Here is a 55667-nt window from a genome sequence, read left to right as displayed (position 1 = left end):
GAGCTGGCTTTGGACTTTGGCTTGATCCGTCTTGATGCGCAGATTAAAATGGATGCCGGTGGGGGTGTGGTTGATTTCAGAGGCGCTGATGTCGGCTTCGGGTGAGTAACCCCAACGTAAAATCCCTCCTGGCCCCCCTTTTGCAAAGGGGGGGATTTTCCCCACAGGCAATACCGCTGTCCCATCTTCGTCTAGCAATTCTTCGAATAGCCGCATTTTTGCTTTGCCGTAGCTTTCCATATCTCCATGGAAATCTAGATGGTCTTGGCTCAAATTAGTAAAACCTGCGGCCTTAAATCTAAGTCCATCGACTCGATATGTTGCCAAAGCATGCGAAGACACTTCCATGGCTACTTGATTCACGCCCTGATCGCGCATTTGCGCCAATAGAGGGCTTAAGTTCTCAGCTTCAGGCGTAGTAAATCCAAACGCTTTCAGCGCATCCGGGGGCCCAGCGCCAATGGTGCCGATGACTGCTGCCTGGCGCCCAAAGCTTTTCGCGATGCTGGCTACCAAAAAAGTCACCGTGGTTTTTCCGTTGGTGCCGGTAACGCCGCACAAGTTTAAGCTTTTAGAGGGAAAACCGGCGGCTTGCTCCGAAAGCTTAGCCGCCCAAATTCTTGCGTTATCGCTTTGCCAGACGGGGATATTTGCGGGTAGAGCGCCCAAGAAATTTTCGAGAATTAGCCCCGAACAGCCTTGCTGAATAGCTTGCTCAATAAAATCGTGGCCGTCCCTGGATGCGGGCGTCGCGCCTTTGGCTGCCACAAATATAATACCAGGCCCGGCTTTACGCGAGTCCAATGTCACAGGCAGCTTAGGGGCATTTTGAGCCAATTGATTAAGGGGTGTTAGAGAAGCCATCAGGGGAATCTATAGCGCTCCGCGGGTTTGAAGCAATGCCGCTTCCACAATCTCACGCCAAGCCGGGGCGGCAACGTAGCCGCCGTAAGCGATGCCTTTTGGTTCATCGATGCTGACCAAACAGACAATCTCTGGATTGTCAGCCGGCGCAAAGCCTGCGAAGGAGCTGATGTTCATGGTTTTGTCGTAACGGCCATTCACCCCGACTTTTTCGGCTGTGCCAGTTTTACCAGCAACTAAAATGCCTGGAATGGCTGCCCGCTTACCGGTGCCATCCACCGTGTCTGCGATCATCATTTCCGTCATCGCTTTGGCAGCTTGCTCGCTGATCACCCGTACAGGCGCAGCTTTAGGCAGGGGGTTTTCCAGCGAGCCGTCACCTTTTTGAATGCCTTTTAAAATACTTGGCGCGACTTTGACACCACCGTTGGCAATGCTGCTCACCATGACGGCCATTTGCAGGGGGCTGGCCATAATACCGTAACCGAAGCTGACGTTGGCAAAGCGCGTTTTGTGCCAGTTTTCGTATTTTGAAACAGATCCTCTCGCCTCTTCTAGCAAGTTAAGACCCGGCAGTTCGCCATAGCCGAAGCGTTTGACGGCTTCATGAAGTCTTTTGGGTCCAATGCGCTCGGCTATTTTAAACGTGCCAATGTTGCTGGAGTATTTGAAGATTTCAGTCGGCGTTAGCCATTCTTTGGCCGAGACGTCTCGAATGGTCATGTAGCCCAGATCCCATTTGCCTTTTTCGCAGTAGATTTTTTCGTCTGGTTTAATGAGCCCCAAATCAAAGCCGGCCGCAAAAGTTACCATTTTGAAGGTTGAACCGGGCTCGCCTGATCGCGCGATGGCGTTATTTCGGCGGGCAGCAATATCTCTTTTACTCGGGCGGTTGGGGTTCATGAGCGGTACATTGGCTAAAGCTAGGATTTCGCCAGTTTTAGGCTTCATGACGATGGCCCACCCGGCTTTAGCGTTGTGAGCTTTAACGGTGCGCTGCAAAACTTCTTCAGCCACCGACTGGATGTTACGGTCTATGGTGAGCAGAATGTTGTCACCTAGTAGAGCTTCTTGAGAAGGCGCCACAAAATCTCGAACGTTGGTGCCTCTGGCATCTTGGAAAGACAGAGTATCCCAGCTTTTGGGCTTTAAAAATCTTTCGAAAACTTGCTCGATGCCGCCTAAGGTTTGGCCGTCCAAAGTGATAAAGCCTAGGGTTTGTCCGAGTAGGCCGTGGTTTGGGTAAAAGCGTTGCTCTTCTTCGGAAAGTCCGATGCCTTCTAGCCCCAAGGCTTTAATGCGGGCTGCCACGTTTGGATCAATGCGTCTTTGTAGCCACACGAAAGAGCGATCAGATGGAATCTTTTCGATTTGTTCTGGATCTAATGAGATTTGCTGCTTAAGCAACTTGGTCACCTGATGTGGGTGATTCATTTTGCGCGGTTCGGCATAGATTGAATCTACCGCTACGCTGGTGGCTAAGAGACGCCCGTCTCTGTCTAAGATATTGCCTCTAAAGCTGGAGTATTTTTTGGAGCGTGTGTGCTGTCTTTCGGATAATTCGGTGAGCGCTGGGCCTCTGACAAGTTGCAAAAACGCTGATTTGCCCATGGCAATGACCAGGCCCATGGCCAGCATCATCAACACGAGACTTAATCGGACTTTGAGGGTCATGGTCTAAGCAGGGGCGCTTTGGAAGCGGGGATCAGATCGAGTTTCTCCACAGCAAATTTTCGAATACGTTCAGGTCTTTTTAACACAGCTTCTTCTAATTTAAGAGCTTGTAGCTCCCTGAGCAAGCCGTCTTGCTTGTTTTCCAAGCTCGCAACGGCATAGCCGCTGATCCAGGTGCCTACGTGGACGAAAGTCAAAGTGAGGAGTGAAAAGCCTAGCAATCCGACGGCCATTAAGGGCAGCAAGATACGTCTGAGGCGTCTTTTGGAGTAAGTTAGCTTGGAGGAGCGAATAATGCTCAAACTCAGTTGGCTTTTAATTTCGCTGACGGCGTCAGCAAATAATACATGATTCATTGATTGACCCTCTGTGCTGTGCGCAATTTGGCGCTTCGAGCTCTGGGATTTTGGGACATTTCAGCATCGCTTGGTATAACCGGCTTCTTGGTCAGAGCCAGCCAAGATTCGCGATTTTCTTTAAAAAAGTTTTTCACCAAGCGATCTTCAAGACTGTGAAACGAGATGATGGCCGCTTTACCGTCTGGTTTGATAACGCTGGTGAGGTTGCTTAAGAGCGCTTTGAGCTCGTCCAATTCATGATTTACGGCAATACGCAAAGCCTGAAAAGTTCGTGTGGCAGGGTGGATTTTACCCCGGGGGCCGCGGTAAGCCCGGGCAATGATGGCCGCTAAGGCTGTGGTTGAATCGGCCAGATTTTTCTCGGCCTTGATGGCCCTTGCGATTGGTCTGGACTGGCGTTCTTCACCGAATTCATAAATTAAGTTGGCTAAAGTTGTCTCTGAGGAGCTTTGGATGAGCTCCAGAGCGCTTAAATCAGCATCCGGATTCATGCGCATATCTAAGGGACCATCGTTTTTAAACGACAGGCCGCGTTCAGGTGTGTCAAGCTGTGGAGACGATACGCCGATGTCGGCCAAAAGACCGTCTAGGTGGGTCAGCCCCAAATCGCTCAACACCTGAGGAAGTTCTGAAAACGTGGCCCTAACGAGCTTTACTTGTGGAAATTCCTTGGCGACGCCGCCTGCGGCATCGAGCTCGTGGGCTCTTGGATCTTTATCTAGGGCGATCACTTGGCCATTTGGACCAACGGCCTCAGCCAACAGTCTAAGATGTCCGCCACCACCAGCGGTTACGTCAGCCACAATCATGCCTGGGGCCAGCGCGAGCGCCTCCAAGACTTCCGTGGGCATGACTGGTATGTGGCTAAACATTGTTATAATCCAAATCCTTCTAAGGTTTTTCGCAACGCTTCCAGCTCCGTCTTATTGGCTAGGCGTTTTCTATTTCGCTCGTTCCAGCGTTTTCTGGACCAGACTTCGATCTGATCGATGATGCCAGCCCACAGGATTTCGCGCTCCAGGCCTGCATAATCACGCAATTCTTTGGGAATAGCGACCCGGCCAGCTTTATCAATCGTTGCGACGAAACTTGAGGCAATAACAACTCTCTTAAATTCCATGACGGCTGGGTTACTGGCGGGCAATTGGCGCACTTTTTCTGCTTGCGCTTCGAAATCAACTTGCCGCATGGCCACCAAACAGGGCTCATACAAAGAGAGCGTGAGCACGAAGTGATCTGAGCCTAAAACTTGACGAAATTCCATCGGAAAGGCCACACGGCCTTTATCATCCAATAGATTTTCATTCAGTCCTCTAAACATATAATTTAAAAATAGTAATATTTGCTATTCCCACTCAATTCCACTAGATTCCACTCAAATTGTCAAGGGAGGATTAGATTATGCCTAATTTCATCAAACAAACTTATGACCGTCTTCAAAAAATTCCGCTTGGAAAACAGATGTTTAGCAAGTTTGTCGGCTTCGCCGCTCCCTACAGCAGCAGCATTTCGCCTTCGGTGGAAGAATTACGCCCAGGTTATGCGCGCATCAGCATGAAGGACAAAAAGCGGCTGCGGAACCATTTGAAATCGATCCATGCGGTCAGCATGATGAATTTGGGCGAGCTGGCCACTGGGCTTGCCATCAACTACAGCTTGCCCGATAACGCCCGCGGCATCTTAAAAAACCTATCGATGGACTATCTCAAAAAGGGCCGTGGCACGTTGACCGCGGAATGTACTTGCGCCGTGCCTGCCACCAATGAGAAAGCTGAATATAAAGTGTTGGCTGAAATCAGAGATGTGAAAAAAGAGATCGTTGCAAAAGCAGAAGCCACCTGGCTGGTGGGGCCGGAGTCTAGATAAAGTGCTTTCGTTTCAGGTTTTTGGCACCGGTTCTCGCCAGGCATTGCTCATTCATGGCATCATGGGGTCTTCTCGGAACTTGGCAACCTTTGCTAAGCTGTTGGTATCGAAATTCCCAGACTGGCAGCTGATTTTGCCAGATTTAAGACACCACGGTGATTCAGGGTTTTTTGAAGGCCCTAACACGGTCGCGGTCTGCGCTCAGGATGTGTTGGAGCTAGTTAAAGATCAGAATTTTAATATAGAAATGATTATCGGACATTCGTTTGGCGGCAAAGTTGCCATGGCCTTAAACGAGCTGATGCCGGTGAGGCAAGTTTGGATTTTGGATGTGGAGCCGGGGCTTAAAAGGCCGAGTCATACGGACGAGATTGTTAAAAAACTCACAAGGATTCCGATGCCGCAACCGACCCGCATCGCTCTGCAAAGTACGATGCTGGAGCTTGGATTGCCGCGGCATATCGCCCTGTGGATGACCACCAATGTGCGCGATACACCTGATGGGTTGATGTGGAAGTTCGATTTGAAGATAATTAAAGAGTTGTTGATATCTTTTGCGAAGACGGAGTTTAGCCCGAGAGAAAATACTGATTTTGTGAAGGCGGAGCGGAATTCGCATATGTTGATGCCGCTTTCGGAGAAGGTGCACCTGCTTCAAAATGCAGGGCATTGGGTGCATATTGATAACCCGAAAGGGTTGTTGGAGATCTTGAGGCCTAGCTTATTAGCCCCAAGCATAACGCAGCTTCCGACTCAGCCGGTTTAGTGCTATCCAAAACAATCAACTCGCTTTCTTGATAATCCAAGATCCATTCTTCATAAAGATCCTGCAAACCCTGCAAATACTCTCTCGGAATGCTTTGCTCTGAAGGTCTACCTCTCAAAACAATCCGCCTTTCCAGCTCTTCAATAGGACATCTCAAGTAGATCATTAACTTGGGCGGCTTCAAAGTCTTGCGCAATGTTAAGTAGAAATCGCGATACAACGCATAGTCACGAGCAGACATCTTACCTGTCACATAAAGTCTCTTCGCAAAGATCTCAGCATCTTCATAAAGAGTTCTGTCTAACAAAGCGATATTTTTAGTATTCTCGAGTTGCTGATGGATCTTAAATTTTTGGATCAAAAAAAATGTTTGAGAATGAAAGGACCATTGATTCATATTCTCATAAAAATCTGTTAGATATGGATTGAGGTCATTGGCCTCGTAATACGGCTGAAGGCCGTTTTCCTTGGCAAGTCTAGTTACTAAACTGGTTTTTCCAGACGCGATGTTGCCGGCTACCGCAATGTATTGATGATTGAACATAAGCTTGCGCATACTAGTCCGGAATAACCCAAAGGATCAATATGTCTCAGCTCAGTCGTTTGTCCCAGATTGCCACAATTTTGGCTAAACATGGTTTTGCCTCCCAATGGGAGTCAAAGAACAATCAAATGCCAGCGCCTATCCGTTTTCGGAATCTGCTTCAGGAACTGGGCACGACTTATATTAAAATCGGCCAGTTGCTTTCAACGCGCTCGGACCTTTTGCCGCCTGATTTTATTGAGGCCTTAAGTACTCTGCAGAGCCAGGCGTCAGTCTTTCCGTTTGAGCAAGCTAGGGCTCAGATTGAGCAATCTCTTAAAAAGCCGATTCATGAGCTATTCGCTTCGATTTCTGAGGAGCCGCTGGCGAGTGCGTCGGTTGCGCAGGTGCATGAAGCGGTGCTGCTCACGGGTGAGCGGGTGGTGATTAAGATTCTAAGGCCGGGCATCCGCGAGCAAGTTCGGGAAGATGCGGCATTGTTTATCAATATCATTCAGGTTTTGGGCTGGTTTGTTCAAGAAGTGACCGAATTTGGGGCCAAAGAGCTGGCTTATCAATTTACCCGCAGTTTGACTGCCGAACTGGATTTTATTAACGAAGCCAAGCATCTCAAAGCTTTCGCGCTTAATAACGCGGGCAGGGAAGGCGTAAAAATCCCCAAGCTCTATGAAGCGTTGAGTAGCTCCGAAATTATGACTTTGGAGCACATTGACGGCAGGCCGATCAGCGCACTCGTTGGTGAGCCAGAGTTGGCCGAGCAAATGGTTGAGCTGCTCTTAGAGCTTGAATTTCACCAAGTTTTTTCGGATGGGCTTTTTCATGCAGACCCGCATCCAGGCAATATTTTGATTACGCCGGACAATCAGATTGCCTTTATCGATTTTGGCATGATGGGCAAGCTGGCCAGGGATCATCAAGAACGGCTCTTGATGATTTTGATCGCTCTGGCTCTTAAAGACCCAGATACTTTGGCCCGCCAGCTGATTTACTTAGGCAATCCAGACAAGCGGGTGAACTTGCAACGCTTCAGAGAAGCGATTCGCAGTTTATTAGATAGGTATGTTGGCCGGGCGATTTCCAGCATTGAAGCAGGCTCGTTAATGGCTGACATGTTGCATGCGGCCATGGAATTTCAAATTCGCTTGCCCAAAGAGTTTGCTTTGTTGACCAAAATGTCGATGACTTTGGAAGGCATTGTGCGGCTGCTTCATCCAGGCCTAAACGTCGCGAGCCGCTTGGCTAAGCATGCAGAAGCTTTGTTTATCGAGCGCTTAGATCCTAGAAACCTCAAGGGTTCTGGCCTGAAAACTGCCTTGCAGTTAGCCATGCTTAGCCAGGACTTGCCGCAGCAAATCTATCAGACCTTTAGCGATCTCCAGCGCGGCGAGCTACGCATGGAAGTGGCGTCGCCTGATTGGGCGAAGCTGGATAGGACTTTGAAAGTCCTGGCGGTATCGGTTACAGGCGGTTTAGCGAACATGGCCGTTATTTTAGGTGGATTTTACATATTCGATAGAAATCCGACTTACGCCGTCATCCTATGGGCGCTGTGCGCGCTATCAACCGCCAGCAGCTTTGTTTGGATTTTTTTAGGTGGCAAATTGCCTAAGTTTTCATTTAAACTTCTCAGCAGAAAAAGCTGAAATAAGCTTGAATGTCTCTTCACTCCCGGGGTACCTATATCTGAGAAGGCATATATTTGTGCCCAAGGAGAAACATTTTGTGAAGAAAATTACTCAAAAGCTCTTGATGGCTCTAGCTGTATCAATTGCAGCAATGCCTGCGATGGCTATTCAAACCTCTACCCCCACCGCTTTCATACCGGTTCCAGTCAGTGAAGATGCTCCAACGCGATTTTTTGTTGGCTTGGACAACGCGAACGTTTTTTCCGGCGGTAAAAACGGGTTTCAATCAGATGGCAAAATAGGTTTGATGAACCTCCAGCTGAATCTTGGCCTGATATATAACGTTGGGATGGGTCTTGATGTTGGCTTTGGTCTCCACGGCGGTGCCCAATCTCCTTATGGCATGTTCTTTGGCGATGTTGGCGTTAGCGGCTCGGATCGTTATGGATATATGTTGGGTGGGGATGTTATGATCCGCTACGTAGCCATGCTCAGTGATGTGTTTTTTGCTGGATTGCAAGGTCAAGTCGGCTATAACTACAGCTCAGCGCCCGGCATACCGGATTCATTTTATGCCGCTCCTTCTCCTTTTACAAAAAGTATAAATCACTTCATTCCTGTAGTTGCAGGTTTGGTGCTAGGAGTTGGCTTTGAGAACGCAATCCAGCTCTATTTGTTCCCCGCGATTGAATTAGGCCAAACTGGCAACTATACGAACTCTGCAAACCATCCGGTCGCTGCAGCGGATCTAAACACAGGTTTATGGAAAAGTGCAATTGGTATGCAAATGCCTGTTGGTATCGTTTTCCCAATGGGTTACAGCAAGGTCATTGTTCAAGTTAAACCACGCATTGCTAACTTCCAAAATAAAGACAGCTGGGGTCTAGATCTATACACCGGCGCTTCTTGGGATTTCTAAAACCTCACCCTAAATCCCTCTCCAATAACTTGGAGAGGGACTTGAAAACCTGATTTCCTCCCCTCTCAAGTTGCTGGAGAGGGGCTGGGGGTGAGGTCTCCTGCTTGACAAATATCGCTTAAGCGGGCACGTTCCACCTACTTAAAAACTTGAGGAAACCGATTTGGGACCGCTCAAATTGCTTTCTCCGTAACGCGTCACGATGACGTGAGTAGGAAATGTTAACATGAAGACCCCTAGTATTTCAGAGAAAGAGATCACCCGTCAGTGGTTTCTGGTTGATGCCACGGATGCCGTGGTTGGACGTTTGGCAAGCCGTATTGCTTCCGTTTTGAAAGGTAAGCACAAAGCCATTTACACACCCCACCTAGATACAGGTGATTTTGTGGTGGTTGTGAATGCAGATAAAGCCAGATTTACTGGTAAAAAAGAACAAGAAAAGCTTTACTGGCACTATACCGGCTTTCCAGGTGGTGAGCGCTCGATTACCCCAGCAGCACAGCGTGACAGACATCCTGAACGCGTGATGTTGTCGGCTATCAAAGGCATGCTTCCAAAAGGTCCTTTAGGTCGCGAAATGCTAAAGAAGCTGAAGGTCTATGTCGGAACTGAGCATCCTCATGCTGCCCAACAACCTAAAACGATTACTTTCTCTTCTAAAAAGGTGGCCTAACCCATGACAACAAACGCAAATACAAAATTTTATGCAACTGGCCGTAGAAAGGTTGCTGCTGCTCGTGTCTGGTTGAAGCCAGGTACAGGCGTCATCACCGTGAACGGTCGCGCCAGCCGCGCTTACTTCTGCCGTGAAGTGCTGCAGATGATGATCAACCAACCATTCGAAGCCAGTGAAACCGTTGGTCACTTTGATGTGACTGCAACGGTTTGCGGTGGCGGATTGTCTGGTCAAGCCGATGCCGTTCGTCACGGTATCTCCAGAGCTTTGAGCGTGATGAACGATAGCGAACATCGCCCTGCTTTGAAGAAAGGCGGCTTTTTGACACGTGACTCTCGTATGGTGGAACGTAAGAAATACGGTCGCTCTGGTGCACGTAAACGCTTCCAATACTCGAAACGATAAAATTTCGAATTTGGTTACGAGAAAAAGGGCTCCTTCGGGGGCCTTTTTTTGTGCCCCTGGACAATGGGCTCGTTGTTGCGGTACGAAAGCGTCATGACTTCTATTCACCAAGTGCTTGGCGCTGATGCTTCTTTGCTTGATTATGAATGCAAAACGATTGGAAAAGAACGTTTGCATCTGCCAGGTCCAGATTTTATTGATCGGGTGATGTCTCAGACCGATCGAACACCAACGGTTTTGAGAAATTTAGCTTCCTTGTATCATCACGGTCGCTTAAGCGGTACAGGCTACGTCAGCATTTTGCCTGTAGATCAAGGCATCGAGCATTCTGCCGCCGCATCTTTTGGCCCGAACCCAGATTATTTTGACCCGGCGAATATTTTGGAGCTTGCGATTGAAGGGGGTTGCAATGCGGTTGCGACCACTTATGGCGTTTTAGGCGCTGTGGCCCGCAAATACGCGCATAAGATTCCGATGATTCTTAAGGTGAATCATAGTGAGCTTTTGTCTTACCCGAATCAGCCTGACCAGGTTTGCTTCACCACGGCGCAGCGTGCGTTTGACATGGGTTGTGTGGGCGTTGGCGCAACGGTTTATTGGGGATCGGAAAATTCTAAGCGGCAGCTTCAAGAAATCAGCGATCTCTTTGCGGCAGCACATGAGCTTGGGATGTTTACGGTCTTATGGTGCTACGTGCGTAACCCGGCGTTTACCAAAGATGGGATTAATTACGAGGGCGCGGCGGATCTGACTGGCCAGGGGAATTATTTAGGCGTTACCATTGAAGCGGATATTATTAAACAAAAGCTGCCTGATAGAAACGGCGGCTTTACGGCGCTTAATTTCAGCAAGACTTCTAAAGCAATTTATGGGGAAATCTGTACAGACCATCCGATTGATATGACGCGGTATCAGCTGGCTAACTGCTTTATGGGCCGAGCGGGACTGATTAATTCTGGCGGGCCTTCGGGGAAAGATGATTTGAAGCAGGCGGTGCTGACAGCGGTAATTAATAAGCGGGCTGGTGGGACAGGGTTGATTTCAGGGCGTAAAGCGTTTCAAAAAAGCCGGAAAGAAGGTGTGCAGCTTTTGAACGCGATTCAAGATGTTTATTTGGATAAGAGCGTGACGATAGCGTAAAGTTTTACCCTCTCCCACGGAGTGGGAGGGTAGTTAGGCGGCTTGGCAGGGGGCTTTGACCGTACCACAGCCTGGCTTCTCGCAAGCTGCAGCTGGTTTTGCGGACGCATAGCCCTCATTGTACCAACCGCCGCCTTTTAGCTGAAAAGAAGTGTGGCTAATGGCTTTCTCCATGCCGTTTTTTTGTGTACAAGCAGGGCATTGGTCCGGCGCGGGGTCATTGGCTTTTTGAAGGACTTCTTCTAGATTGGCGCAATATTTGCAACGGTATTCATAAATGGGCATATCAAATCCTCACACCTCTAAAATAGACACGGCAGTGCCAATGGTCAAGCGGCTTGGCTTCTATGCTCAAACAACTTTGCCCACGCGGCATGGTTTGTTTAACTGCATGATTTTTAGAGATGATGAGGGCCGTGAGCATGTGGCTATGGTGAAGGGCGCTTTGGCGGGTGCAGAAGATGTGGTGTGCCGCATTCATTCGGAATGCCTGACCAGTGAAGTGTTTGACTCCCAAAAGTGTGATTGCAAACAGCAATTGGACGCCGCCTTGGATAGGATTCAAAAATGCGAGCGCGGTGTATTGCTTTATCTCAGGCAAGAAGGTCGTGGTATTGGCCTAGGCAATAAAATCAAAGCCTACGCCTTGCAGGAAAATGGCCTGGACACAGTGGATGCGAACGAAGCTTTGGGGCTTCCCGTAGATGCCAGAGATTATAATTTGGCTGCAGAAATGCTGAGCTATCTTGAAGTCTTATCGGTTCGGCTTTTGACCAATAATCCACTGAAGGTTCAGGGATTGCAACAGGCCGGTTTTAGAGTGGTGAGAGAGCAGTCGACTGCGAAGCTGGTATCGGAGCAGGCCGCACAGTATGTGAGTGTAAAGCAGAAAAAGCTTGGACACTTTGAAACATAGGTGTAGGTGTCAAACAACAGGATATTTATGATTGAGCAAGCGATTAAGCAGGTTTTGCAAGATACAGTTTTGGCGCTTTGGCCTGAAATCCAAACAGTCAATTTTACCGTTGAGTTACCTAAAAATCCGGATCACGGCGATTACGCCACCAATCTTGCCATGGTGTTGACCAAATTGGTCGGCATGCCGCCGCGCGAAGTTGCGGGCAAACTAATCAGCAATCTTAAAGATCCGGTCGCTTTGATCGAATCGGCAGATATAGCTGGACCTGGCTTTATTAACTTTCGCGTTTCAAATGCTGCGCTGCAAAAAGTAGCTGTTCACGTGCTTGAGCAGGGCGCGCATTATGGCGTTCACCCGCAAAATGGCCAAAAAGTTTTGATTGAGTTTGTTTCGGCAAACCCGACCGGACCGCTGCATTTGGGCCATGCAAGGCCTGCCTTCTTAGGTGATGGTGTGGCACGCATTTTGAAAGCCGCCGGCTTTGATGTGACCCGTGAGTTTTATATCAACGATGCGGGCAACCAAGTTCAGACCTTGGGCAAAACCGTTTATGCTCGGTACCAAGAGCTTTTTGGCCGAACGATTGAGCTGGGCAAAGATTCCTACCCGGGTGAGTATGTTATCGAAATCGCTCGGAAGCTAAAAGCACTCGATGGCGACAAATGGCTGGATAGAGATGACTATTTGCCAAGATGCATCGAAGTCGGCATCGCGGAAAATCTAGCTAATATTAAAGAAACGCTCAAGTCCGTAGGCATCGAGTTCGACTCTTGGTATTCCGAACAGTCCTTGCATGACAAGAATGCGATCGAGCATGCCATCGAACGCTACCGGGAACGTGGCATGCTCTATGAAGCGAGTGAGGCAGAAGGCACCAGCGACAAAGTTCGCCGCGAGGAGAGCAAGTCAGCTCAGTACGCGCATCAGCAAATTGGCGGAACTTTTTTAAAGACCAGTCAGTTCGGGGATGAAGAAGACCGAATTATTCTCAGGAAAGATGGCACATCTGTCTATTTGGCAGCCGATATCGCTTATCACCAGGAAAAATTTGAACGCGGGTTTGACCGATTAATCGATGTGTTCGGGGCAGACCATGCAGGTCATGTTCCCCGAATGCGTGCTTGTATGCGGGCGCTAGGTTTAGACGACAAAAAACTCGATTTTCTCTTAGTGCAAATGGTGAAGTTGCTCAAAGATGGCCAAGAGATGCGTTTCTCTAAACGCTCTGGTCAAATCATCGAGCTCAAAGAGTTTATTGAAGAAGTCGGCATCGATGTGGCGCGGGTGGTTTTCTTGATGCGCTCGCCTAATACGCAGTTTGATTTTGATTTGAACCTGGCTCTGAGTCAAAGCAGCGATAATCCAGTGTTTTACTTGCAGTATGGGCATGCCCGGATGGCGACCATCTTATCGAAAGCAGAGTTTTTGGGGGTTAACACCGAAGCTTTGAAACGGTTGGTATTACCTGAAGAGCGGAACATGTTGAAAAAGATGGCTGCATATCCGGATGTTATTCTGACTGCAGCGCATCACATGGAACCGCATCGCGTTCTGTTTTATTGCCAGGATTTAATTGGCGAGTTTCATGCGTATTTCACACAGTATCGCCACAGTGAGAAAATTATCTCCGATGATGTAGAGCTAACTCAAGGGCGCTTGGCGTTGGTATCTGCATTGAAACAAGTTTTGGCCAATGCGCTCAGCTTGCTGGGAATTTCTGCGCCGGAGTCGATGCATGCTTAGACAAGGTTTAATCATCGCTGGATTCGGCGTTTTACTGGGCCTGTTTTTCATCGCCGGCAGATGGACCGCCTCTGGGGGGACTATTTCAAACGATGACACCCCGGTGAATCGTGAAAAGGCGCTTAAGGCGGTTCAAGATGAGCTGAAATATACTTATTATAGCGAGTTGCTTAAAAGGCCAAGCGATGAGCCACCAGAAGCGGTGAGCTCCGAAGCGGAAGTTAGCGTGCCGGTATCGCCGATGCAGCCTCCGCCGGCGCCATTGCCTGTAGAAAAGCCATCGCCAGACAGAATGGCGCAAGCATTGGCCAAGGTGCTGGGCAACGAGACGCCTGATTCGGTGAAGTCGGTGATTAAAGAATCACTGCCCGCAGGTACAGGCTCACCTTATGCGATCCAGGTGGCATCATTGCCAAGTCGCAGTGCGGGGGAAGAATTGGTAAAACGTTTGCAGAAAAAGGGACATGCGGCCAAATTGGTGCAAGCGGAAATTCCGGGCAAAGGCAGCATGTACCGGGTGCGTATCCATGGTTTTAAAACCAGAGAAGAAGCGGATAAATATCGCGAAGAAAAACAGATTGAGGGAATTACGGTAGGGCAGTAACCTCACCCCCAGCCCCTCTCCAGTACCTGGAGAGGGGAGAAAAAGCGGATTGATTTAGGGTGAGGTCTCTCAAAAACGCTTGCTATCTATCCTTTAAAGCTTTTATCGTACCTTCCATGCATCCAAATCTGTTTATGATCCCCATCATCGATTGGCCTGTTCGCACCTATGGCGTGATGGTCCTCATCGGCTTTCTGCTCGCTTTATACATCTCCAGCACCCAAGCGAAGAGAGAAGGTCGCTTTTACCACGAAGTCCAAGATTACGCCTTCTGGGCGCTGCTCGGTGGCATGCTTGGCGCTTGGATGCTGTATGTCATCGTTAACTATCGCGAAATGTTCTTCGAACAACCATTTGTGATTTTAAGCTCCGGCATCAAGTTTCCCGCTTGCTTGGCCATTTGGCGCGGCGGCGCGCATTATGTTGGTGGATTTATAGGTGCCATCGTAACGGCGGTTATCTATTGCCGCCAACGCGGGCTGAAATGGGCGCCGTTTTTCGATGCGCTTGCCTTAGGCGTTCCGGTGGCGATGATTTTCGCTCGCACGGGTTGCATTGCGCAAGGCTGCTGCTTCGGGGCGCCTTTTAGTTGGTTGCCTTTGGGCATGATTTACGAAGCAGGCAGCTACCCGTACCGCATGATGGCTGTTGAAGGCTTCAGGCTCGGTCTGCAAACGCCGCTTTTGTTCCCCAGTGAAATAGCCGAAGGCGTGGGTTCCTTGATTATCTTTGCCGCATTGGTGGTTATCCGTGGCCATAAACGCGCGCACGGCCAAGTTTTCATGAGCTATATATTTTTATACTCGATTCTACGCTTCGCTCTCGAATATGTCCGCGGTGATACCGAACGTGGTTTTTGGCTAAGTGGCCTATTGACCACCAGTCAGATTGTTTCCTTGGCGGGCGTGGTGATCGCAATCGCTTGGTGGTTTTTCCACCGCCCGGAATGGAAGCGCCACTGTGTTCCCAATACCAACACCGCTTCGTGAGCAATGAGCGACAGCCACATGCCAAAAACGCCCATCTCAAGCGTGATGCCAAACAGATAGGCACAAGGCACCATCACAAACCAGCTGCTCATAATGAGCAAAACCATGGTGAACTTGGTGTCACCCGTGCCATTGAGGGCGCCAGCTGTAACCAGCGAAAACGCTGACAAAATTTGGTAGCCACCAACCAGCATCAAAATTTGGCAGGCCATTTCTAAAACTTCGGTGTTTTTCTGAAACAGTGAAACCAATGGCATCGGCAACAGCAAAAACACCAAACCCGTCACTGCCATAATGGTAACCGAAAGCTGTATGGTAGACCAATAAGAGCGCTTGAGCGCTGGAAAATCCTGAGCCCCTGTACATTGCCCTGCTAAAACGCAAGCTGCCTCGGAGATGCCGTAAACTGGCAACAAGCTCAATGACATGATCTTGGTGGCGATTTGATTGGCCGCAAGTGGTGTTTCACCCAACCTCGCAATCAGTACAATGACAAAAGTCCACCCGCCGGTATCTAAAAGCCAGCGAATTCCTACCGGTATACCTAAAACCAATAATTTTTTGATCAAACCAAAACGGATCTTTAACTGCACGCCAAAAGTCTTTAAAAACTTGCCCAGGATAATCATCATGCCCAGTACGTCCGCAATAACGGTCGCGTAAGCAGAGCCAAAGATGCCATAAGCGGGGATTGGCCCCAGCCCAAAAATCAATACCTGACTGGCCAAGACGTTAAATACGCACATGAAGATGTTGACCTGCATGGGTAGCTTCATGTTGCCGGTGCCTTGATAATAACTAGACAGAGCCAGCGTCACAAACCAAAAAGGGGATGCCCAGAGTCTTAAGTTAAAATACTCCTGACTCATTACCTGCAAACTTTCTGGCGCGCCAAAAATATCAAAAATAAGCGGGCTAAAAAATGTAATGCAGACCACTAAAAAGCCAATCGGAAAAGCGAGAATCAGCCCTTGCCAGCCCGCCTGGGTGGCCACTTTAGGCTGCTCAGCACCTACGGCCTGGGACACCACAATCTTCACGCTTTCAAAAAAGCCGATAAAAAACGAGTTGATTAAGAACATCACTGAGGTGGACATGCCCACCGCAGCAAGTTCCTTAATGCCGAGTTGTCCCACCATGATGGTATCGGTGAGATCCATGATAGTGAACGAGAGCATCCCCATGACCAAGGGCCAGGATGTCTTAATGACTTGTTTTAAGCTTCCAGATTGGTGCATAAATTATATATTCTAATCTTAACATGCGATTTGATTGAAAGTCTATCACACCGTTAGAGCGATCCCAAAATATGCTCCAGCCAACGCTGAAGCTCATGAGATGTGCTTTTATTTTCGTTCGCAAAGACCGTAAAAGCCACGGTTTCGCTGGTTTTGGTGCGGAAATACCCTGTGAGGGCTTTAACGCCCGTCATATAACCCGTCTTAGCCCGGATTTTGCCTTTAAAGGACTCTGCGAGAAACACATTCTTCAGAGTTCCATCTTGGCCAGCGATGGGTAGTGCGGCGGTAAATTCAGGAGCGATTTGAAAATCATTGGCAACTCTCACCAAAAATGCGGTCATTTGGGCAGGGGTAATTGCATTTTGCCTTGATAATCCAGAGCCATCGACGATTCGGTGTCCCAGCCCTACGAAGTCTTCTATTTTTTGCAGACCTTGTTCAAAATGCCCATTTCCTAAGGTTTTCAGTACCGCTTCATTGCCCAAATTGCGTGAGAACTTGGTGTAGTTGATCAGCATTTCTGACAGATAGGGCGAGAAAGAGGTGGTGATGGGCGTTAGACCTGACGGCACAAACCCTTCTTGGATTTCGCCCTTTACCTTTACCCCGGCTTTTTGCAGTTGTTCTTTAAATAGAAAGCCAGCCCAATCCGGCGGATTCATGATGGCATAAGTTTTGTACTGAGGGCGGGTCACTTTGGGGATGGTGCCTTGGACAGCAATTCCCAGCCCCTTAAGCTCGTAAGTTGTTTTGGTGGTGGTCAGAGTGACATATTTGGTGAACGGCTCTAGCAAGACTTTCCCGCCTGGCAAAAAAGTCAGCACCAATCGATTATAGTCGACATTAATGCCGGAAATGGGCGCTGCGAAACCCTTGCCCATATCTTCGTCTTCCCAACCTAAACCAAAATAGTTGCGGTCGAAAACGGAATCATCCACAATAATATTTTGGATGGGCTCTTTGACCAGTTGCTTAATACGAGCACTGATATCGCTCAAGCGATGCGTCGAAAACTCCGGATCGCCACTGCCTTGCAGGTACAAATCGCCTTGGTGATAATAGACCTTCGTTTCAAATTGATAAGATGGCTTTAAAATCGCCAACGCTGTAGCCACGGTAAAAATTTTAAGTGTGCTGGCAGGTATAAAAAGCTCATTGGGATTTTGTTCGTATAGAACTTTCCCCGATGTTAACGAACGCACTTGGATACCAATGTTTGCCCGAGGAGTTGCAATGGGAGCGACGGTTTTACAGCCTGCTAATAATAAAAAAATAATTACGAAAAAATGCATTTTCTCTTGTTGCAGGTGGTATTAATGGCGTCCAGTTAAAAGTGTCTTCGCGGGTTGGCCGACCACATCGCTACTGACCGGTGCACCACAATAATATTCTGCACCGCCAATGTCCAGAGGTTGAAACGGGAGCTGACACCAAGCATAGGTATTCCCAACATTATAGCCAGGCATCGCTCTTTTACAGATACCCACCGGTGGAGGGGGGTCTCCGCCGGTCGATTTTAGTTGATAAGTAAAGCAAACCTGAGGCTGCCCGTTTACTTCGGCACAGGGATTTGAGCCACTGCAACTTGTTTGACAGATTTGTACCTGATTTTGAAATTGTGATGAAACGCTGGTGTCGCAAACAGTGCCAGCATCTGGACAACCATTGTCATCACCAAAACATAGTTTTCTGCAAATCCCGTTGGGATCGCAGACTGGAGCTGAGGCTGGACATCCAGCTGCCGTTGGGCCTAACTCCGGATTACACGTGATGGTCGTAGAACAATTGATAAAAAATATCGCCCCGAGTGCTGCTAGTCCAAACCTCCACATAAATCTAAATCCCCCGCTTTGCTTAAGTCTACCGCAATGTTTTTTTGGTGCGCCTCTAAGGTGCCACCACCAATTTCTAACAGCTTAGCATCCCTCCATAGGCGCTCTGCAACATATTCCGCGACATATCCGTTGCCGCCCAAGACTTGCATGGCTGAATCGGCTAGTTTTTTCGCCATCCGAGCCGCGATTAGTTTAACCCCATCACTGTCTAAACGGCTCATGTTGCCTCGGGCAGTTTCGTAAACATATGCACGAGCAGCTTGATATTCGGCATAGCTATCCGCGATGTGTTGCTGAATTTGGCCAAACTCGGTAAGCTTTTTGCCGAAAGCTGTGCGCTCGTTGGCATAGTTGATCATAATCTTGAGCGATCGCCGGCCGATGCCTAGGCCCATGGCTGCCAGTGTTAGGCGTTCCATAGCCAAGTTTTTCATCATGTGCTTGATGGAAGCGCCTTCTTCACCTACGCGGTTGGCCATGGGAACTTGGCATTGCTCAAATACCAACTCGGCGGTGTTGGATGCCCGCATACCGGTTTTGCCTTTGATTTTCTGACCCACGCTGTAGCCGGGGCAGTCTGGGGTAATGATAAAAGTGGATAACTTGGTGCCGGTTTTGGCGTAGAGATAGACAACATCGGCCGGGGCGCTGTCGTTGTCCAGCACGCCATTGGTAATCCACATCTTGCGGCCGTTGACAATATAATGGTCGCCTTGAAGGGTGGCGGTGGTGGTCATGCCAAGAACATCTGTGCCAACGCCGGGCTCAGACATGGCCATGCAGCCCACCCACTCACCGGAGCATAGTTTGGGCAGGTACTTGGCTTTTTGCTCTACGCTGGCGTTGTTAGCGATATTATTCACGCACAACATTGCATGAGCTAGGTAGGCCAGGCATAGGCCGGGGTCTGAATAGGAAAGTTCTTCGTGAGCGATGACGGCGGCTAAGGGGTCCATATCGGAGCCGCCGAATTCGGCAGGTGCGGTGATGCCTAAAAGGCCAACGGACGCGAGTTTTCTAAAAAGCGCTAGGTCGAAATGCTCGTCTCGATCACGGACCAATGCGCCAGGCTCGATTTCTTTAGAGACAAAATTTTGAAGCGTTTGTCGAAGGAGTCGATGTTCAGAATGGCTCATAAAACCTCGGGAACCTCACCCTAAATCCCTCTCCAGAACCTGGAGAGGGGTCGGGGGTGAGGTCACATTTTTTTCATCAAATCGCCCAGGGTACCCAGGGATTTCACTTGAGATGGCTTGTGACTGGGTTGCTCTGGCGCTACTTGCTCAGACTCCGACCCTGGCTCACGCAATGTCAGCGACACGCGCTTAGTCACCGGGTCTGCTTCCAAGATACGCACAGTCACTTTATCGCCCACTTTCACCACTTCTTCCGGATGTCTAATGCGTTTGGCGCTAAACTCACTAATATGAATCAGCCCATCTAGGCCTGGAAATAGCGATACGAACGCGCCGTACTGTTCAAGGCGCGCCACGGTTCCTTCCAGTTGAGCGCCAGTGACCAAAGATGCGCCGTAAGTTTCGAAAGGATTAGGCAGTGCGGCTTTCAATGAAAGCGAAATGCGCATTTGGCCATGACGCTTGTGGTCTGGCTCGATCTTCATGATTTGCGCAACGACTTTATCGCCCACGGTTAGCTTACCAAAACCTAGTTCAGACTGAGGAATCAGGCCCTCAATGCCGCTGTCCAAGTTCACGAATACGCCGAAATCAGCGATTCTTGAGACTGGCACTTCGACTTTATCGCCCACTTGAAGTTTGCTGAGCAATTCACGTGTTTTTTCAGCGCGCTCTTTTTGCATGAGCGATTTACGATTCAAGGTGATTTGTTTGCCATTCGATTGTGTAACAATAAAAGAAAGCGTCTGGCCAATAAATTGCTTGGGGTCTTCGATGTAGTTAATATCAAGCTGACCCATGGGGCAAAAAGCTTTTTGACCGGCGATGTCGACTTCTACGCCGCCGCCGTTCACCGAAACCACTTTGCCTTCCACCAAGGTGCCGCTTGGACCAGCTGCTTTGCTGCCTTTTTTGGTCAGCCAAATTTGGTCATCCATCGATGCTACCGTGGCTTCTACCACTTGGCCGATTTCGGGGTTGGTGAGTTCGGTGAGCGAGATCATGGCTTCATTCTTGGCGCTTAAGGCCACAAAAGCAGTATCTTTTGACAAGTGAATGATCTTTCCCCGAACTTTGTCGCCAGGTTGTAATTCAAGCCTTTGTACGTCTTCAGAAGCATTCAAAAGCGAGGCAAAATCACTATTTTCGTTCCAGGTCATATCATTCCTTTAGCCAAAGAGTTCTTTGACTTTGTCAAAGAAGCTTTTATGAGAGGGTAAATTATCTTCTCCGCTGAGAGAAGCAAACTGTTTCAGCAATTCTTTTTGTTCAGAGCTAAGTTTTTTAGGCGTTTCCACAGTTACACGAACCAAATGGTCACCTTTTTCACCCGAGCGCGAGCGTAAATGCGGGATGCCTTTGTTCACCAACTTAAACACATGGCCTGTCTGAGTTCCAGCAGGTACGTGCAAAGGCGCCTTGCCATGCAAAGTCGGAACTTCGATTTCGGCGCCCAATGTGGCTTGAACAAAGGAGATTGGCAGGTCGCAGACCACGTCAAATTCGTCCCGCTGAAAGAGCGGATGCTTTCGAACATTTAAAACTACGTATAAATCGCCCCTAGGGCCGCCGTCTAAGCCTGCGTTGCCTTCGCCGTTAAATCTGAGCTTAACGCCTTCATCCACGCCAGGCGGGACTTTGACTTTGAGCTTGGACGATACTTCTTTGAGGCGATTGCCGCGGCATTCGATACAAGGGTTAGCGATTACCTGGCCGCTGCCCCTACAGGTGGGGCAAGTCTGTGCGACCGCGAAAAAGCCTTGGTTGATGCGCACTTCGCCAATACCACCGCAGGTTTTACAACCTGTCGGTTTGCTGCCGGCTTTGGCGCCGGTTCCTTGGCAAGCATCGCACGCTTCGCGGCGCTTGATGGTGATTTCGCGCTCCATGCCAAAGGCAGCTTCTTCGAAACTAATTAAGAGGTCATATCTGAGGTCTGAGCCTCTTTGGCCTCTTTGTCTGCCGCCCGAACGTTGGCCCCCGCCGAAAATATCGCCAAAGATATCACCGAAAATATCTTCGATGTTAACGCCGTAGTTATCCTGAGGGGCTGAGCCAACACCGGCGTGCCCAAAGCGGTCATAGCGCGCGCGTTTTTCTGCGTTAGATAGGACCGAATAGGCTTCGGTTGCTTCTTTAAACTTCTCTTCCGTTTCGCGATTGCCGTTGTTTTTGTCCGGATGCAATTCATGCGCGAGCTTGCGGTAGTTGGTTTTAATTTCTTTGTCAGAGGCCGTCTTTTGCAGGCCTAAGATTTCATAATAATCACGTTTCATATCATACTGTCTAAAATGCCATTCACAAACGCACTGGAATGCTCAGCGCCATATCTTTTCGCCACTTCGATCCATTCATTTAAAACGACTTTTTGAGGTTGTGGGTCAAGTGCATGAAAAAGTTCAAATACAGCCAATCTTAAAATATTTCTGTCCACCACTGCCATGCGGTCTACACGCCATTTGTCGCTATGTTCACCGATTTTGACATCGATTTCGGCTTGGTGCGATGTGGTGCCGTCAACCAAGGAAGCGGCAAACTCACGGCCTTCATCGGAAAATGCGAAGTGTTCGAAAAAATCATCGATGGCTCTAGGAGCAGGTGCTCCGCCGTCGACTTGATACATGATTTGCAGCGCGCATTCGCGGCCTTTGTGCCTAGCGCTGGTCATGATTTCGCTCCCAATTTTTCGATGGTTTTGGCCACGTCAAGCGCAGCCAATGCTGCATTTGCGCCGACGTTGCCACAAGTGCCGCCAGCACGTTCGATGGCTTGAGCCATGGTTTCCACAGTCAACACGCCCATGGTGACAGGAAGGCCACAGTCTAAAGAAACTCGGGTAATGCCTTGATGGACTTCCCTCGAAACATGTTCATAGTGGTGGGTAGTGCCTTTAATCACAGCGCCCAAGCAAACGAGTGCTTGATATTGGCCGCTTTTTGCGGCTTTTTGAGCGACAATCGGAATTTCTAAAGCGCCGGGTACCCAAATGATATCGTGAGTGACTTGGCCCTCTAATACGTTTTGAGCGCCTTTAACCAATTGATCGACAATAAACTGATTAAATCGGCTAGCGATAATGGCAAATCTCATAGATTTTTCCTGTGATTGATTAGATCTTGAATGGATACAATAACTAAATCGTGCGTTTTCGCAAACTGGGTAATCTCCGGCATACGAGACATGGTGCCGTCTGCGTTCATGAGTTCACAGATAACGCCTGCAGGATTTAGCCCGGCAAGGCGCATTAAATCGACAGAGCCTTCGGTGTGACCAGGCCGCTCGAGAACGCCACCGTTTCTAGCCTGAAGGGGGAAAACATGCCCTGGCCTGGATAAATCATCCGGCTTTCCCGAAAGGTTTACGGCCGCTAAAATAGTCTTTGCTCTATCTGAAGCTGACACCCCAGTGGTAACGCCTACGGCCGCTTCGACTGAAACAGTAAAAGCAGCAACAAAATGGCTCTTGCTGCTATTGGGCGGAACCATCTGTGGCAGTCCCATCCGTTTGGCTTGTTCTTCTGTGATGGTAATACAGACAATGCCGCTGCCATGTTGGATCAGAAAATTTACAGACTCTGACGTCGCTTTCTCAGCCGCCAACACTAAATCGCCTTCATTCTCTCTAGATTCATCGTCCACTAAGATAATGGGTCTACCAGCTGAAAGGGCTTCTAGTGCATTTTGAATTGAAGTCATAGGAGGTCCTCAATGGCAAAAAATGGTGCTAATGACAACAGATGTCTATCTGTGTGGTTTATAGCGATGAAGATTGTGTAGTGGTGGATAAACCCGCAGGCATGCCGTCTCATCCGCTAAAAGACTCGACAGGTACCAGCGCATTAGAGGTCGTCTGTGAGCTTTATCCTGAAATTAAAACCGCCTCAGATAACCCTTTAGAAGGCGGTATGGCCCATCGCCTAGACACTGGCACCTCGGGGCTACTGGTATTTGCACGCACCAAAGAAGCCTACACGCGCCTGCGTGAAGCGTTCTCAAAGGGCCAAATTGAAAAAACATATGTCGCATTGGTAGAGGGCGAAATTAAAGCCCCCCTGGTAATCGACTACCCGATTGCCCATCACCCCAAAAACCAAGCCAAAATGTTGGCCATAACCCCAAAAAATAAATACTACCGAGGCAAACCCCAACCTGCACGAACAGAAGTCACCCCTCTCCCTGGCACTGCCAAAGTCGGGAGAGGGCATTCCCGCATCGGCGTAAAAATCATAGGCGGGCGACGCCACCAAATTCGCGTACACCTAGCCTCAATCGGCCACCCTTTAGTCGGCGATACCTTGTATGGCGCTGAGCCCATCACCTGGCGCGAGGGCCATGCCCTACATGCCGACTCCATTACCCTGCCAAATGGTCAGGTGCTGAGAAGTACCGGGAAAGAGACCTTCACGCGATGAACATGGGGTTCCAAAAATAGACCACTCCTATTTTGCACGCCATTACTGGAGTGGTGTCTATTTATGATTCGAGAAACTGCGTATTAATGATAAAATTGACACTTTTGTAAACTTGTGTCACTTTTATGTTCTAATGCCGATACTTCCTGCCAAACTCAGCCATGGACCCTTTTCAATTGAGATCGCCCGGTCAGTAGGCGTTTCTTATGCGCAACTACGATTTTGGCTAAAAAAGGGTCTGATTGAGCAAAGGGAGAGAGGAATCTTTCAAGCCGCAGGTGACGATTATAATGAAGAAGAAATATTCAGGTCAGCATTAACTCGGGTCGGGGATCCGAGCGTTATATGTTCTTTGTCAGCGTTGGTTTACTACCAGCTGACAGATGAAATTCCACGACAGACATGGATTATGGTGCCGAAAGTTAAACGATCTAAGCATACTGATTTGAGATTAATTAGAGTGGCAAACTTGCAGTTGGAAATCGGTATTGTGACGATATCGGGGTTTCGAATTACTTCGCTTGAAAGAACTTTGATTGAAGCCATTGTAAAACCACGTTATGTTGGTAAAATATTGGGTATTCAGGCTTTGAAACAAGCGCTGGCAGAGAAAAAAACGACTTTGAACGCCGTCATTAATATGGCGAGTCAGCTGGGTGTTTTAAAGCGGCTTTTGCCTGTAATTGAGGTATTACTTTGAATATTAATCAGAAGCTAAAAATATTAGCGAAGACTCAACAGCTGCATGTTAACCAGCTTCGTGTTCTTTTAGGTCTTGAGCGCATTGTTGCACGTTTAGAATCACATCCGATTTTGCAAAAGCACTTAATTTTTAAAGGTGGTTTCGTTTTGTTCAAGACCATTTCTCATCCGAGATTTACACGCGATATCGATGCTTCCGCGATGGATCTGCCGGATATGGATTTGGTGGGATATACGTATAAGGCGCTTTCGACGGATTTGAAGGACGAGTTTTGGTACGGTGATATCAAGATAAAAGACTTAACGACTGACCAGGAATACGGTGGTGGTTATCGATTTGACTGTGCTTTTCAGATTGGCAACGTGCCCGAGCCAAGTCAAATCCATAAGCTGTCGCGGCTGCATTTAGATATTGGTATCGGCGACCGAATTCCGGACACGCTGCAGCCGCAAAAGATGGTTTCGCTCATGCCTACCGACACACCCATTTCATGGATGATATATCCGCCTGAAAGCATCCTTGCTGAAAAATTGGAGACGCTCTGCAAACGTGGTGCCAGTAATTCGCGGGCTAAAGATATTTTTGATTTGATCGAGTTGTTTCCGATCTGCAAAGACCCTGAAAGACTGGCTGCCGCAATTCAAACCACTTTTCAGGTCCGCCGCACGCCTAGGCCAAAATCGTTTTTTGAACATGTTTCTAGTTTCGAACCTTTGGTGCTGAAATCCGCATGGAACTCTATCAACTTAGTCGGAGAGAACAGGTCCTTTGAGCAAACCTGGGACGGCCTTTTGGCGCAGCTCAAGCAATTCGATGACAGTCGTAACCTGCTACCAGGAGTAACCAAAAGTCGTGGAGAATTCGACATTGAAGAAGGGCCATGATTTAATAAATATACCGCCTGATAAGCCGCCGCCTACGCCAAACGTGAGCCCGTTGAAAAGATCCATCAAAATACCATGCTGAACGTATCCGCCAATCCAGCCACCTTGTTGATAATATGAGTAATAGCCAGCCCTGAGGCTGGGTTCTAGAAAATAGAGCATTTCTACACGGCGCCAGTTAAAAAGAGTCCAACTTTTGCGAATACCAATACCAGAAGATATGTCAAAACAATGAATTTGAGAACTATCCCTTGTATCTATCCATGAACGCGGCAAATCAAAGGCATACATTCGCACAGGTACGGTCAGCTGCCACTTTCTCCCCAACGGGATCGATACTTTAGCTTCCAATGCGGGCAATGGCAAAAGCCACATTGCGGAAACGTCTAATAGGATCGAGGTACTGATGCCCCACTTATTAGCAGCGGATTTAAATGGTAATGGTTCGCTACTGGCATCAGCTTGCCCAAAAATCGCGGCAGAAGATAAAAATGCTAAGATTAATATGCGCATTTTATACAATTAAATCACGTGTTAATATTTGCAATAGGGTAGAATGAATGTCATTCCTGTTTACCGCTGCCCACGATGCATCACACGTGCGACTTCGCGATCTGCTTCACGTTGCTTAATCGTGTCGCGTTTGTCGCCCTTGCTTTTACCTTCTGCGATAGCGATTAATACTTTCGCTCGGCCATCTTTAAAATACAGTTTTAATGGAATGAGCGATAAACCTTTGCGGGCGGTGTCTCTCTCGATTTTTTTGATTTCTTTGCGATTGAGCAGCAGTTTTCGAGTGCGATCGGTTTCATGGTTTTCGTGCGTGCCATGGGTGTAGGGCTCAATTTTAAGGCCTAGTAGAAAAACTTCATGATTTTTGAGCAAAGCATAGGCATCGCCGAAATTAACATGGCGGGCGCGCAGTGATTTTACCTCACTGCCCACCAGGACCATGCCGCATTCGTAGGTATCAATGATGCTGTAGTCAAAGCGCGCGCGCTTGTTCTCAGCGATTTGGTTTAAAGTGCTCACGGAAAGTGATTCCTATCTCCGCTGGGGTGGGGGCGATGGCTATCCCAGCTTGTTCGAAGGCCTTGATTTTGTCTTTGGCCGTACCTTGTCCGCCTGAAATCACCGCGCCCGCATGACCCATGCGGCGACCTTCAGGGGCGGTGCTGCCGGCGATAAAGCCGACAACGGGCTTGTTCATGTGGCTTTTGACGTAGTCTGCGGCTTCTTCTTCCGCGGTACCGCCGATTTCGCCGATCATGACCACGCCGTGTGTTTCGCTGTCTGCTTGGAAAGCTTTCAACACATCAACAAAGTTCGTGCCGTTGACTGGATCGCCGCCAATGCCTACGCAAGTTGACTGCCCTAGGCCTAGCTGAGTGAGCTGGTATACCGCTTCATAGGTTAAAGTTCCTGAACGGGAGACCACGCCTACGTTGCCTTTTTTGTGAATCGAACCAGGCATAATGCCGATTTTACATTCATCAGGGGTGATAATGCCAGGGCAATTTGGGCCGATCAGGCGCGTCTTGCTGCCTTGCATGGCACTTTTAACTTTCACCATGTCTAGCACGGGGATACCTTCGGTAATGCAGACGACTAAATCCAGCTCGGCCGCTATCGCTTCCAAAATCGCGTCCGCTGCAAATGGGGCAGGGACATAGATGATCGAAGCATTGGCCTGTGTTTCCTGGGCTGCTTCTTTAACGGAATTGAACACGGGCACTTTGCCTAAAAAGCGCTCGCCCTTTTTGCCAGGGGTAACGCCTGCCACCACTTTGGTGCCGTATTCGAGCATTTGCTCCGCATGGAAAGCGCCAGCTGAACCGGTGATTCCCTGGACGATGAGACGTGTGTTTGAACCAACCCAGATGCTCATAGTGACCTCGCAGCGCTCACTGCTTTTTGAGCAGCGTCTAATAAGTTTTCCGCAGGGATGATTTTAAGCCCTGATTTAGCTAGGATTTCTCGGCCTTCCATCACATGGGTGCCTTCCAGGCGAACGATCAATGGTATGTGCAGCCCGAGTTCAGCTACGGCGGCTACCACGCCCGCGGCAATGACATCGCATTTAGCAATGCCGCCAAAAACGTTAATGAGCACGGCTTTGACCTTGGTGTCTTGCAGGATGATTTTGAGCGCTTCGGTCACCTTTTGCTGAGACGCACTGCCGCCAACATCTAGGAAGTTCGCTGGATCGCCGCCCACTTTCTTAATAATATCCATGGTTGCCATGGCAAGACCAGCGCCATTCACCATGCAGCCGATGTTGCCATCGAGTGCGATATAACTTAGGCCGTGGTGCTGAGCCATGGTTTCTCTCGGGTCTTCTTGGGAAGGGTCTTGCAGCTGTGCAATGCCTTTATGTCTAAACAGCGCATTGTCATCGAAATCGATTTTGGCGTCCAAGGCGACCCATTCGTCTGCCTTAGTTAACACCAGCGGATTGATTTCCATCAAAGCGGCGTCGGTGCTGATATAAGCTGTATATAGAGAGACCAAAAGGGGTGCGAGCTTTTTGGCTTGTGCATCGGTTAAGCCTAAATCATACGCAATATGCCTAGCTTGATAAGCCATCAAGCCGGTTGCAGGGTTAACCCATTCTTTTAAGATTTTTTCTGGATGATGTGCGGCCACTTCTTCAATATCCACGCCACCTTCCGCTGAGACCATCAAGCAGACTTGGCCTTTAGCGCGGTCTAAAACCAGCCCCGCATAATATTCTTTGGCAATCGCGCAGCCTTTCTCAACCCAAACAGAGTTGATCTTTTGGCCTTCAGACCCTGTTTGTGGGGTAATCAGCTGTTTGCCAAGCAGAGCTTCGGCGGCCGATTCAGCTTCCTGGCGGCTTTTTACCAGCTTAATCCCTCCGCCTTTGCCGCGCCCGCCCGCGTGTACTTGGGCTTTTACCACGCAAGGGTAACCGAGCGCATCACTGGCGCTAACCACTTGATCTAAAGTTGAGCTTAAGCGTCCTTCTAAGGTTGGAATCCCATATTGGCGGAGCAGCTCTTTGGCTTGATACTCATGGATCTTCATGCAGAGCATCACTAGCATAAATAATCAGCTGTGCTATAGGCCTGTCTAATAGGAGCTTTGAAAATTATGGTTTCCCCTACCAAACACACTTGGACCGTTCGTGATCGCAAGGCCAAACGCGCTGGCAAAAAAAGAAAGAATCAACTCGCCACCCGTGGGACCACATTGCCCCGCGCTGACTTGTTCAAAGTTGTTGAAAAAGCTTAAATTCTCGGTCATTTGATCGCATTTTTGAGAGCCTGGCGGTTAACTGCCGGGCTTTTTGGCGTTTGGGTTTTAGACTGGCCCCGATTGACACCTATATTAAATAGGATAGCGTCCATCTGTATGAGACATTTGTTGTATGGTTTTAGAGCGATTTTGTTGTCTTTAGGACTAGCAATCATGTTTGCTGCTGAGTCTCATGCCCAATGGGCATTGGTTGCTGATTACGGCATACCATTTTTGGCCGAAATGGGATTTACCGTTCTTGAAGATATCCCGTTTACCAAAGGTCTGATTTCGCTGCAGGGAACGAACCTGCGCAACGGTTTTAGTAAGCATTTACAGGATAAAATTACTGCGAAAACACAAGATGCTTATAATGCAGCATTTCCACCAGTTAAGTCAGAGTTTGCAGATGAATTCCAAACTTCGATGACCGACTTTTATCGTGCCAGTTTGCGCGCGCACAGTACTGAAAGCATCAAATCTCGCATGACGATGGCCAGCTGGATGCCTATTTTCGATGCCTTGTTTACACTCGAAACACCAGACGCTCTGGCTTTTGCTGTGTATCTATTCAGTGAGTTCTTGCCAGAATATAGCCCTGATGATTTAGAAATTTACGACAAGGCACGTTCGCAATTTCAAAAGATTAGTTTGAAAGATGTTGAGACGCAACTTGTAAAGTACGGTCAGTTAGAAGCGAGAGTTCATGATGTGCTTGCCATCTGGGCGTTAGGCGAATCTGCAAGTAACAGTCATCGTGAAAACCATGTTGTTTCTATGCGGCCTCTGATGACAAGCCTCGTTGGTGCTGGCTTGGCATCTTACGTTAACGGAAAATTGCCTGCTTCGATTACGCCCTTAAACCGAGCTTTCTCCGATGGGATGACTCGCGCTCAAGTATTTGATTTGGCAGCTCGCACACGCAAATTAGTGCAGAACATTGGCGAGCCGGCAGCTAATTTGACCTCCACGAGCTACGATTTGCATAGAAGACGGCAAATGGAGATAGGCCTATTATGGAGTGAACTGGGCCTTGTCATGCGAACCAACTTGTTTCGCTATCTAGCGGTTATTGTTCCTGGCCTGGTTACCATGAAAAGCGCGCCTACTATGGCGGTACAGTCGGCGATGCTGGCGAACATGCTGAGCTATATCCGGCAATATGACCCCGAATATCTTGACGACCGCTTCTTGCGTTGGTGCTTCGAAGCGGTCTTAGGTGGCATGGATTATTTTACACCTGAGTTTAAAGAAAACGTAGAGGGAAACCTGCGTTGGATTGACCCCGGCTACGCACTTCCTGAGGTGCAAGCGTATTATGCGGCGGTCTTAAATCCGATTCCGTTATCTTTGATTGTAACCGACTTGGGCTATAGAGCGTATTTGGGGCAAAGCCTATCGCAGATTAAAAAGTCTACTGGGATCCCCCTGCCATCCATTTTTCTCACCTGGTCAGCCAATCTGCTTCATACAAATTTAAAAGGCCCACTGACAAAGGTGCACCCTGTCCTGGGTGGTGTTTACGACCAGTTTGGAAAGGCATTGATCCTAGGTGTCAGCGAACCGGGCTCCAATGATATTCAGCAAGCAATTAACGATTTCACGCGCGCTACCAATAAGAGCAATGCGGAAACTCAGTTAAGCCAGGGATATGTTCAACTCAATGCGCGTTTTGGTATGGATGCTCAGATGGCTCGTGCCATTTTTGAGCGATTTCTTCCCACATTGAATCATATCTTAGATGCTGCGCGCGAGGCTTATGAACGAGGCGAGGTAGAAAAAGCAGCGTCAATTATGCTCTATTGGGCCGAACTAATCACTGTAGTTTATCCTGAGACGAGTGTGGACGACCACTTGCTAGCGACGATGGCCAGGTCCAGATTCACCCAGTTTGTAGATGTGAAACGTATAGCGGAAGCGATTGAGCGAATACTTCCGCGTGAAAAGGAAATTTTTTCTTGTCTGGTAAACAGTCGACTGTTTTACGCCGGTTTGACGAACGCTAACTGCGACAACGATGGGACCGCAACGAGTATGGGCATGATGTTAGCCTTTTATGGTGTCACTACTTTTGCTTATGCATTGCCCGGATTGGTCGCCTGGCAGATGCCCCCCAAGATTCAAAGTGCACACGTTTCGAGAGCAACCGGCTTAAATCCAGCGTATGTGACCGCTAATTTAGGCGGCTTGCTAAAAGCTTTAAATGTCGCTTATAGCGCTGCCAAAAACTTATTGGTTGTGAACACCTTTATGGGGGTTGCAAAGCCTTTAGTCGATTTGGCTAAATCGAATTCCCAAAGTACTGGTCAGCTTTTGTTTTTGAAAAAAAGGGTTGATGAAGATGAAACTTGGGATAAGTCGCGCAAATTGTTTTCGAATCGTCAATGGGAATTGCCTAAGCATTTGAATGGGCTGGCTCAGGAAGGGCGGAAGGATTTAATTGTTGTGTTGGCGAATTGGGCGTTTAATTTTAGGCAAGTGAATCCTGAGTATAGAACTTTTGAGGAGTTTCTTAAGACGCCTTTGGGGCAGCATTACGCGGAAGGTGCCGGGATGTTAAGGCCGTTTTTTGAGAAAATGAGAAGTATGTTTTCTTCGGAAATATAATGAAACAGATAACAAAGCTATTGATATTGGCAACCATTTTAATTGCATTTGGTTGCGACAATGAAAGAGAACCAAGAAGACCAGATTTTAGACTTTCTTATGAAAATCAAATAAAGAGAGATTTAATGGTTTTTAGCCAAACCGGCTTGACACCAAAATCCGTATTGAAAAGCTATCAGCAATCTCCCCATACTCGTTTATATGTTGAAATCGTTGACGGCGAAGTTAGATATACGACTGATGATAGAGATAGCTTGCGACTGGATAGAGCGGCACAAATTATCCAGCTGATTAGGCAGTCAGTCAGGGCATATGGAAAGTTGCAGAACATGGCCTTGGTATTTAATTTGCTAGATGAACCGCAAATAAAAATTTGTCGAACTGACAAATGTGAATCTTTGCCGTTATTTTCCTTTCAAAAGACAGATGATTATGCTGATATCCTATTCCCCTATGTTCCGCAGTTTTTAAATATAGATTCTAGATACAAAGATATTAATTCCCTTGATGTTTCTTGGGAGTCGAAGGTCGAACAGCTAGTGTGGCGAGGAAGCCAGACAGGTGGTGTATTTGATGCCACCAATTGGAAGGAATTTGGCAGAAGTAAATTGGTGCTCAAATGTAACGAAATCCCGGCTTTATGTAATGCTGGATTTTCGAGCTACAGCCAGGTAACGGAAGAAGGCATGCTTGCCATGGCAGGTGAGATCGGATTGAAGGAGCGCATTTCAGAACCTGAGATGATGAAATGGAAATATGTGGCATCCTATGATGGAAATGGTTGGGCAGATCGTTTTGTGCGGCTCTTAGCCTCTGGTTCGGTTGTGTTTAAACAAGACTCCCCCTTTTACGAATTTTTCTATAGCTCGCTTGTACCGTACAAACATTACCTTCCGGTGAAACAAGATAGCTCAGATTTGGCTGAACAAATTCTTTGGGCACGGCAAAATGATTCAAAAGTTCGGATCATTGTAAAGAACGCTAATGAATTCGTAGGTAGTCAGATGAGGCAGCCTATGGTTGAACAATATGTGTATCGGTTGTTACAAACTTATGGAGACCTGCAAAGATGGGGCGACCTAGGAACTGCAATATGACCGGTACTGGTACACTTGGCTTTTAAATAATGGTACAATAATTAAATGATGAATTTCTATGGAATATTTACCATATCTTCTCTGGCGCTTTTTTTTGTAATATCCTGTGTTAAAACACATGAAAACGCTGAATGCGCCATATTGAAGACTAATCCTGAACAATTGGCGAAATGCTTGCAGCGCCATTGGTCGGGGAGGATAAGCGATAATCCTCGGGTTCAGAATTTTTTAAAAAAATATAAAATTTATGTCTCGTACACTACTTCACCGAAAAGGTTAGATGATTCTCTCTTTGTTCTATTAGGAGCTCAACCATTTTTAGATCATGTTGAGGCAGTTTTTCTCGCCATCCCCTCTAAATTTGGCAGGACTGGTGCGTCCTATAGTTTAGAGAGCCCCGTATATGCTTTCCCAAAGGTAGAGCGTGTTCCTCTTATTAAAGACTTTGGTCCTATTTCAAAAATGCTCCCAGTTGTGAAGATGCTGCATGAGAGAGGCGTGAAAGACGGTATCGTTATTACCCTCGATGATGATATCGGTTATGCCCCAGATTTACTGGCTCGTGTTGTAGAAACAGCGATTTTAAAGGGTGGCGCAGCCTCGTCTCAGGTTAACTGTTTATCAGCGTATGGTTCATTGAACAAAATATGGCCTACCCTCGGTGAATGCGAGGGGTCTCAGTCTACCGATATTGTCGAAGGCTGGGGGGCTGTTGCTTACCGCCTAAATATATTCAGTGATGCGCTTATTCAAGAGCTTGAAGCGAATTCTGCGGCGAGTAAGGAATGTTATTTGTCTGACGATGTTGTAATTAGTTATTCTCTGGCAAAAAGAGGAATACCGAGATGGCATGCTTTGAGCGAGTTAAGTGTTATCCCTTTTGCGGAGGGAGAAACGGGTAGTGACGCGTTACACAATGGTGCAAATGGCCTTTCGGAGGTTGGAGGCCTTGGTGGTAATTCACTTAAATATAATCAATGTATTAATTTTTTGAGGCAGTACAAATAAAATGATTCGTATTATCTTTTCAAAGCCTATTATCTTGCTACTATTGTTGGTACAGTCTTGTCAAATTGCGGAGCCGTCTGAAAGACCCGAGTTTGAGCCACTCAATGCGCGGTTGTTCAAAATTGACTCGGCACAAGAAAAGGGCGTAGTTACATCAGTTTCCTCAGTTGCTATTACCGGTGTCAAGTTTCCCTTTAATGCTAGTATTTTAAAAAACAGAAAAGGCTATTTCCTTATCTTTAGAGAGATTGATTTTACCTCGAAAGGCTCTTATAATTTTAATAAAACAGGATACGTTACTCTAAACGATAGTTTTAAAGTAAAAGAAGGACCTTTTTATTTTAATGTTGATGCTACGTTGGAAGATGTAAGAGCTTTATCCGGCCCTTCTGGTCGCGTCGTCTTGGTGGGAAACCATTTAGCAAAAAAGACATCTAATAGAGAAATGGTTTTGATAGAAGCGATTGAAACGAACAAAGAACGCCTGCAGATTTTTAAAATTAAACCTATAAATTCTCAATTAGATGAGAAGAATTGGTCGCCTTTTTTCTATGAAGACGAGTTGTTTTTGACATATAATTTGGAAACGACGCATAAAGTCATATCCGAAGGGCTTCTTTGTGATCCCTCTGATAAGTGTTCGTTTGAGAATAAGTATGCGTACCAGTCGCCAGCAACCACCTGGACTTGGGGTAAGCTCCGGGGGGGGACACCAGCAAAGGAAGTTATGGTCGATGGAAGAAAATCCTATCTTTCATTCTTTCATTCTGTCCATCGTTCTGAAGGTCTGGTATTCTATTTTATGGGCGCGTTAATTTTTGAGGGCCAGCCGCCCTTTCGCGTTTTGAAAATTTCTAAGGCGCCGATTGTTTTTGATGGAATGTATCGTTGTGGAGCGGTTGAATCTCCAATTTTAAGAAAGGATTGGCTCGTGTCTTATCCGGTTGGGTTAGAAATAGAAGGGGATGAAGGGGTTTTATCGTTGGGTGTTAACGATTCCTGCATAAAAATTATCACCCTGGATCTTCCTGCGCTTTTCAACTCAATGAAATACATTAAATAGAAGTTTGTGTATAGAGCTTCACTAGTTCATACCTGTCGAGTGTAATCTATGTTATGCTCGCTGAAAATTTAAACTCGGTTAATTAAGGCAATTTGAAAAAAATCTATGGTAAAAAATCGTTTAGTCTTCATTTGTGCCTTGCTTACGTTATTATCGGCAGGTTGTGGTGACTACGAGAGTATTTCTAATTATGATTTGCCATATGAAAATCAAATCGATCGAGATTTAAAGCCTTTTCAGTCTCAGCGTATTACAATTCAACAAGTCAGAGAGGCCTATCAATCTCATCCTGATACTAGAGTGCATATTAAAATTTATGGCAGCAGTGTTAAAGCACGGTCGCTAAGTCCTGCCAAAGACAGAATACATGTGGTGGTTCAATTGGTTCGGCAAGCAATCAATCGTTTCGGGCCTCTTGGCAGGATCGAATTTGTATATAATTTGCTGGATGAGCCTCAAATTTCAGTTAATGGTCCTCTGTTCCCCATTTTTTCTTTCAGTGCGTCACCTGAATATGCGGATATCGTGTTCCCTATGATCGCAGGCGGGGAGTTTCTACGGATGGATTCGGTCTTGAGCGATATTAAATCTCAATCTGTGCCATTCAATGAAAAAAAAGATCGGTTGGTTTGGAGGGGTTCTCAAACGGGAGGCGTGTATGAGGAAGCTAATTGGCGAGATTTTCCTAGAAGTCGTTTGGTGTTATTCTCTTCAGAGAAACCAGACCTCTGCGATGCAGGTTTTACTTCCTATACCCAGGTTTCTAAAAGAGCCAAAGAGCAGATCGAAAATACTGTGGGTCTTAAGCGCCCGATGTCGCTAGCGAATATGCAGGCATATCGTTATATTGCTTCGTTAGATGGAAATGTGTGGCCTGACCGATTTCCCCAGCTTCTCGCCACAAACTCTTTAATATTTAAAGAGAGATCTCGCTTCTATTCATTTTTCGATCTTGCGCTAGGAGAAAACGTCCATTATCTGTCGTTAGATAGTGATATGTCCAACCTTGAATCACAAATTCTGTGGGCAAAAGCCAATCCAGATAAAGTTGTTGAAATCATCGGGAACGCCAATTTTTTTGCTCGTGACTATCTTAAACAGTCAGCCGTAGAAGCCTATGTGTATAAGTTGTTACTGGGATATTCTGCGGTTGTTCATTGGGATTGATGGGATTGATGGGATTGGCTATCTTTAGGCCGTTTGTTTCATAATATTGCCAGATAATGACTAAAATGTGCTAAAACACTGGCTGTGGCTAGTACATCTAACATCCGTGAAATATCGATTTCTGAGTTTTTCGCCAAAAACCGGCATTTGCTAGGTTTTGATAACCCGCTGAAAGCTTTGCTTACAGCAGTTCGAGAAGCGGTGGATAACTCTTTGGATGCTTGCGAAGAAGCCGGCATTATGCCGGAGATTATCGTTGAGATTAAGGCTGAGTCTAACAGCCAATTTGCAGTGTCGATTACGGATAATGGACCTGGTATTTCCAAGGCGCATCTCGGTAATATTTTCGGCAAGCTTTTGTATGGTTCTAAGTTTCACCGTTTGAGACAGTCGCGCGGGCAGCAGGGCATCGGTATCTCTGCGGCGGTTATGTACGGGCAGATGACGACTGGTAAATCGGCGCTGATTATTAGTAAGACGAGTTCCAAACACCCAGTGCATGAGATAGAACTTCAGATTGATACGAAAAAGAACATGCCCAAAATTTTGAAAGACCGGGAGAATCATGACCCGGTGTGGGCGGAGAAGAAATCTGGCACCAAGATTACCATCCATTTGGAAGGCGCTTATAAAGAAGGCCGACACGGTATTTTGTCTTATTTGAGCCAGACAGCTCTATCGAACCCTCATGCTAACTTGCTTTATATAGATCCTAAGGGCGATAAACATCCTTTCCCTCGCGTGATGACCACTTTGCCCAAAGCACCGCTGGAGATTAAGCGTCACCCGCATGGCGTTGAGATTGGCTTGCTGATGCAGCTGTTGCAGGATGCAAAAAAACAAACACTTGGTACCTTCTTGAAAACCGAGTTTTCTCGCGTGTCGGATGCTGCTGCGGCTGAAATTGTGAAAGCGGCAGGGCTCGCTTTAGGCAAGCCGAGCCAAGGACTGGCCAGGGCTGAGGCTGAAAAACTTTACCAAGCGATTCAAGCGACTAAGCTGTTGCCGCCACCGACAAATTGCTTATCCCCGCTGGGCGAAGATAACTTAATGAAAGCGCTCTATTGGCTCTTCGTTGAGTCACAGCGTTGGGACGAAGAAGAGCAGCTTAGCTTAGTCACAGGGGGCACCGGCATTGCCGCGAAGCCTGAGAAGAAGGGCCAGTCGCAATTTGAATTTGCCACCGCTGAAACTGAGATGCAATCTCGCCAGGTAGAAGCAGGTGAGGACGGCGCGATTGCGTCTCGTGAAGACGGTTATTTCGTGACTGCGGTCACCAGGCCACCCTTTGTTTATCGTGGTAACCCCTTTCAGGTGGAAGTTGGGCTGTTTTACGGCAAAGGCTTGAAGGCGGATGGCCTCATGCAAGTATACCGCTATGCAAACCGGGTGCCGCTTCAGTATCAGGCATCTGCGTGCGCTATGACGAAAGCAGCCTTATCGGTGCCCTGGAAGTCTTACAACTTAGATCAGTCAAGAGGCGCATTGCCGACGGGTCCGGTGGTTGTGGTCATGCACGTGGCTTCTGTTTGGGTGCCTTACACGTCTGAGTCCAAAGAGGCGATTGCCCACTATCCTGAGATTTTGAAAGAATTCAGGTTGGCATTGATGGAAGCCGGCAGGCGCTTGCAGCGTTATTTGCGACATCAAAAGCGCCAAGCTGAAGAAGCGAAAAAGCGCGGTTATATCGAAAAATACTTGAATCCTATTGGAGAAGCTTTGCAATCTATATTGCAACTTTCTGCGGCCGAAAAGGCAAAAACAATTGAAAATCTGACCCACCTCTTGGAAAAAAATTATGGCCAAAAAAAACCCGAACAAAAACGCGCTTAGTGCCATCGAAAAAGCTGCCAGAGCGATTTATTCAGAAATCGAAAAGCAGAAAGCACCTACCCTTAAGATGCCCGTGCGGTCCTTGAGCAACGTGAGTTATGACGGCGATGTCGGATTTTTCGAGCTGGGCAACGAAACTAAAAAGCGCACATTGAGCGTGAATACTGTCAAGACTTTTGCACAGACGCTCAAGATGATGTCCTTAAGCCGAGATCTCGTTTTGAGCGACGATTTCGCAACCAAGAGAGATGCGTATTATCAGTCAAAAAACTGGGGTGACGCTCGCTTTAACGAGCAACCTGAATCAGACGGTGTGATGGATGACATTGAGGCCTTATTTGCACTGGAAGGGTTAACGCGAGAAGAATTGCGCTTCGTGCCTGACCAACATGGTGGCTCAGTTGCGGGCGAGCTCGTTGTGATTGATACTGACCTCGAATCTGGCGAGCGCATATCTATCGATTGCACCAAGTTTGGCTCGGGCGCTTACGCTGTGCCTTCTTGGGTAGAGCATCTGGAGTTTAAGACCAAGGCAAGCTTTATCTTGTGTATTGAAACGCAAGGTATGTTTCAGAGGCTCCAAAGTCATAAATACTGGAAAAAGGCGAACTGCATTCTCGTCAGCATGGGCGGCGTGCCTACCCGCGCTTGCAGACGTTTCGTTAGACGTCTGTCGGAATCTGCGAAGGTGCCTGTGTATGCATTCACCGACTGCGATCCTTATGGGATCGGCAATATCTACAGGACGCTTAAAGTAGGTTCGGGTAATGCTGCGCATATTAACCAATTCTTCTGCGTGCCGCATGCATCTTACATGGGCTTGATGCCGAGCGATATTGAACTTTATGGCCTTAACAAGGCAACGCATCCGTTGGGCGACCAAGATAAGAAGCGCGCGACAGATGCGCTGAAGAATGATCCGTTTTTTCAGGCGCATAAGCCTTGGCAAGATGCGTTGAACAAGATGCTTAAAATGGGCGTTAGAGCTGAGCAACAGGCATTGAGTCTGCATGGGCTGAACTTTGTAATTGAAGAGTATTTGCCAAGGAAACTTAAAGCGCCTGATAAATTTTTACCTTAGTTTCCCGGGAGGGGGCGGTCAATCTGCCTACCTGGGCCTCACTCGCTGCGCTCGTTCAACCCAGGCTACTGGCACTGAGACATCTTTCAGATGTCAAAACGCGTTCCCGAAGATGCCAACGGCATCGACAAGTGCCAACAGCTTGGACCATAGCCGGCCCAACGGGGGGCGTAGGTCCAAGAAGTGTGTCTGAGGGCAGCTTAACGCTGAAATTTGGGTTTACTCCAGCTGAAATTCCGCTATCTTTAAGCCGCTTATGACTGAATCACGCATTAAAGAAGAGCGCCTCCAAAAAGCGGCGCAATTGAACGAACTGGGTCAAAATCCTTACGGTAACCAATTTAAGCCTGGCATAACGGCTGGCGAGTTTCATGCGTTGTATTCAGAAAAAACTCGTGAAGATCTGGAAGGCGCGACGACTGTATATAAGCTAGCCGGGCGCGTCATGGCTATGCGTGACATGGGCAAGGCTTGTTTCTATCGCATTCAAGACCGCAGCGGCACGTTGCAACTATTTATTCAAAAAGCGGCTTTAGGCGCTGCTGAAGAGCAGCTCAAATTAACCGATATGGGCGATTTCATTGGCGTGACTGGCACACCCATGCGCACCAAGACTGGCGAGCTGTCGTTGCATGTCACGGGCTTCGAAGTTTTGACAAAGTCGCTTAAGCCTTTGCCCGAAAAATGGCACGGCTTGACTAATATCGAGCAGCGTTATCGCCAGCGCTATTTAGATTTGATTGGTAACGAAGAAGCTCGAGCCGTCTTTAAAGCCCGAACGAAGATTATTCGCGAAATCCAGGCGTTTTTGGATGCTCGCGATTTTATGGAAGTTGAAACGCCCATTTTAAGTGATATTGCCGGCGGTGCTGCTGCGCGGCCGTTTATGACGCATCACAATGCGCTCGATGAAGATTTGAGTTTACGCATTGCGACTGAGCTGCATTTAAAACGCTTGGTTGTTGGTGGCTTCGAACGTGTCTATGAAATTGGACGTTTGTTTAGAAATGAAGGCGTTAGCACGCGGCACAATCCTGAATTTACCACAATCGAATTTTATCAGGCTTACGCCACTTATGAAGATTTGATGGCCATGACCGAAGAGTTGTTTAGGCGCTTAGTGTTTGTGCTCCATGGCAAGTATCAAATGACTTTTGGCGAGTATGAGCTTGATTTTGAAAAGCCGTTTCGCCGGGTTTCCATTGCGCGTTTGGTGGCTGAACATATTGGCCTTTCTGCTGAACGTTCGGAAGCTTTGGAGAAAATTTCTGATGTGAAATGGGCATTGGAAATTGCTCAGGGTCGGACGGTTGCGCCGGATACGGCGAAGTTGATTTTGAAAGAACATGGCTGGTCACAGGAAGCTGCTTTTTCTGAAGTTGCTTCTCGAAACTTGGCGCTGCATTTGCTTTACGCGGTGTTTGAACATGAAATCGAGCCGCTCTTGATTCAACCAACGTTCTTGTTGGACTTTCCAGTGGCGGTTAGCCCGCTCGCTCGAAGGCGTGATAGCGATTTGGCGGTGGTGGATCGATTTGAATTGTTCTGCGCTGGCATGGAAGTGTCGAATGCTTTTTCAGAGCTTAACGACCCACAGGATCAGCGTGGGCGATTTGAAGATCAAGCCAGGCAGAAAGCTGCAGGGAACTTCGAAGCACAGGATGTTGATGAAGACTTTTTGACGGCTTTGGAAGTCGGCATGCCGCCAACAGCCGGGCAGGGCATTGGCATTGATAGGCTTGTAATGTTGTTGACCAATAGTCAGTCGATTCGGGATGTCATCTTGTTTCCGAAGATGCGTGCGCGATGATTGAATCGCCGGCTTATCAAATTGTTAATTGGGTTGCTTGGGGAGCGGGCGCGCTGTTAGGCGGCGGTGTTTTCGCGGCGTTTGTTTACCTGTTCTGCGGCGAAGGGCGATTTAACCCATCTTTTGCTTATGAAGGTTTGATGGCTCGCCGGTTTTTGATGGCGAAGCGAAGTCACAAAGCGGTATCGATTATTACTTTGATTTCAATTTTGGCTGTCATGGGCGCATGCGCGGGCATGGTTGTGGTCATGAGCGTTATGAACGGATTTTCGGGCGACTTTCGGGACAAGATTTTGGGATCGAACCCGCATGTGATGTTGATGCGTTACGGGCACGAGTTTTCTGATTATGAAATGGTTACTCAAAAGACCAAAGCTTTGCCCGGGGTGCTCAGTGCTAGGCCGTTTATTTTGGGCGAAGGGATGTTGTCTTCCAAGTACAACATGAGCGGCGTGGTGCTTAAGGGTATTTTGGAGCCAGACGCTGATTTGCAGAAAAGCATCAAAGAAGGAAAGTGGGATTTTGAAGGCGGACAGGGCATCGTGATTGGCCTTGAGATGGCTAAAAATCTTAAGGTGTTTTTGGGTGATGCCGTGAGCTTGGTTAGCCCTTTGGGCGAGTTGGGCCCGACAGGTTTGTTGCCTAAGACTAAGACTTTTAGGGTTTCCGCCCTGTTTAATACGGGCATGTATGAGTACGATTCGAAGTTCGCGTATGTTTCTTTGAAAAGCGCGCAGAGTTTGTTTGGGTTGGGCGATGCCGTTACAGGTGTTGAGTATAAAATCGCTAATCCTGAGCTGGCGAATGTTGTTTCTGATGCCATTGACCGCATTTTGGGCGGGTATCCGTTTTATGCGCGGGATTGGATGGAGATGAATCGGCCACTTTTCTCTGCGTTGAAGCTAGAAAAAATTGCCATGTTTATTATCTTGATGACTTTGATGGCGATGGCCAGTTTGTTGATTTTGGTGACGCTGATTATGGTCGTTTTGGAAAAAGGCAAAGAGATTGCCATTTTGAAAAGCATGGGCGCGACCGATGTGTCGATTATGAAAATCTTCGTGGCTTATGGATTGACCATTGGCAGTATTGGCACGGCGCTTGGACTGGCGATTGGTCTGGGGCTTTGCGCGATATTGCAATATTTTGGCATTGGGCTGGACGCAGAAGTTTATTATATTAGCCAGATTCCTGTGCGTGTCGATGGGTTTGAAGTGCTGTACGTGACCCTGGGTGCTTTGGTGGTTAGCTTTTTAGCCACTGTGCCGCCGGCTTGGTTTGCGGCGCGCTTGAAACCGGTGGATGGGCTTAGGTCATGAAGTTAGAAGTGAATGACCTTTCTAAAAGCTACTTTTTGGATGGCAAAGAGGTGCCGGTATTAAGCCACTTGAGTTGGAGCGTTCCTTCAGGGGATATGCAGACCATCACTGGTCCTTCGGGCGCTGGTAAAAGCACGCTGCTGCATATCTTGGGGACGTTGGACGCGCCGACGGGCGGCGAAGTATTGCTGGACGGCCAGAATATTTTTGCGCTTCGGGCGACTCGGATGTCCAGATTTAGAAACGAAAAAATTGGCTTCGTATTTCAATTTCACCATCTGTTGCCTGAACTCACGGCGGTTGAAAATGTGCAATTGCCCCTGTTGATTGGCGGCTTTAGTAAAAAGCAAGCCGCCTTAAGAGCAGAAAAATGGCTTGAACGCGTCGGTTTGGCCGCCAGATTGGCGCATCGGCCGGGTGAGCTGTCCGGCGGCGAGCAACAGCGTGTGGCCTTGGCGCGGGCATTGGTGACGCATCCCAAATTACTGCTGGCGGATGAACCAACAGGCAATCTCGACGAAGCAACTGGAATTGCCATTGTGGATTTGATTCGGGAACTCAACGTGGAGCTGGGCATGACCGTATTAATGGTGACTCATAATCCCCGTTTGGTGGGTGAGAAGAGTTTTCAGTTGCGTAATTCCCTGCTATCAACAGCTCCATGAACTCAATCGCGATTATCTCAAACACATCCGATAAAACCTTCGCTGAAATGATGAACAGCTGTTCCCGCAAAGTACGCGAAACGCTTTTTTCCCGCCTCGGCATTAAATCAAAAACAAGCGGTGTCACCCTTCAGCTTGGGCAAAAAAGAGATGATCAAGCGCGTAAGCTGCACGACAAGTTTAAAAGCAGCGACTCCAAAGCCGAATCCGATGTCTGCCAAGAATTAATCCGCAACTGGCTTTATACCAAGCGACCGATGCTAAAAGAAACCTTGGATTTTTTGAAAATCCCAAATCAAGATGGTTTGGTTGAAACAGAGTTGGATTTCTTTAAAGAGCTACCAGCTGGTGACGTGAAATCAGTGTTTGAGCATGTTAGCAAGCAATACGAGCCAGAGCATGTTTGGATCTATCTGAATTTTGTGGAAGCACCTCAAGTGCCTGCTTGGTCTAACTGAACTGAAATTGCTCAACCAACGTTGCAAATTTAGGCACTGCTAGTTCAACATAAGGCTGCGCGCGCGGCCTTAGTCCCTTGTATAGCTTAGTCACCAAAGGATGCTTGCGTTCTTTCACTCGCTCGTCTGTTATGGCGAGCCAGGCAGCGGCCACAGCTTTAGGGTCTGGCTGCGTCTTTTGATATGCCAGGATGAAATCATCCATTAGATAATCCACCGCCCGATGAGGTGCATCAGGCTTTAATGCACACACCAACCCATAGGCATGCTGAGCTGTCAGGCCAGTGAGGCCTTTGGTTGCCTTGACCTCTTTCTCCAATAGGTCCACGCACGCATCAATAAATACTGAACGCATGTTGTATTAGTGGTGGGTACGATTGAAATTGCTTCACCCAACGCGGTAAAATTAGCTATGGATAAATTGCCACCCTCTTCAAGAGTTACCGGTCGTGAAGAAAGCCCTGAGGATATTTTTGGGACGAAACCTGCCGGTAAAAAGCGTTCAAACGTCGCTTCCTCGCACAAGCCTATTCAGTCCTCCGACAGGTTCCGCCCTGCAGACCCTATTGGAGAAAGGCAAGAGATGATTGGGACGCTGGCTGAGGAAATACCTAAAGCAGTACCCTATAAATTTCTTTTGGGTAAATCGCAGTTAGAAACTGTATATTCTCAGGTTAGAAGATTGCCAGCGGGGCAAGAGCTTAAACATTTAGATATGGCCTTGGATCAGCTGAGTGCCAAGCCAAAATGGTATCATTTCCGTGAAACATTAAGGCAAGGTGATAAGGGCTATAATGATATGCGCAGTCAGTTGGCCGATCATATACGAGAGCTAAAACTCAATTATGCGCCAACACGGCCTTCTCAAGCGTTAGATGCTCCCCCCCCGCCGGTGAGAGCTCGGGCGTCTGTTCGAGAAATATCTCCGTCACCTCAACTATCCCCGGGCCACACTCCGCGAACAGCTCGCACGGTGATGGCAGGAGCATCACAACCTGTTGGCGTTAAAGCTAGAGCCGCCCAGATACATCAGGAGTGGTTTTTGGGCGTTGATGGAAAGAGAGCGGTTGGCTATGCCGATGACAGCAAGGAAAAACAGGCGCTTATAGCCGAGTTGCATAATAACCCGGATCTTTATGCGGAATTTGAGAAGCTCGCCTATAAGAAGAAGTAGTAATTAAGTTAAATCTATAACTTGTTTGTCTTCGAGCGCATTCTTAGATTGACCAGCTCAACAAAGCTTGAAAATCCGAGGGCAAAATAGACGTAGATTCTGGATACTTCTTGCCCGAATGCTTCGGCGATTAATAGCACGCCAATCAGCAACAAGAACGATAGACCCAAGACTTTCATCGAAGGGTTCCTGTCTAAGAAGTCGCTGACGTATTTAGAGGCGACCAGCATGATAACGATGGCAATGATGATGGCAACCGCCATGATGCTTAGCTGAGATGCCAGGCCGACCGCAGTGATAATCGAATCCAGTGAGAACACGATATCCAGCATCAAGATTTGGAAAATGGCAGCACGCATGGTGACGACTCGAACTGTTCGTTCTTGAGACACACCTTCCACGGCGTAAAAGATTTCCTGAGTGGCTTTATAAACCAAAAATAGCCCGCCCAAACCAAAAACCAAATCATGACCGGTAAACCAATGGCCCATGATGGAAAACAGGGGATCTTTGAGGGACAAAAGCCATGACAGCGAGAACAAAAGTGCCAGCCGGCCAAATAGGGCTAAGGAAAGTCCCAGTTTGCGAGCGGTTTCTTGCTGCTCTTTAGGCAGTCTGGCGCAAACAATGCTGATGAACAGAATGTTGTCGATGCCCAGCACGATTTCGAGGGCAGTCAAAGTAATTAGGCTTAAATAGGTATTTGGATCAGTTAATAGCTCGAACATAAGAACGGTCAGGATTTCATAAATCCGGAAACTTGGCAATCAGAGCCCACTCTTTCTCACTAATGGGGCAAACACTTAGGCGGGATTGCTTCACCAAGCTAATCTCTTTCAGCGTAGGGTGAGCTTTTAGTTCTGCGAGGGTTACGGCTTTTTTTAGCCTTTTGCCTAAGGTGATATCGACGCAGACCCACTGTGGGTCTTTGGGGTCGGGGTAGGCCTCACGTGAGACTTTGGCGGTTCCGACAACTTCTTTGGGCCCGACCGATTCATAAATAAAGCAGTCGTCGCCTTTTTTCATCGATTTCAGATGGTTGCGCGCTTGGTAATTGCGCACGCCATCCCAGCAGGTCTTTTTATCGTGTTCCAAATCGGCGTAGCTGAAGGCGGACGGTTCGGTCTTCAAGATCCAAGGCATAACGCTTTATCTAGACATTCTTTGAGAGAATTAACAGGAATTAATGCGAACCCTGGTGGTGCGACCAGCTTGTCCATGCTGGCTTTGGGCAAAAGGGCTCTTTTAAAGCCTAAGCGAGCGGCTTCTTGTAGGCGGGCTTCCACGCGATGCACGCCTCTGATTTCGCCGGATAAGCCTACTTCTCCGAAACACACCATGTCTGCTTCTACCGGCCGGTTAGTTAGACTGGATGCGATGGCAATTGCGACCGGCAAGTCAGCAGCGGGTTCGATTAGGTTAGCGCCGCCGGCGACGTTCACGAACAGATCGTGGCCTGAAAGCGTTAGACCACCGTGCTTTTCCAAAACGGCTGCCAGCATGGTGCAACGGGTCGTGTCCATGCCTACCGTGGTGCGTCTAGGATTACCGAAGAAGCTTTGCACGCAGAGGGCTTGCACTTCGACCAGTAAGGGCCTGGTCCCCTCTATGGCCACAGCAATGGATGAGCCTGGTTTGCCGCCATGACGTTCGGCGAGAAAGAATTCGGAAGGGTTGGTGACTTCGTTCAGACCGTCGCTGCGCATTTCGAAGACGCCGAGTTCTTGAGTTGAGCCGAAGCGATTTTTATGGGCTCTTAAGAAACGATACGGGCCGGTTCGGGTGCTTTCGAAATACAACACCGTATCGACCATATGCTCCAGCAATCTTGGGCCGGCAATTTGGCCATCTTTGGTCACGTGGCCCACTAGGAAAGTTGCCATGCCTAAGGATTTTGATAGATGCACCACTCTCGCGGTTACTTCTCGGATTTGGCTCACTGAACCGGGCGCAGATTCTAGTTCGGGCGCAAATACGGTTTGCACGGAGTCAAGCACCAGCATGTGGGGCTTGATTTGCTCGATGGCTGCCAGAGCGCTGCCTAAGTTGGTTTCGGAGAGTAAGTAGAGATTTTCGTGAAGGGCGTTTAGGCGCTCAGCAGTCATGCGGACCTGAGACATAGACTCTTCGCCTGACACGTATAAAACTGTCCTGCCTAGAGATGCCATTTTGTGAGCGCAGGTGAGCAGCAATGTGCTTTTGCCGATGCCGGGCTCGCCGCCTAAGAGGATTACTGAGCCGGGGACTAAGCCGCCGCCGAGTACTCGATCTAGTTCGCTTTGCCCAAAGGGGAAGCGTTGATTGGTTTCGTGAAGGACATCAGTGATGCGCTGCGGGGCTGTGATTTTGGACGAGCCCTGATTTTTAGGGCCGACTTGGGTGACCTCTTCGGTCATGGAATTCCATGTCTGACAACCCGGGCAACGACCGAGCCATTTTGGCGACGATGTTCCGCAACTTGCACAAACGAATTTAATTTCTTGTTTTATCCCCTTAGCCAAAACCATGCACCTACCATTAACCCAATAACCACTAGGGTCATTAGGCCAATGTAGGCATAGTCTATCCATGGGGAAGACTCAACCGGGGCAGGTTTTGGGGCAGATGCTTCTGCCGCAGGTTCTTCGGAGGCAGGCGCAGGTGTTTCGGGTGGATTTTGATCCTGAAAAGCAGGCATGATGCTGAGTCTTTTTAAGATAGCGGCATTCGAATCGACGAAGCCTAATTTGAGGTCTCCTAGACGAATTTCGTCTGCATCTTGCAGCAGGGTTGGTGCATTGATGGGTTCGTCTTTAAGCAACGTGCCGTTTTTGCTGCCTAGATCTTCGATCCACACACCATCGACATCTTGTTTGATCTTCGCCTGTTTGCGAGAGACGTTTTTGCTGTCGATGACAATGTCAGCCTCTGCAGAACGCCCGATGATGAGCTCTGGCTTTTTAGGATCCAAAGCAATCTTTTGGCCTGACAGCGGTCCGTTTAGGTAAATTAAATAGTAAGGTTCTGTTAAATCCATGGTTACGAACCACTCAGTGCTGTAATAACTCGGTTACATTGTCTGCTTTGCTCTGGGTCCTTAGGACCAGCGCAAAGGGCAAAAGACTGACAGTTAGAAAGCGCTTCGTTGGCGTTTAGTACCTTTTTGAAGTGCATTCCTAGCTGGTAGTAGGCCGGGCAGATTTTATTGTTGAGCTGCACGGCTTTTTGGCACTCTGAGACGGCTAAATCGGTCATGCCATTTTGGAACAAGATAGAGCAATAGCCGTAGTGCCCCGCAGCGTCGTTGGGGTTTTTCTTGAGTTGGTCAACGTATGATTTAAGAGACTGGCTCTTAAACTGGCTGCCTTGATAGGCGCTATCGGTACCAGCGATGCAGACGGCGTTTTTCTTGTTGCTCGCTAAGCATTCGATAAATTGCTGAAGCGCTGCGTCGTATTGTTTTTCGTAAAGCAAGGTTTGCCCGTAGCTTTCGTGGCAGGTTTCGTTGCCTGGATCCACCTGAAGGCAATTTTCGAAATAGGTGGTGGCTTCTTTGAGGTCTGCCTGTCTACTTTGCTCGTTTTTCTGCAGAGCAGCTTCGTAGGTCTTCACCAAGCCGAGATCTCGGTAGCCGTTCACGTAGGCGGGATTGACGGCAATCAACTTTAAGAACTCTTTGCGAGCGTGGGTGTAGTTTTGCGTAGCGACTGGCAAATCTTTTTGGATACTGGCTTTTTGGCCGATGCGAAGATAACTTAGGCCTAGATTATAACGTGCATCTTCATAGCCCGGGTCAATGTCCAGGGCGGCTTTAAAATAAGGGATGGCGTCCGAAAAATTGTTTTGTTTGAAATAGATGGCGCCTAAGTTGTTGCGCGCTTGAGCGAAGTTTTTGCTTTGTTTAATGGCTTTGGTAAACCAGCTAATGGCAGAGCCGGTATTGCCCTTCGCATAGGCGACGATGCCCATGCCGTTCATGCACGCAGCGACTGACTCATCGTATTCTAAACATAATTCGCACCTGATTTTGGCGCCTTCGTAGTCTTCGATTTGCAAACTCTGAACACAGGCGTTTTCTTGGGCCAACGCTCTTGGGTTAATTGGTGTTGGTTTTCCACAAGACAGCATCAAGCCAAAAAACACCAAGGTACCAATCAACAGCATGTAGCGCATAGATGACTCCAGGGGTATAAGTTACAACGAAAGGGATAGCATCTGCAAAGCCCAGCCCCAGGTCAATTTTAAAAACAAGGCAGGGGCTAGGGTAGACATGACCGCCATAAATAGCGAAAGTCCATAAAACCCCTTTAGAGCTTTCATTAACAGTATAAATGACCAGATTGGCGCAATGATCGGACCCAAAAGAGGCACAATCGAAAATAGCATCGGCACCTGAGCCAACGCCACCAGACGCACGGTGGTTTCATAGGAAGTCGGTAGATTCGCCGAGATCAAATTTTTAATCAGAAAATGCAGCGCGCTGGCAAATAGGAAAATACCAAAAAAAGCGATCGCGGGCGAAAACAGCAAAGTTAAAATAGCCTGCTTTTTCATCAGAACAATTTCGGCAGGTTTGATCATACCGTTAAAAAAGACCGGATCAATGCTAGCCAAAAAAAATTGAGTTAGCCCTGAGCAGACGTTGCCAACAAATAAGCAGAAAACGCCCAATAACGTGACTTTCGGGCCTAAGCTCGCAGGAGACAATTCTCTAAAAAAGGTGGTTGGCCTTCTCAGAAGCATGGTTAAAGACGGCAAAGGCGTGGACATAGCCTCGGAAATAAGATTGCGTGCTTCAAACGTCAATAAGAAACAATGAGAAAACAGATTTTTGTTCTAGCGCTGGCGTTGTCGCTTTCTGCATTTTCAATCACAGGGCGAAATTTTGTATTTGAAAATTTTGAGGGACAAAACAAAGATCAAGTTGCAGCCGTCGTTGAGCTTTGCAATGAATATCATCTAACTTATAACACCTTGCACCCGATTTTCGGCACCGCTTGCTATCCAGCTTTGTTAAGTGGGCACCTGGCCAAACAAGGGGTTCAACTTGTTTTCGTTCGAACAGGCGAGCTCGCCGGGGTGCTCGCTGGGCTCACTTGGATTGGCAATGAAGGTGCACCAGATCTGTTACTTTCCAGCGCTCTTTCATTTACCATTGAGGAAAAGGCGGAAATTCATTCCGCTGCTTCGACGATACCGCCTAGCGATAACGACGGTGTTTGTCCTGCATCGATATTCAATATTGCACTGCTGGCAGACTTTGGATTAGTCGCCACAGTTTTGGGCGGACTTTATACAGTATATGGCTATGTTAAGAATGCCCCTGCTGCAGTCCAACAGCCTAAGAGAGTGGCCATCACTGCGGTGTCGCGACGAAGGGGTCAAGTTTCAAATGCGCGGCGGCTTGAACCGATTTCGGACGGATCGCTTTCGGCCTTTGATTCAAGTAGTGAGGGCATGCCCGATTTGGGAACAGCAGCGCGCGAGGTGCTCTCGCAAAGCAGACGTTCGAATCGCCCGTACTCAAGGACGCCACCTCCGGAAAGGTCGTCTTCAAGATCGCCTCAGTCTTCAGACGATATTGCACAGCTGACGGCTAAAGCGCGCCGGTGGATACAAATATTTGCTCAGCTATCACCGAGTAGTAGTAGAGACGAACAGCTTATCGAAAACATAGATATGCATCTGCGCGCCATCCGAGACAGCCTTTATGAGCAACAAATCGGTGGTAATGCAGAAGAAATTATTGCGGATGTTGCAAACACGTTGCAGCAGCTGGGGCAGACGAAGAAGCCGAAGCTGCTACGTGCTCATCTTTAAGATAAGGCCTTCTAAAAGTGTTGGAAGTACGACGCTCCAATGGGCTTTTGAGTAGATTTTGATCTGCAGTCTTAAATGGGGGTTCTTTGCCAAGTGGCCATAGGAATGATCCTGGGGGGCGTTTGTGCAGGGGTTCGGGAAGCTTGCGTTCGTAGACGTAGGTTGCGGTGGAGCCGGAGATGCGGGCTAGGGTGTGGGCGTATTGGTCGGCCAAGAAGTGAACATCGCCTTTGAGGTCTTGGTAGGACTCGAACAGATGATATTCAAAAATGTGGTCTTTGCTGTCTCTAAACTGCCATACGCCGATGATTTTGCCTTCATGTACAATCGTGCCAGCGGCGTTGCCTACGGCGTCGTAGATGAACGGATAGTCGCTCTTTTTGGCGGTACGCTTGCGTGTGACCCAGGCGGTGGTGAAGGGATCAAAAGGCGGCAGAAATACGATGCTGTGATCTGAATTGCCGTGTTGTCTGATATTTTGAACTCGTTCTTTTAAAACCAGCATTTCGTCTTTGTGCCCTTCTATTTGGGCGATGCTGAGTTCGCGTCTTAAGGTCGATAGCGATCGATGTACTTGAGATTCACTGAGGCCGGTCCACCAAATGATGTCTTCTTTGGAGACAGGGCCATAGGTCGAAATGTAACGCCTGATGAGCTGACAACGGGCTGTTTCTTGGTTTTCTGAGGTAAGTTTGAAATCTGGAAACCAATTTTTGGTCAGCGCGTAAAGAAAGTCGTTGCCCTTCCAACCTTTATGGTACGTGCGCACCAGAACGCCTAGTTCGCATAACTTACGCACCAGTAGCTTTTGGACATCGGCCACAGGCAGGGCGTGATTTTTGGGATATAAGATTTCCATCACTTGTTCGTGACTTTGAGGAATGTGGAAATTGGTGTCTTCTAGGCGATGATGCATGCGCAGGAGATCGTCTTCATCAATGCCGGCTGCGTTAAGTTTGCTCTGGTTGCTCATTTTGAGCGGATGGCTGAGGGCTCTGAAATAAAGTGGGTAGTCGACGCTTGCCATGAGAAACAGCGAGTTTCTGAAGCTGTTGGCTCTGACCAGGGTGCGGTCGGTTAAGATCGCTTCGTCCAAATCATTGAGTCGCATTTCTGGGCGGCGCGCTAAAATAGACAAAAAGGCCACGGGGTTTGCGCCTGCAAATCCGATCCGGCTAGCCAGCGCTTCCACCAATGTCTCTTGATCATCAAAATGAATTAATGAGGTGTGATGATAGCTCTGGATTGCTTTCAGAGTGAATTTCTCAATTCTCTGGTTCATAAGTTCATGGATAAACGAAAGCCAAAGTGAAAGGCAAACGATAAATCAACATGAGATGATGGAATTGACACCCAGGCCTGTGAGCTCCACGAGAACCATGATTTTGGTGGTATTGGCTTTTGCGGTCTCAGTTATTTTAGTTTTAGGGAAGGTCGGAATAGCCAATTAAAGACTGTTCCATGCGATCCCCTACAATAATTGGGACACGCTTTACTGTACGACCTTTGGGAGCCATGATGACTTCGCGCACTTGAAACTTATGCACTTCCACCACAATACCGCTGCGATCAGGCGTAAAATTAAACCGGCCTCTTTCTTCTTGGTCGAAAAAACAAGCCATGCCCACTTTAGGCTCGATGGATCCTCTGGGATAATAAAGATTTTGCCTTTTTAAAAAGTGAATCAGATTGGCGGTACTTCTAAAGAAGTAGGGCATCTCTGGGGTATTGGAGCCGCCGCCTATTTTTCTATAGCCGCTTTCGTCTTTCCAAAAGTCTTTTTCGATGGCTTCGCGTAGCCAAGGCGCGCCAGCGATCATGACGACATCCGCAACGCACAAGGAAGAGTGCACGGGGTCGAAATCTGGGTCTGCTTTGCCGCCAATTAAACTTGCTGCAATTTCAGCTGCTGCATTTCGTCTTTCTTCGCGGGCCTTGCTGGTCATAAGCAGAAATAGATATAGGCCCAAGGCGCCGTAAGCAATAGTGCATCGATGCGATCCAAAATCCCTCCGTGGCCTGGCAATAATTTGCCTGAGTCCTTCACACCATACACCCGTTTGACTTTGCTTTCTATTAAATCACCCAGTGGTGCCAGCACAATGCAAGGTATGGATACCCAAAGGACATCCGTTAGCGAAAGTGGCAGCAGTAAATCACGCAACAATACAGGAACCAAGACGCAACCAATGGCGCCGCCGATAAAACCTTCCCAGGTCTTTTTTGGGCTAATGCTGGGAGCCATCGGATGTTTGCCGACGGCCCTACCGGTGAAATAGGCAAAGGTATCGCTGGACCAAGTCGCGATGAAAACGAGAAGAATCGCTTCGAAACCGGCCTTTTCTCGCAAGAAGTAGAGAGATGCGATGCCCGCTGTAATATAGATGCCGCCTATCAACATGATGCTATTTGGGGTTTTGATCATGCGAGCATATTCGATTAGGCTTAGGATCCAAATCACTCCCAATAGGGTTATCAGGGGCCAGTGGCTTTGGTGAAATAGCCATAAAACACCTGGCAATAAAATAATGGCACTTAAAACGCGAAGCAATAAATTCATGAGCTTTTTCCAAATCGGCGATTGCGACTCGCGTAGCTTTCCAGGGCTTCGTCTAAATTCGCTCTTTTAAAATCAGGCCAAAAAACCGGCGTGATGTAAAGCTCTGAATAAGATAGCTGCCACAAAAGAAAGTTCGACAGACGCATTTCTCCGCTGGTCCTGATAAATAGATCAGGATCGGGTAGATCTTTTGTTTCTAGATATTTTTCAAATAACTGTTCAGAAATATTTTTAATGGCTATTTTTTTATCCACGACATCTTGAGCGATTTTTTGACTCGCTTTGACGATTTCGTCTCTTGAGCCGTATGATAAAGCTAGGGTTAGATTGAGTTTGGTGCCGTGTTTGGTTTTTTCGCAAATGGCGGACAAGGATCTTTGCAGCATCAGTGGCAGTTTGTCCGTGCTGCCAATGGTTCTAACGCGGACGCCTTTTTCGATCAGCTCAGACGCGTCTTTTTTTAAATAATTTTTAAGCAGATTCATGAGACCCGAGATTTCTTCTTTGGGTCTGCTCCAGTTTTCCGAAGAAAAGGCATAGAGCGTTAGGTAAGAAATACCGAGTTCACCGGCGTATCGAACGATATCAGCCGCCGAGTCGGTGCCAGCACGGTGACCTTCTAAGCGGCCGAGGCCCCTTTGTTTGGCCCAACGACCATTCCCATCCATGATAATGGCAATGTGTTTTGGGAGCATTAGGCACTTCGGCGAACGATGTTTAAGAAGTCATTCGAGAAAGTGTCAATCTCAGACGCAAAGCCTCGAATGCGGTTTGAAAAATAATTATAAGCAATCACTGCTGGAATCGCGGCGATTAAGCCGGCAGCGGTAGCGATGAGGGCTTCAGCGATGCCTGGAGCCACGGTGGCAAGACTGGCGGAACCTTTGGCGCCAATCTCTTGAAAAGCGGCCATGATGCCTACAACGGTGCCAAACAGACCAATAAAGGGGGAGGTTGAGCCAACGGTGGCTAAAAAAGGAATCATGCTTTCAAGCTCAGCCATCTCTGCCATGCTGGCTTTGCGTAGCGTGTGCTCTAAAGCGATATCGTCTTTTTCTAAATAACCTTTTCTGAAAACTTGAGCCAGGGGGCTTTGGTCAAAACGCCTTGATTCTTCGAATACTTGATCAAGGTGCCTGACTTTCCAGAACATATCCGTAAATTCCGCAGATCTTTTGCTTGCTTTCCTCAAAGAGAAAACTTTTAGCAAAATGATGGACCAGCTAACCAGCGAGAACACCAATAAGATAGCGAGAACGCTTAGAGCGATCCAGCTTGACTGCGAAATCCACGAAAAGTTCATCATGTGTTTATCCTACTTACCTGAGTAGTATTCCACAATCATCTGTTCATTGACAATGACTGGGATGTCTTCTCTGGATGGCATCATCGTCATTTTGATTTGATCAGTTCCTTCAACCGTTGCCAAATAGGCTGGAACGATCAAATTGTTTGGATCTTGACGGTTTGCAGCAATGGCTTCTTTCATCTTGGACTTTTCATGAACAGCCAATACTTCGCCAGCTTCTACAGCGTAGGATGGGATATCCACGCGGCGTCCGTTGACAGCAATATGACCGTGACGAGCCATCTGCCGAGCAGCGGAAATGCTTGGTGCAAAACCTGCTCTAAACAAAACGCTGTCTAGTCTGCTTTCTAGGCTTGTGAGTAAAGTAAGACCCGGGTTTCCTTTGACTCTGAAAGCAGTTGCAACGTAACGCTTCAATTGCTTTTCGCTCAGGCCGTAATGGAAACGTAGCTTTTGCTTTTCTCTTAGGCGCAAAGCAAATCCAGAGAGTTTGGATTTCTTGGTCGGACCATGTTGGCCCGGCCCATAAGGTCGTCTCAAATCCGGATCTGTGCGCATTAAGCCGGGAAGAGGTGTGCCAAGACGGCGAATAATTTTCAAACGAGGACCACGATATCGTGCCATTTTAATTGCTCCTAAATTTGCTCTACCGCTTTAGGACTAAGCAGTTTCTATGGGCAGAGCTCCTGATTTTCGTAGGTGTAATTAGTGCTTTGGTCAACCCAGGTCCTATGCTAGGGGTTTTTATATGAAACGATTTGGTATTTTTGGTTGGCCCCTAGATTATAGTCTAAGTCCTGAGATTCATAATGCAGCGTTTAAGCAAGCGGGCCTTGACTGGTCTTATGAGCTGCTGCCGACCAAATCTGAAGACTTAGCAGCAGCTGTCATACGCTTTCGGGAGGAAAGTTTCGGCGGCGCTAATGTGACGATTCCTCATAAAGAGAAGATTATCCCTTTTTTAGATGGCCTCACGGATACAGCTGCGGCGATTGGCGCGGTGAACACGCTGTTTTGGAAGCATGATAAGTTGATTGGGGACAACACAGACGCGCCCGGCTTTTTGGAAGATTTGCGAAAGAAAGAAGTGCGACTGCCTGGCATGAAAGCGTTGGTTTTGGGAGCAGGGGGCTCGGCCAAAGCGATCGGTTACGCGTTATTTCATGGCCATGCGGACAATATTGAAACCTGGACCAGATCGAGCGGCGCGATGCCGATGCCCGGGGATATAACCGTCAACTGTACGCCGGGCTTGAGTCCTGAATATCTAGAGGAGATTCAGTTTGGACCGGGTCAAGTGCTTTACGACTTGGTTTATGATCCGGAGGAAACGCCTTTAATGAAGAAGGCCATCGCGGGCGGCGCAAAGGCGTTTAATGGTAAGGGGATGTTGCTGGAGCAGGCTGCTTTGAGCTTTGAGATTTGGAGGACAGGATAATACCTCTCCTGCTGCGCAGAAGAGGATTCTGTCTGTTATCCCTCTCCCACTTCGTGGGAGAGGGAGATTTTGGCTCCGCCAAAATCGGGAGAGGGTTGTAGCCGATCCCGGCGATTGAAAGTCTAACGTTGGGGGGAAACCTCTCCCGATTTTGGCTAGCCAAAATCTCCCTCTCCTACAAAGTAGGAGAGGGTATCTTGCCCTGGCTCGGGTGCGGGGAGGGAGATTTCTCATGCAACACCTCCCAAATCTTCTGTAAAACCGACTCCCGCTGCCCCAAAACTTCGTTGTTCCAAAATCTCAAAACAACCAGCCCCTTGCTCTTTAAAAATGCAGTCCGTCTTAAATCATAAATCAACGCCGGCTCGGCATTATGTTGCCCGCCATCTAATTCGATAACCAGTCTCTTGGCCGCGCAATAGAAATCCACAATAAAGGGCCCTATCGGAACCTGTCTGCGAAACTTGAATCCAGCGAATCGATGAGCCCTAACCATCTTCCACAACCAAAGCTCCGCAGATGTCTGCGACTGACGAAGTTCGCGGGCATAAGGCCTGAGAGACTGTTGCATAAGTGCGATACCAGTTCTCGACTAACTTTGGCGTACCCTACAGGGATCGGGTACAGCCCTCTCCCGATTTGGCTGAAGCCAAATCTCCCTCCCCCGCAAGCGAGGGAGGGCAAGATGCCCTCTTCTACAGTGTAGGAGAGGGTATTT

The 55667-nt window shown here is 48.0% G+C and carries 63 protein-coding genes (2 of these 63 cut by a window edge); 29 read left to right on the top strand and 34 right to left on the bottom strand.

The window, feature by feature from the left end:
* The 5 genes in view from V4534_04855 to mraZ are tightly spaced (at most 9 nt apart) and all read right to left on the bottom strand, a layout consistent with a single transcriptional unit that may run on beyond the window.
* Positions 1-864: the 5' portion of a UDP-N-acetylmuramoyl-L-alanyl-D-glutamate--2,6-diaminopimelate ligase gene (locus V4534_04855; protein ID MES2504192.1), read on the bottom strand. It extends 564 nt beyond the left edge of the window; 864 of the gene's 1428 nt are visible here — the first part of the coding sequence; the start codon lies at positions 862-864; the stop codon falls past the left edge of the window.
* A 9-nt stretch (positions 865-873) separates the two neighbouring features.
* The gene (locus tag V4534_04850) at positions 874-2538 is read right to left on the bottom strand and encodes a penicillin-binding protein 2 (GenBank protein MES2504191.1); all 1665 of its coding nucleotides are present in this window, start codon (positions 2536-2538) and stop codon (positions 874-876) included.
* Positions 2535-2894, bottom strand: coding sequence for a hypothetical protein (locus V4534_04845; protein ID MES2504190.1), 360 nt, complete (start codon positions 2892-2894; stop codon positions 2535-2537). Before V4534_04845 ends, V4534_04850 begins: the two co-directional genes overlap by 4 nt.
* The gene (gene rsmH / locus V4534_04840; protein ID MES2504189.1) at positions 2891-3769 is read right to left on the bottom strand and encodes a 16S rRNA (cytosine(1402)-N(4))-methyltransferase RsmH; all 879 of its coding nucleotides are present in this window, start codon (positions 3767-3769) and stop codon (positions 2891-2893) included. Before rsmH ends, V4534_04845 begins: the two co-directional genes overlap by 4 nt.
* A 2-nt stretch (positions 3770-3771) precedes the next feature.
* Positions 3772-4218: a division/cell wall cluster transcriptional repressor MraZ gene (mraZ, locus tag V4534_04835; protein ID MES2504188.1), complete on the bottom strand. Its 447-nt coding sequence runs from the start codon at positions 4216-4218 to the stop codon at positions 3772-3774.
* 80 nt (positions 4219-4298) lie between these two features.
* Between mraZ and V4534_04830 the strand changes: the two genes are divergently transcribed.
* Both V4534_04830 and V4534_04825 read left to right on the top strand, forming a co-directional pair.
* Entirely contained in the window at positions 4299-4763 is a 465-nt protein-coding gene (locus V4534_04830; protein ID MES2504187.1) for a hotdog fold domain-containing protein, read from the top strand.
* Between the two features lies 1 nt (position 4764).
* On the top strand, positions 4765-5529 hold the full coding sequence (locus V4534_04825; protein MES2504186.1) for an alpha/beta fold hydrolase: 765 nt from the start codon (positions 4765-4767) through the stop codon (positions 5527-5529).
* On the opposite strand, the gene V4534_04820 is transcribed toward V4534_04825, so the two are convergent.
* Positions 5480-6085 (bottom strand): deoxynucleoside kinase, encoded by a 606-nt coding sequence (locus V4534_04820; protein ID MES2504185.1) that lies wholly within the window; start codon positions 6083-6085, stop codon positions 5480-5482. The two genes, V4534_04825 and V4534_04820, sit on opposite strands and share 50 nt — an antisense overlap.
* 29 nt (positions 6086-6114) lie before the next feature.
* Here V4534_04820 and V4534_04815 point away from each other — a divergent pair, with 29 nt between their 5' ends.
* From V4534_04815 to V4534_04795, 5 genes are all read left to right on the top strand, one after another.
* Positions 6115-7716 carry an AarF/UbiB family protein gene (locus V4534_04815; GenBank protein ID MES2504184.1) on the top strand — a complete coding sequence of 534 codons (1602 nt, stop codon included), beginning with the start codon at positions 6115-6117 and terminating at the stop codon, positions 7714-7716.
* A 79-nt stretch (positions 7717-7795) separates the two neighbouring features.
* The gene (locus V4534_04810) at positions 7796-8617 is read left to right on the top strand and encodes a hypothetical protein (GenBank protein ID MES2504183.1); all 822 of its coding nucleotides are present in this window, start codon (positions 7796-7798) and stop codon (positions 8615-8617) included.
* Positions 8618-8843: 226 nt separating this feature from the next.
* Positions 8844-9290: a 50S ribosomal protein L13 gene (gene rplM, locus V4534_04805; protein MES2504182.1), complete on the top strand. Its 447-nt coding sequence runs from the start codon at positions 8844-8846 to the stop codon at positions 9288-9290.
* 3 nt (positions 9291-9293) lie between these two features.
* Positions 9294-9698, top strand: coding sequence for a 30S ribosomal protein S9 (rpsI, locus tag V4534_04800; protein MES2504181.1), 405 nt, complete (start codon positions 9294-9296; stop codon positions 9696-9698).
* Positions 9699-9791: 93 nt separating this feature from the next.
* On the top strand, positions 9792-10838 hold the full coding sequence (locus V4534_04795) for a class I fructose-bisphosphate aldolase (protein MES2504180.1): 1047 nt from the start codon (positions 9792-9794) through the stop codon (positions 10836-10838).
* 33 nt (positions 10839-10871) lie between these two features.
* Here V4534_04795 and V4534_04790 read toward each other — a convergent pair whose 3' ends face one another.
* Positions 10872-11123: a zinc ribbon domain-containing protein gene (locus V4534_04790; GenBank protein MES2504179.1), complete on the bottom strand. Its 252-nt coding sequence runs from the start codon at positions 11121-11123 to the stop codon at positions 10872-10874.
* Between V4534_04790 and ribA the strand changes: the two genes are divergently transcribed.
* The 4 genes from ribA to V4534_04770 all read left to right on the top strand — a co-directional run bounded on the left by ribA (position 11116) and on the right by V4534_04770 (position 15093).
* Positions 11116-11754 carry a GTP cyclohydrolase II gene (ribA, locus tag V4534_04785; protein MES2504178.1) on the top strand — a complete coding sequence of 213 codons (639 nt, stop codon included), beginning with the start codon at positions 11116-11118 and terminating at the stop codon, positions 11752-11754. The two genes, V4534_04790 and ribA, sit on opposite strands and share 8 nt — an antisense overlap.
* Before the next feature lie 27 nt (positions 11755-11781).
* Positions 11782-13500, top strand: coding sequence for an arginine--tRNA ligase (locus V4534_04780; protein ID MES2504177.1), 1719 nt, complete (start codon positions 11782-11784; stop codon positions 13498-13500).
* Positions 13493-14104, top strand: a complete 612-nt coding sequence (locus tag V4534_04775; protein MES2504176.1) for an SPOR domain-containing protein — start codon at positions 13493-13495, stop codon at positions 14102-14104. Before V4534_04780 ends, V4534_04775 begins: the two co-directional genes overlap by 8 nt.
* Positions 14105-14220: 116 nt before the next feature.
* Positions 14221-15093, top strand: a complete 873-nt coding sequence (locus tag V4534_04770; GenBank protein MES2504175.1) for a prolipoprotein diacylglyceryl transferase family protein — start codon at positions 14221-14223, stop codon at positions 15091-15093.
* On the opposite strand, the gene V4534_04765 is transcribed toward V4534_04770, so the two are convergent.
* The 8 genes from V4534_04765 to ribB form a co-directional block, all read right to left on the bottom strand.
* A complete protein-coding gene (locus V4534_04765) occupies positions 14988-16277 on the bottom strand; it encodes an MATE family efflux transporter (GenBank protein MES2504174.1) in 1290 nt (429 codons plus the stop codon). The two genes, V4534_04770 and V4534_04765, sit on opposite strands and share 106 nt — an antisense overlap.
* Before the next feature lie 107 nt (positions 16278-16384).
* The gene (dacB, locus tag V4534_04760) at positions 16385-17626 is read right to left on the bottom strand and encodes a D-alanyl-D-alanine carboxypeptidase/D-alanyl-D-alanine-endopeptidase (GenBank protein ID MES2504173.1); all 1242 of its coding nucleotides are present in this window, start codon (positions 17624-17626) and stop codon (positions 16385-16387) included.
* A gap of 521 nt (positions 17627-18147) precedes the next feature.
* Positions 18148-19305 carry an acyl-CoA dehydrogenase family protein gene (locus V4534_04755; GenBank protein ID MES2504172.1) on the bottom strand — a complete coding sequence of 386 codons (1158 nt, stop codon included), beginning with the start codon at positions 19303-19305 and terminating at the stop codon, positions 18148-18150.
* Between the two features lie 62 nt (positions 19306-19367).
* Positions 19368-20465 (bottom strand): S1 RNA-binding domain-containing protein, encoded by a 1098-nt coding sequence (locus V4534_04750; GenBank protein MES2504171.1) that lies wholly within the window; start codon positions 20463-20465, stop codon positions 19368-19370.
* Between the two features lie 9 nt (positions 20466-20474).
* Positions 20475-21581, bottom strand: coding sequence for a molecular chaperone DnaJ (gene dnaJ, locus V4534_04745; protein MES2504170.1), 1107 nt, complete (start codon positions 21579-21581; stop codon positions 20475-20477).
* Positions 21578-21973 (bottom strand): transcription antitermination factor NusB, encoded by a 396-nt coding sequence (gene nusB / locus V4534_04740; protein MES2504169.1) that lies wholly within the window; start codon positions 21971-21973, stop codon positions 21578-21580. The genes dnaJ and nusB overlap by 4 nt, the downstream gene beginning before the upstream one ends.
* Positions 21970-22395, bottom strand: coding sequence for a 6,7-dimethyl-8-ribityllumazine synthase (gene ribH, locus V4534_04735; GenBank protein ID MES2504168.1), 426 nt, complete (start codon positions 22393-22395; stop codon positions 21970-21972). Before ribH ends, nusB begins: the two co-directional genes overlap by 4 nt.
* Complete coding sequence (gene ribB / locus V4534_04730; protein MES2504167.1) at positions 22392-23000, bottom strand: 3,4-dihydroxy-2-butanone-4-phosphate synthase; 609 nt, start codon at positions 22998-23000, stop codon at positions 22392-22394. Before ribB ends, ribH begins: the two co-directional genes overlap by 4 nt.
* A 41-nt stretch (positions 23001-23041) precedes the next feature.
* Between ribB and V4534_04725 the strand changes: the two genes are divergently transcribed.
* From V4534_04725 to V4534_04715, 3 genes are all read left to right on the top strand, one after another.
* Positions 23042-23716, top strand: a complete 675-nt coding sequence (locus V4534_04725) for an RNA pseudouridine synthase (protein MES2504166.1) — start codon at positions 23042-23044, stop codon at positions 23714-23716.
* Positions 23717-23849: 133 nt separating this feature from the next.
* Positions 23850-24416 (top strand): hypothetical protein, encoded by a 567-nt coding sequence (locus tag V4534_04720; protein MES2504165.1) that lies wholly within the window; start codon positions 23850-23852, stop codon positions 24414-24416.
* Complete coding sequence (locus V4534_04715) at positions 24413-25303, top strand: nucleotidyl transferase AbiEii/AbiGii toxin family protein (GenBank protein MES2504164.1); 891 nt, start codon at positions 24413-24415, stop codon at positions 25301-25303. Before V4534_04720 ends, V4534_04715 begins: the two co-directional genes overlap by 4 nt.
* Here the strand turns inward: V4534_04715 and V4534_04710 are convergent.
* The 4 genes from V4534_04710 to sucC are packed head-to-tail and all read right to left on the bottom strand — an operon-like array spanning position 25250 to position 28351.
* Entirely contained in the window at positions 25250-25816 is a 567-nt protein-coding gene (locus V4534_04710) for a hypothetical protein (GenBank protein MES2504163.1), read from the bottom strand. The genes V4534_04715 and V4534_04710 overlap by 54 nt on opposite strands.
* A gap of 60 nt (positions 25817-25876) precedes the next feature.
* The gene (gene smpB, locus V4534_04705; GenBank protein MES2504162.1) at positions 25877-26335 is read right to left on the bottom strand and encodes an SsrA-binding protein SmpB; all 459 of its coding nucleotides are present in this window, start codon (positions 26333-26335) and stop codon (positions 25877-25879) included.
* On the bottom strand, positions 26310-27191 hold the full coding sequence (gene sucD / locus V4534_04700; GenBank protein ID MES2504161.1) for a succinate--CoA ligase subunit alpha: 882 nt from the start codon (positions 27189-27191) through the stop codon (positions 26310-26312). Before sucD ends, smpB begins: the two co-directional genes overlap by 26 nt.
* Complete coding sequence (sucC, locus tag V4534_04695; GenBank protein MES2504160.1) at positions 27188-28351, bottom strand: ADP-forming succinate--CoA ligase subunit beta; 1164 nt, start codon at positions 28349-28351, stop codon at positions 27188-27190. The genes sucD and sucC overlap by 4 nt, the downstream gene beginning before the upstream one ends.
* A 66-nt stretch (positions 28352-28417) precedes the next feature.
* Here sucC and V4534_04690 point away from each other — a divergent pair, with 66 nt between their 5' ends.
* The 12 genes from V4534_04690 (at position 28418) to V4534_04635 (ending at position 42669) form a co-directional block, all read left to right on the top strand.
* Positions 28418-28558, top strand: a complete 141-nt coding sequence (locus tag V4534_04690; protein MES2504159.1) for a hypothetical protein — start codon at positions 28418-28420, stop codon at positions 28556-28558.
* Positions 28559-28678: 120 nt separating this feature from the next.
* The gene (locus V4534_04685; protein ID MES2504158.1) at positions 28679-31168 is read left to right on the top strand and encodes a hypothetical protein; all 2490 of its coding nucleotides are present in this window, start codon (positions 28679-28681) and stop codon (positions 31166-31168) included.
* Positions 31168-32265 carry a glycosyl transferase family 90 gene (locus V4534_04680; GenBank protein MES2504157.1) on the top strand — a complete coding sequence of 366 codons (1098 nt, stop codon included), beginning with the start codon at positions 31168-31170 and terminating at the stop codon, positions 32263-32265. Before V4534_04685 ends, V4534_04680 begins: the two co-directional genes overlap by 1 nt.
* A 45-nt stretch (positions 32266-32310) precedes the next feature.
* Positions 32311-33273: a hypothetical protein gene (locus tag V4534_04675; protein ID MES2504156.1), complete on the top strand. Its 963-nt coding sequence runs from the start codon at positions 32311-32313 to the stop codon at positions 33271-33273.
* A gap of 1 nt (position 33274) precedes the next feature.
* Entirely contained in the window at positions 33275-34336 is a 1062-nt protein-coding gene (locus V4534_04670) for a hypothetical protein (GenBank protein ID MES2504155.1), read from the top strand.
* A gap of 105 nt (positions 34337-34441) precedes the next feature.
* Positions 34442-35503, top strand: a complete 1062-nt coding sequence (locus V4534_04665; GenBank protein MES2504154.1) for a glycosyl transferase family 90 — start codon at positions 34442-34444, stop codon at positions 35501-35503.
* 84 nt (positions 35504-35587) lie between these two features.
* Complete coding sequence (locus tag V4534_04660) at positions 35588-37336, top strand: DNA topoisomerase VI subunit B (GenBank protein MES2504153.1); 1749 nt, start codon at positions 35588-35590, stop codon at positions 37334-37336.
* A complete protein-coding gene (locus V4534_04655; GenBank protein MES2504152.1) occupies positions 37302-38417 on the top strand; it encodes a DNA topoisomerase IV subunit A in 1116 nt (371 codons plus the stop codon). Before V4534_04660 ends, V4534_04655 begins: the two co-directional genes overlap by 35 nt.
* 256 nt (positions 38418-38673) lie before the next feature.
* Positions 38674-40227: a lysine--tRNA ligase gene (gene lysS, locus V4534_04650; GenBank protein ID MES2504151.1), complete on the top strand. Its 1554-nt coding sequence runs from the start codon at positions 38674-38676 to the stop codon at positions 40225-40227.
* The gene (locus V4534_04645; protein ID MES2504150.1) at positions 40224-41546 is read left to right on the top strand and encodes an FtsX-like permease family protein; all 1323 of its coding nucleotides are present in this window, start codon (positions 40224-40226) and stop codon (positions 41544-41546) included. Before lysS ends, V4534_04645 begins: the two co-directional genes overlap by 4 nt.
* A complete protein-coding gene (locus V4534_04640; protein ID MES2504149.1) occupies positions 41543-42211 on the top strand; it encodes an ABC transporter ATP-binding protein in 669 nt (222 codons plus the stop codon). Before V4534_04645 ends, V4534_04640 begins: the two co-directional genes overlap by 4 nt.
* Positions 42208-42669, top strand: a complete 462-nt coding sequence (locus tag V4534_04635; GenBank protein ID MES2504148.1) for a hypothetical protein — start codon at positions 42208-42210, stop codon at positions 42667-42669. Before V4534_04640 ends, V4534_04635 begins: the two co-directional genes overlap by 4 nt.
* Here V4534_04635 and V4534_04630 read toward each other — a convergent pair.
* On the bottom strand, positions 42662-43024 hold the full coding sequence (locus V4534_04630; GenBank protein MES2504147.1) for a hypothetical protein: 363 nt from the start codon (positions 43022-43024) through the stop codon (positions 42662-42664). The two genes, V4534_04635 and V4534_04630, sit on opposite strands and share 8 nt — an antisense overlap.
* A gap of 57 nt (positions 43025-43081) precedes the next feature.
* Between V4534_04630 and V4534_04625 the strand changes: the two genes are divergently transcribed.
* Complete coding sequence (locus V4534_04625) at positions 43082-43843, top strand: hypothetical protein (GenBank protein ID MES2504146.1); 762 nt, start codon at positions 43082-43084, stop codon at positions 43841-43843.
* Positions 43844-43857: 14 nt separating this feature from the next.
* On the opposite strand, the gene V4534_04620 is transcribed toward V4534_04625, so the two are convergent.
* Genes V4534_04620 through V4534_04595 form a run of 6 tightly spaced genes read right to left on the bottom strand, consistent with a single transcriptional unit; the run spans position 43858 to position 48592 of the window.
* Positions 43858-44571: a TerC family protein gene (locus V4534_04620; GenBank protein ID MES2504145.1), complete on the bottom strand. Its 714-nt coding sequence runs from the start codon at positions 44569-44571 to the stop codon at positions 43858-43860.
* Between the two features lie 16 nt (positions 44572-44587).
* Positions 44588-44986 (bottom strand): EVE domain-containing protein, encoded by a 399-nt coding sequence (locus V4534_04615; protein ID MES2504144.1) that lies wholly within the window; start codon positions 44984-44986, stop codon positions 44588-44590.
* Positions 44971-46350 (bottom strand): DNA repair protein RadA, encoded by a 1380-nt coding sequence (gene radA, locus V4534_04610; protein MES2504143.1) that lies wholly within the window; start codon positions 46348-46350, stop codon positions 44971-44973. The genes V4534_04615 and radA overlap by 16 nt, the downstream gene beginning before the upstream one ends.
* Positions 46329-46859: an FHA domain-containing protein gene (locus tag V4534_04605; GenBank protein ID MES2504142.1), complete on the bottom strand. Its 531-nt coding sequence runs from the start codon at positions 46857-46859 to the stop codon at positions 46329-46331. Before V4534_04605 ends, radA begins: the two co-directional genes overlap by 22 nt.
* A gap of 2 nt (positions 46860-46861) precedes the next feature.
* Entirely contained in the window at positions 46862-47995 is a 1134-nt protein-coding gene (locus tag V4534_04600) for a tetratricopeptide repeat protein (protein ID MES2504141.1), read from the bottom strand.
* A gap of 21 nt (positions 47996-48016) precedes the next feature.
* Entirely contained in the window at positions 48017-48592 is a 576-nt protein-coding gene (locus V4534_04595) for a YIP1 family protein (GenBank protein MES2504140.1), read from the bottom strand.
* Between the two features lie 45 nt (positions 48593-48637).
* Between V4534_04595 and V4534_04590 the strand changes: the two genes are divergently transcribed.
* Positions 48638-49642 (top strand): hypothetical protein, encoded by a 1005-nt coding sequence (locus V4534_04590; protein MES2504139.1) that lies wholly within the window; start codon positions 48638-48640, stop codon positions 49640-49642.
* Here the strand turns inward: V4534_04590 and V4534_04585 are convergent.
* The 6 genes from V4534_04585 to rpsD all read right to left on the bottom strand — a co-directional run bounded on the left by V4534_04585 (position 49566) and on the right by rpsD (position 54135).
* Positions 49566-50924, bottom strand: a complete 1359-nt coding sequence (locus V4534_04585) for a crosslink repair DNA glycosylase YcaQ family protein (GenBank protein MES2504138.1) — start codon at positions 50922-50924, stop codon at positions 49566-49568. The two genes, V4534_04590 and V4534_04585, sit on opposite strands and share 77 nt — an antisense overlap.
* A 142-nt stretch (positions 50925-51066) precedes the next feature.
* Positions 51067-51588 (bottom strand): hypothetical protein, encoded by a 522-nt coding sequence (locus V4534_04580; protein MES2504137.1) that lies wholly within the window; start codon positions 51586-51588, stop codon positions 51067-51069.
* Complete coding sequence (locus V4534_04575; GenBank protein ID MES2504136.1) at positions 51585-52202, bottom strand: phosphatidate cytidylyltransferase; 618 nt, start codon at positions 52200-52202, stop codon at positions 51585-51587. The genes V4534_04580 and V4534_04575 overlap by 4 nt, the downstream gene beginning before the upstream one ends.
* Positions 52199-52897, bottom strand: coding sequence for an isoprenyl transferase (locus tag V4534_04570; GenBank protein MES2504135.1), 699 nt, complete (start codon positions 52895-52897; stop codon positions 52199-52201). The genes V4534_04575 and V4534_04570 overlap by 4 nt, the downstream gene beginning before the upstream one ends.
* Positions 52897-53508, bottom strand: a complete 612-nt coding sequence (locus tag V4534_04565) for a MotA/TolQ/ExbB proton channel family protein (GenBank protein MES2504134.1) — start codon at positions 53506-53508, stop codon at positions 52897-52899. The genes V4534_04570 and V4534_04565 overlap by 1 nt, the downstream gene beginning before the upstream one ends.
* A 9-nt stretch (positions 53509-53517) precedes the next feature.
* Positions 53518-54135, bottom strand: coding sequence for a 30S ribosomal protein S4 (rpsD, locus tag V4534_04560; GenBank protein MES2504133.1), 618 nt, complete (start codon positions 54133-54135; stop codon positions 53518-53520).
* Positions 54136-54259: 124 nt separating this feature from the next.
* Here rpsD and V4534_04555 point away from each other — a divergent pair, with 124 nt between their 5' ends.
* Complete coding sequence (locus V4534_04555; GenBank protein MES2504132.1) at positions 54260-54949, top strand: shikimate dehydrogenase; 690 nt, start codon at positions 54260-54262, stop codon at positions 54947-54949.
* 175 nt (positions 54950-55124) lie between these two features.
* On the opposite strand, the gene V4534_04550 is transcribed toward V4534_04555, so the two are convergent.
* On the bottom strand, positions 55125-55520 hold the full coding sequence (locus V4534_04550) for an endonuclease domain-containing protein (GenBank protein ID MES2504131.1): 396 nt from the start codon (positions 55518-55520) through the stop codon (positions 55125-55127).
* A 124-nt stretch (positions 55521-55644) separates the two neighbouring features.
* Positions 55645-55667: the 3' portion of an alpha-amylase family glycosyl hydrolase gene (locus V4534_04545; GenBank protein MES2504130.1), read on the bottom strand. The gene runs 1645 nt beyond the window's last position; only the last 23 of its 1668 coding nucleotides appear in the window; its start codon lies off the right edge, out of view; the stop codon is at positions 55645-55647.

This window comes from Myxococcota bacterium (assembly GCA_040387835.1).
Taxonomy (GTDB): Bacteria; Myxococcota; UBA727; order UBA727; family JABDBI01; genus JAZKCZ01.
The sequence above is the reverse complement of the archived record's forward strand: the minus strand, read 5'-3'. Positions and strand labels throughout refer to the sequence as shown.

Excerpts from the sequence above, each read along its gene's own strand:
- sucD (MES2504161.1), bottom strand. The coding sequence starts at position 27,191 with ATGAGCATCTGGGTTGGTTCAAACACACGTCTCATCGTCCAGGGAATC.
- ribB (MES2504167.1), bottom strand. The coding sequence starts at position 23,000 with ATGACTTCAATTCAAAATGCACTAGAAGCCCTTTCAGCTGGTAGACCC.
- V4534_04720 (MES2504165.1), top strand. The coding sequence starts at position 23,850 with ATGCCGATACTTCCTGCCAAACTCAGCCATGGACCCTTTTCAATTGAG.
- V4534_04655 (MES2504152.1), top strand. The coding sequence starts at position 37,302 with ATGGCCAAAAAAAACCCGAACAAAAACGCGCTTAGTGCCATCGAAAAA.
- V4534_04765 (MES2504174.1), bottom strand. The coding sequence starts at position 16,277 with ATGGGGATGCTCTCGTTCACTATCATGGATCTCACCGATACCATCATG.
- radA (MES2504143.1), bottom strand. The coding sequence starts at position 46,350 with ATGGTTTTGGCTAAGGGGATAAAACAAGAAATTAAATTCGTTTGTGCA.
- sucC (MES2504160.1), bottom strand. The coding sequence starts at position 28,351 with ATGAAGATCCATGAGTATCAAGCCAAAGAGCTGCTCCGCCAATATGGG.
- V4534_04570 (MES2504135.1), bottom strand. The coding sequence starts at position 52,897 with ATGCTCCCAAAACACATTGCCATTATCATGGATGGGAATGGTCGTTGG.
- V4534_04820 (MES2504185.1), bottom strand. The coding sequence starts at position 6,085 with ATGCGCAAGCTTATGTTCAATCATCAATACATTGCGGTAGCCGGCAAC.
- V4534_04680 (MES2504157.1), top strand. The coding sequence starts at position 31,168 with ATGAAACAGATAACAAAGCTATTGATATTGGCAACCATTTTAATTGCA.
- V4534_04580 (MES2504137.1), bottom strand. The coding sequence starts at position 51,588 with ATGACCAGCAAGGCCCGCGAAGAAAGACGAAATGCAGCAGCTGAAATT.
- V4534_04675 (MES2504156.1), top strand. The coding sequence starts at position 32,311 with ATGATGAATTTCTATGGAATATTTACCATATCTTCTCTGGCGCTTTTT.
- V4534_04630 (MES2504147.1), bottom strand. The coding sequence starts at position 43,024 with ATGCGTTCAGTATTTATTGATGCGTGCGTGGACCTATTGGAGAAAGAG.
- lysS (MES2504151.1), top strand. The coding sequence starts at position 38,674 with ATGACTGAATCACGCATTAAAGAAGAGCGCCTCCAAAAAGCGGCGCAA.
- V4534_04690 (MES2504159.1), top strand. The coding sequence starts at position 28,418 with ATGGTTTCCCCTACCAAACACACTTGGACCGTTCGTGATCGCAAGGCC.
- V4534_04575 (MES2504136.1), bottom strand. The coding sequence starts at position 52,202 with ATGAATTTATTGCTTCGCGTTTTAAGTGCCATTATTTTATTGCCAGGT.
- V4534_04585 (MES2504138.1), bottom strand. The coding sequence starts at position 50,924 with ATGAACCAGAGAATTGAGAAATTCACTCTGAAAGCAATCCAGAGCTAT.
- rpsI (MES2504181.1), top strand. The coding sequence starts at position 9,294 with ATGACAACAAACGCAAATACAAAATTTTATGCAACTGGCCGTAGAAAG.
- V4534_04640 (MES2504149.1), top strand. The coding sequence starts at position 41,543 with ATGAAGTTAGAAGTGAATGACCTTTCTAAAAGCTACTTTTTGGATGGC.
- V4534_04750 (MES2504171.1), bottom strand. The coding sequence starts at position 20,465 with ATGACCTGGAACGAAAATAGTGATTTTGCCTCGCTTTTGAATGCTTCT.
- V4534_04815 (MES2504184.1), top strand. The coding sequence starts at position 6,115 with ATGTCTCAGCTCAGTCGTTTGTCCCAGATTGCCACAATTTTGGCTAAA.
- rsmH (MES2504189.1), bottom strand. The coding sequence starts at position 3,769 with ATGTTTAGCCACATACCAGTCATGCCCACGGAAGTCTTGGAGGCGCTC.
- V4534_04685 (MES2504158.1), top strand. The coding sequence starts at position 28,679 with ATGAGACATTTGTTGTATGGTTTTAGAGCGATTTTGTTGTCTTTAGGA.
- V4534_04790 (MES2504179.1), bottom strand. The coding sequence starts at position 11,123 with ATGCCCATTTATGAATACCGTTGCAAATATTGCGCCAATCTAGAAGAA.
- V4534_04635 (MES2504148.1), top strand. The coding sequence starts at position 42,208 with ATGAACTCAATCGCGATTATCTCAAACACATCCGATAAAACCTTCGCT.
- V4534_04615 (MES2504144.1), bottom strand. The coding sequence starts at position 44,986 with ATGCCTTGGATCTTGAAGACCGAACCGTCCGCCTTCAGCTACGCCGAT.
- V4534_04550 (MES2504131.1), bottom strand. The coding sequence starts at position 55,520 with ATGCAACAGTCTCTCAGGCCTTATGCCCGCGAACTTCGTCAGTCGCAG.
- V4534_04780 (MES2504177.1), top strand. The coding sequence starts at position 11,782 with ATGATTGAGCAAGCGATTAAGCAGGTTTTGCAAGATACAGTTTTGGCG.
- V4534_04770 (MES2504175.1), top strand. The coding sequence starts at position 14,221 with ATGCATCCAAATCTGTTTATGATCCCCATCATCGATTGGCCTGTTCGC.
- ribA (MES2504178.1), top strand. The coding sequence starts at position 11,116 with ATGGGCATATCAAATCCTCACACCTCTAAAATAGACACGGCAGTGCCA.
- V4534_04795 (MES2504180.1), top strand. The coding sequence starts at position 9,792 with ATGACTTCTATTCACCAAGTGCTTGGCGCTGATGCTTCTTTGCTTGAT.
- V4534_04600 (MES2504141.1), bottom strand. The coding sequence starts at position 47,995 with ATGCGCTACATGCTGTTGATTGGTACCTTGGTGTTTTTTGGCTTGATG.
- ribH (MES2504168.1), bottom strand. The coding sequence starts at position 22,395 with ATGAGATTTGCCATTATCGCTAGCCGATTTAATCAGTTTATTGTCGAT.
- V4534_04595 (MES2504140.1), bottom strand. The coding sequence starts at position 48,592 with ATGTCCACGCCTTTGCCGTCTTTAACCATGCTTCTGAGAAGGCCAACC.
- V4534_04590 (MES2504139.1), top strand. The coding sequence starts at position 48,638 with ATGAGAAAACAGATTTTTGTTCTAGCGCTGGCGTTGTCGCTTTCTGCA.
- V4534_04555 (MES2504132.1), top strand. The coding sequence starts at position 54,260 with ATGAAACGATTTGGTATTTTTGGTTGGCCCCTAGATTATAGTCTAAGT.
- V4534_04645 (MES2504150.1), top strand. The coding sequence starts at position 40,224 with ATGATTGAATCGCCGGCTTATCAAATTGTTAATTGGGTTGCTTGGGGA.
- V4534_04775 (MES2504176.1), top strand. The coding sequence starts at position 13,493 with ATGCTTAGACAAGGTTTAATCATCGCTGGATTCGGCGTTTTACTGGGC.
- mraZ (MES2504188.1), bottom strand. The coding sequence starts at position 4,218 with ATGTTTAGAGGACTGAATGAAAATCTATTGGATGATAAAGGCCGTGTG.
- V4534_04725 (MES2504166.1), top strand. The coding sequence starts at position 23,042 with ATGTCTATCTGTGTGGTTTATAGCGATGAAGATTGTGTAGTGGTGGAT.
- V4534_04850 (MES2504191.1), bottom strand. The coding sequence starts at position 2,538 with ATGACCCTCAAAGTCCGATTAAGTCTCGTGTTGATGATGCTGGCCATG.
- V4534_04755 (MES2504172.1), bottom strand. The coding sequence starts at position 19,305 with ATGAGCCATTCTGAACATCGACTCCTTCGACAAACGCTTCAAAATTTT.
- V4534_04625 (MES2504146.1), top strand. The coding sequence starts at position 43,082 with ATGGATAAATTGCCACCCTCTTCAAGAGTTACCGGTCGTGAAGAAAGC.
- V4534_04670 (MES2504155.1), top strand. The coding sequence starts at position 33,275 with ATGATTCGTATTATCTTTTCAAAGCCTATTATCTTGCTACTATTGTTG.
- V4534_04845 (MES2504190.1), bottom strand. The coding sequence starts at position 2,894 with ATGAATCATGTATTATTTGCTGACGCCGTCAGCGAAATTAAAAGCCAA.
- rpsD (MES2504133.1), bottom strand. The coding sequence starts at position 54,135 with ATGGCACGATATCGTGGTCCTCGTTTGAAAATTATTCGCCGTCTTGGC.
- V4534_04665 (MES2504154.1), top strand. The coding sequence starts at position 34,442 with ATGGTAAAAAATCGTTTAGTCTTCATTTGTGCCTTGCTTACGTTATTA.
- V4534_04830 (MES2504187.1), top strand. The coding sequence starts at position 4,299 with ATGCCTAATTTCATCAAACAAACTTATGACCGTCTTCAAAAAATTCCG.
- rplM (MES2504182.1), top strand. The coding sequence starts at position 8,844 with ATGAAGACCCCTAGTATTTCAGAGAAAGAGATCACCCGTCAGTGGTTT.
- V4534_04605 (MES2504142.1), bottom strand. The coding sequence starts at position 46,859 with ATGGATTTAACAGAACCTTACTATTTAATTTACCTAAACGGACCGCTG.
- dnaJ (MES2504170.1), bottom strand. The coding sequence starts at position 21,581 with ATGAAACGTGATTATTATGAAATCTTAGGCCTGCAAAAGACGGCCTCT.
- nusB (MES2504169.1), bottom strand. The coding sequence starts at position 21,973 with ATGACCAGCGCTAGGCACAAAGGCCGCGAATGCGCGCTGCAAATCATG.
- V4534_04565 (MES2504134.1), bottom strand. The coding sequence starts at position 53,508 with ATGATGAACTTTTCGTGGATTTCGCAGTCAAGCTGGATCGCTCTAAGC.
- V4534_04620 (MES2504145.1), bottom strand. The coding sequence starts at position 44,571 with ATGTTCGAGCTATTAACTGATCCAAATACCTATTTAAGCCTAATTACT.
- dacB (MES2504173.1), bottom strand. The coding sequence starts at position 17,626 with ATGCATTTTTTCGTAATTATTTTTTTATTATTAGCAGGCTGTAAAACC.
- V4534_04710 (MES2504163.1), bottom strand. The coding sequence starts at position 25,816 with ATGCGCATATTAATCTTAGCATTTTTATCTTCTGCCGCGATTTTTGGG.